Source organism: Photorhabdus caribbeanensis, assembly GCF_018448885.1.
Lineage (GTDB): Bacteria > Pseudomonadota > Gammaproteobacteria > Enterobacterales > Enterobacteriaceae > Photorhabdus > Photorhabdus caribbeanensis.
In genome coordinates, this window is record NZ_RCWB01000006.1 from 115,343 (window position 1) to 173,013 (window position 57,671).

Sequence of the window (57,671 nt, forward strand, 5' to 3'; positions counted from 1 at the left end):
ACAATATTCGTGAGTACCACGGCCGTGAGCACCAACAAAACCAACCGCATGGGAGTCATCCACCATGACCAGCGCATTAAATTCATCAGCCAGATCACAGATAGATTTCAAATCAGCAATCACACCATCCATCGAGAACACACCATCGGTTGCAATCACAATATGACGTGCATTATCTGCTTTCGCTTGTTCCAATTGTGCTCTCAGTTCCTGCATATCATTATTAGCATAGCGATAACGCTTCGCTTTACATAAACGGACACCATCAATAATAGAAGCGTGGTTTAACGCATCAGAGATAATGGCATCTTCCGGCCCAAACAGCGTTTCAAATAAACCACCATTAGCATCAAAACAAGAAGAATAAAGAATGGCATCTTCCATACCCAAAAATTCTGCCAGTTTTTTCTCCAGCTCTTTATGAGTATCCTGAGTTCCACAAATAAAACGAACAGATGCCATACCAAAGCCGTGGCTATCCATTCCCGCTTTAGCAGCGGCAATAAGCTCAGGGTGATTAGCCAAACCTAAATAGTTATTTGCGCAGAAGTTAATAACGTGGCTGCCATCGGCTACAGCAATGTCAGCATTTTGTGCAGAAGTGATGATACGTTCGTTTTTGAACAACCCTTCCAAATGGGCTTGTTCTAATTGTTCATTAATTTGCTGATAAAATGATGCTGACATTTATTTTCTCCTGATTTATAAATGAAGGGTCATTAGGCATTTTACTCATTGATCAGGCTACTGACGACACTATCAGGCAGATAATATTAACTTTGCCGTATCCGTCACGTCATGCGACCTGAATTACCATAACATTTCAGTATATTCCCCTGCTTAAGCTGCTGTCGTCATGGATGTTAGATGTTATTATAGAAGTAATTTGCTTCATTAACCTGATCGTAGAGGTAAGTCGGATGATTATTGTCACTGGCGGTGCTGGATTTATTGGCAGCAATATTGTCAAGGCACTAAATGACGAAGGATATAAAGATATTCTGGTCGTAGATAATCTAAAAGATGGTACTAAGTTCACCAATCTGGTTGACTTGGATATTGCTGATTACATGGACAAAGAAGAGTTTATTGCCAGTATCCTGGCCGGTGATGACTTTGGTGATATTGACGCTATTTTCCATGAAGGCGCTTGTTCATCTACAACCGAGTGGGACGGCAAATATATGATGGATAATAACTATCAATATTCCAAAGAATTGCTGCACTATTGCCTTGAACGCGGCACTCCTTTCCTGTACGCCTCCTCAGCAGCAACCTATGGCGGCCGCACTGATAACTTTATTGAAGAACGTCAATATGAGAAACCGCTCAATGTTTATGGTTACTCTAAATTTCTATTCGACCAATACGTCCGGGAGATCTTGCCTCAAGCTGATTCACAAATTTGTGGTTTCCGTTATTTCAATGTATACGGACCACGTGAAGGGCACAAAGGCAGTATGGCGAGTGTCGCCTTTCATCTGAACAATCAAATCAATCAGGGACAAAACCCAAAACTATTCGCTGGCAGTGAAGGCTTTCAACGTGATTTTATCTATGTTGGTGATGCCGCCGCGGTTAATCTTTGGTTCTGGAAAAACAGCGTTTCCGGTATTTATAATTGCGGAACAGGTCGTGCTGAATCTTTCCAGGCGGTTGCAGATGCCGTGGTTGAATTCCATCAAGATAAATCACTAACTGTTGAGCATATTGATTTCCCTGAACATTTGAAAGGTCGTTATCAGCGCTTCACGCAAGCAGATCTGACTAAACTTCGGGCGGCGGGTTATGATAAGCCATTCAAAACCGTTGCCGAAGGGGTAACGGAATATATGCATTGGCTTAATCAGGATAAGTAATCTACTCGCTATGAAAATATTGGTGATCGGCCCTTCGTGGGTGGGTGACATGATGATGTCGCAGAGCCTTTACCGGACATTAAAGGCTTTGCATCCTAATGCAGAAATTGATGTGATGGCCCCAGCCTGGTGCCGCCCGCTGCTGGATAAAATGCCGGAGGTCAATCAAGCATTAGCTATGCCGTTAGGGCATGGCGCACTGGCATTAGGCGAACGCCGTCGTTTGGGGGTCGCCCTGCGTGAACGTAAATATAATCGCGCTTATGTGCTACCAAATTCTTTCAAATCTGCCTTGGTTCCTTTCTTCGCCAATATTCCTCTGCGCACCGGCTGGCGCGGTGAAATGAGATATGGGTTGCTCAATGATATTCGTACACTGAATAAAGAAGCTTTCCCATTAATGGTGCAACGCTATGCCGCATTGGCTTACGATGCAAAACCCAGTAGTGCGGCAGACCTGCCTCAACCATTACTTTGGCCTCAACTAGATGTCAGTGATGAAGATATTGCTGAATCCACCGCAGCATTCAATATTTCTGATCATCGTCCGATTATCGGTTTCTGTCCCGGCGCAGAGTTTGGCCCGGCCAAGCGTTGGCCTCACTATCATTACGCTGCGTTAGCTCAACAGCTTATCACTCACAAGGGCTATCAAATTCTGCTATTTGGCTCTGCCAAAGATCACGAAGGTGGAGAAGATATCCGCAAGTCACTGACGGAAGAAGCTCGTGAACACTGTATCAATCTTGCTGGACAAACCTCTCTTGAACAGGCAGTCAATATTATCGCTGCCTGTGATGCTATCGTCACCAACGATTCCGGTTTGATGCATGTCGCCGCAGCGCTTAATCGCCCTCTGGTTGCACTTTACGGCCCAAGTAGCCCCGATTTTACGCCGCCATTATCCGATAAAGCGGAAGTTATCCGTCTTATCACTGGCTATCACAAAGTCAGAAAAGGTGACAGCGCACATGGCTATCATCAGAGTCTGATTGATATTCAGCCAGAGCAAGTTATCGCTTCCCTGGAAAAATTATTACAAGCGGAGAACCAGAGTTAATGCGGGTTTTACTGGTTAAAACTTCTTCTATGGGCGATGTCCTCCATTCGCTCCCTGCGCTGACTGATGCAGAAAAAAATTTACCTGATGTCCGTTTTGATTGGGTAGTAGAGGAAGGTTTTGCTCAAATCCCCGGCTGGCACAATGCGGTTGATCAAATCATTCCTGTAGCTATTCGCCGCTGGCGTAAAAACTGGTTTAGCCCAGAAATTCGTGCAGAACGTCGTTTATTCAAAGAAAAATTAAAATTACACCAATATGATGTCATCATTGATGCTCAAGGGTTATTAAAAAGCGCATTTTTGGTCACTCGATTAGCTTATGGTCCTAAACATGGTTACGACCGCAAAAGTATCCGTGAGCCACTAGCGAGTTTTTTTTATGATTGCCGTCATGCGGTCAGCAAGCAACAACACGCGGTAGAACGTATCCGGGAATTGTTTGCTGTCAGCCTGGGTTATACCAAACCGGCAGCACAGGGTGATTATGGGATTGCCCGTCATTTTCTGAATCAGCATCCAGAAGACCAGAGTAATTATCTGGTTTTTCTTCATGCTACAACTCGCGATGAAAAACATTGGCCGGAAAGCCATTGGCGGCAACTTATTACTGAAATTCAGCCGACAGGTGTACGAATTAAGCTCCCTTGGGGCGCAGAACATGAATACCAACGTGCGCTGAGACTGGCAGAAAACTTCCCTCATGTGGAAGTACTACCAAAGCTGACTTTGGCACAAGTGGCCCAAGAGTTGGCCGGTGCAAAAGCCGTTGTTTCTGTAGATACTGGCCTGAGCCACCTCACTGCCGCATTGGATCGCCCTAATATCACGTTGTTTGGCCCGACAGATCCAGGACTCATTGGTGGCTATGGCAAAGAACAAATATCTTTAAAAGCGGAGGATGGGAATATCAAAAGTATTACACCATCGAAAGTATTATCTCATCTTCAAAAAAATATTGGCTGATTAATTATTAAATCTGAGGCGTTTCTGGTAGACGCCTGATTTTTTAGTTGTTAACTGAAAACAGATAATTGGCTATAAATCATAGCCCATATTATCTATTTTCCTATTCAAACGCTAAAATAAGCGATTTATAATAATATATTTAAAGTCATATTTCCCCATTAATCCAATAATGACAAATATATTATTTAATTATTTTTAACGAAAATTAAATAATATCAATCCCTGCTTCAAATTTTATATTATTAATAAAGTTAATTCTCATTTTAAAATAATATATTTAATAATCAACCTAATTTAGGCAGTATTATCTGCCCAAAATTAAGTGAATCTCTATTAATGTCATTGATCATGTTAATTTTATTTTATTAACTATGATAACCTCTTCCATTGATAATATTCAGCTAATGTCATTCCTTGAACCTGAGGCTGTAAGTAGTTAAATAGTGCCTCTAGATCTTGATAAAGTAATTCAATCTGCTCTTCATTTTTAAATGTCGGGCTACCACCAGGCATAAATTCAGATGAGTGCAGCATAAATTCAACATAATCACAGCCTTCTGCTAATGTTTGCTGGACCACTTTTTTCATTTGCTCCAGATTTCCCCCTTTTGGCCTTAACCAGTTAACAGAGGGAGAACGCTGTTTCCCACGTAAGCTATCATATTTCTGTTTAAGGAAATTCATCAACGGAGGGTGTTTATATTGAATGCTCATAGGGACTTCCAGCAAAGAAGAATCACCTTCTTTAGCAATATTCTGCAAGTCCATAAAATAGGCATAAGATGGAAAGTGACGATAATCAGTTCCACCGTTACCATTAGGATCGCCTTTGGTAAAACGCCAATTAACCCGTGGTGTTACTGAACAATCGACTTGATAACCATATTCCACCAACAATTCAGCATAATATTCATTAAATGCCCAACGACCTGCCCGATGGCTTAACATTTTAATCTGTAGTTTGTCTTCCAATAACTTAGTCATCAGATCAACTTTGGCTCTAACTTGTTCTTTTGGAAATTCAATCAGATAAGGTTTATAACGCATATCATCGTCTGTCAGAGGAACAAGTGGTGGATTATTCCAGGCATGTAAATGCATACCAATTTCCCCCTGCCCTCTGGCAATAATATCTTTGGCAAATTCAATGTATAAATCATCCATTGCCATTTCATAGTTCGTCAACCAAACTGGCTTAAAACCAAAGCGTTCACATAAATGCTGAAATCTTGGTAAATAATGGGTATTTTTTGTCGAGATCTGACCGTGATTTTGCCACAGGTCATCGCCCTCAGTATCAATAGTGATAATAAATGCAGGTCGAGTCATCAGAATATGCCCACAATAGAATAAAATGATGGCTTTATAGTACGCAGATCTATAAAATAGTGCAATTATCTTATCATACGTATAGCAGTTCTATATCTTAATTAAATTTCATGCTTCGTATTGTTAAATCAACAATATAGATGTTATTTCAGCTCATAACATACTTACTATTAAGCAATATATGGAAATATCAGAGAATATTATTAATTTCGGTTTCGGTGACTGTAAAGTAACAAACTTTGCTTTCCTAGGCGATAAATTTGATCCCTCTGTGGAACATTTTGATGTTTTCTTTGGCGTAACCAATGATTATTTAAGGCATGCAATAACGACTACTGCCTCAATAATTGAGAATAACAAAAACATTAGTTTTGTATATCACTTTATTTCTTCTGATGATTTATTAAATTACCAATACTCTATTGAAGAATGGATTAAAGATAAGAAAATAAAAATAATCATTCATGAATTAAAGGATACTGTACTTAACAATAAGGAATTTGATAGTAAATACTCAATCGCTGCCTTTTTCAGAATATTATGTCCTTACTTTTCTAATAATGACTACTCTCTATACGTTGACAGTGATGTCATATGTATAAATAATATAGAAGACCTATTCATAAAATCAAGTAACAGTCCATTAAAAGCTGTCAGAGATTGCTATTCTTCAGCAAAATCAAGAATTGATTTTTTAGGTCTAAAAGATAACAATTATTTCAATTCAGGAGTTCTTGTTTTTAATAATAAACCCTGGCTAGAAAAGCAATTAACTAAAAAAATCATTAATTTTGTTTTAAATGATACTAGAGAATTTGATTTCCCCGATCAAGATGCTATAAATGGTTGCTTGTCCAACGAGATAGAATGTTTAGATGATAAATACAATTATTTAGTAAACTCGCAAGAAGTAAATTCAAACATATTAAATACAGATAAAATTGTATTCTTACATTTTGCTGGTGATAAGAAGCCCTGGTTCCCATGGTATTCACAATTACCGTGTTCAAAACTCTACATAAAAGCCACAGCTTATTCTCCCTGGAAAAACTCACCTTATATTTTAGAAACTAAAAATATAGTACAATTAAGAGCAGCTTATAAATTTTACGCAAAAAATAAAATGATTATCCATTTTCTAAAATATTATGCAAAGTACCGATACTATAAAATGAAATTATAAATATTTTGTATCTATAAAAGCGCTGATAAAGTCATCAGTGCTTTTATTACTATATCTTTATTAAATAATCCCAATAAATAGAAATCCAATATGTACACAATATCATAATATCTAATGGATTGAGAATATCTTATCCGTTATCGCTACGTAGATATCAGACAATGGGATATCACCTATTTTCCCATTTTTACTAATGAGTTGGGTTGCATTTTTATTTCCAGGTCCCCAAACGTCATTATTTACAAACTTACCATGAAGATCATTACCATATAATGCGATTGTATTTTTTTCATAAGCGGCTGCCACATGGACTATTGATGTATCCGGAGAGATTATTAAATCAGCATTCTTTATTATTTCCACCGCACTCAAAAAATCACCAAAGGGGTTACAGATACTCCCATTCAAATAAGAAAGGGATTTTAACTTATCAGATTTACCAATAAGAATAATATTAACTTTCCTATCCAAGCTTTTAAAATAATCAACAATACCAATTAATTGCTCTCTGGATATATCTCTTTTCCTTTCCGCCGCAAATGGATTAATGACTACGGTAATACCATCTAATAGTCCTAATAAAAAATTATTTACTTTTTCAATCGTATCCGCTGGAATATGAATATCATATCTCATATTATATTGATTAATATCCATAGCGTGCAAAAGAAGTTTATATCTTTCTGTAATATGAGAGTTATATTCCAAATATTTAATGCTCTTACTATAAGTGTTAATATGTTCTTTATTAAATCCAATAACATATTTAGCATTAATTATTCTTATGAATAAAAGATAGATAATGGGTATCTGTTCACCCATATCAATGATCAGATCAAAGTTTTCCTTTCTTAAGGAAAATGCTAATTTTATAATATCAAAAGTTTTTTGGGGATAAAAATATACTCTGCCAATATATGGATTACTCTCAATCACACAGTAGTTCGCTTTCCCTGATAATACATGGAGCTTTATCCCTTTTTTGTCCAACTCTCTAAAAACAGGCGTGGATACAATCATATCACCAATCTTATCATCATCTCGCAAAAATAAAACTTTTTTGATGTCTGATGATATAAAGTTATCTCTTCTGATTTTATCGACAAATAATTTTAAAAAATTAAATTTTAGAGATTTCAAAAAGTAATTTCTTTTTCTATTCAGTTCTCTTAATTTCTGGAACTTTTTTTTATTCATTATCTTATCTCAACAACCAAGCTTAAAAATCTGATACAACAATGTTTATTTTTTTAGCAAAGTTAAATATTTTGCCAAAATAATATCTAAATCAAACCTCTTATACATCTCCTCTGTAATTACAGGTGGCTCATAGCAAACAAACTTCATTTTCTCTGCAAGCGAATCAACTGTCAGATCTGATTTATATTTTTCCAATTCACCAATCATAATTTCATTAACGCCACCAGGACACATCGTGCTAACAATTGGCGTATCGCAAATCAATGATTCAATCAGTACGTTACCTAATCCCTCGCTATCAGAACTCAAGACAACTGCTTTAGCTCCACGGATAACAGGTAATGGGTTTTCAAGGAATCCCGTTAAAATAACTTTAGACTGTAAGTTTAAATCCACAATCTTCTGCTTTATCTGTTGAGTAATTGCTTCATCTCCGTGGCCAACAATCAATAACTTACATGGAATATCTGCTTTTGCAAACGCTTCTAATAAACGATCATGCCGCTTAACCCGATGAAATCTACCAACATGTAATAAATAGGTTTCATCCGAATAAAGGTTATTTTGCAGAGATTTTTCTTTAATATCTGGGATATTAAAAGGATTATAAATCGTCACCGTTTCATTAGGCGTAAGTAACAAATTATTTTTTAAATCTTTCCCTACAGCATCAGATACGCAAATTAAATTCCGGTTATTATATGTCCACTTAATTTTTTGTTTCTTGATCCAGCGAGATAATCCCGTCTTATTACCAAGATATGAGCTAGAGAATACACCATGAATACAAAACCATACATTTAACCCCGCTAACACTTTTGATTGCACGACAATACGATCAGTTTTATGCAAGTTTGAGACAATCAATGCAGGGATTCCCTTGCGAAGAAAAACTTTTTCTAAAACTTTATCCATAGATTTAGCCCGACGGCAAATCTCAGTCTGTCTTCTAAAAATCCCTTTGTACCCATCAGCATCAATGATTAATTCAATACCATCAGGTACTGAATATTCACATTTCTCTGCCAAAGAGAGCAGCGTAACATCATATCCCCTCTGTTGCAGACCATCACAAAGCCGAATAGTGACATTTTCTGCACCGCCACCAGGTAATCCATCAATGATAAATAATATATGTTCTTTCATGATGAGAGCACCCTTTCATATAACCCAATGAGCTGTTGTGATAAATGTTCCGGTGTATAACTGAGTATTCCCGTTCTTGCTAATTCTGACATTTTATTATTCAAATGATTTGAAGGCGTATTCTGAATCGCTTCCGTAATATCTGAGATAGCCAAAGCATCACAGACAAACCCGTTATTCCCAGAAGTAATAAATTCAGCGCCTCCACATGTCGTACTGGTTATTACCGGAAGCCCGCAAGCCATTGCCTCCAGTATCACATTTGGAAACGGATCATATAAGGTCGGTAGCAATAAGCCATCTGCAAGCTGATAAAAAGGCAATGTTCTTTTCTGAACTCCCATAAACCTGATCCGCTCATTACATCCCAGTGAATTAGCTAACTGCTGATATTTCTTCTCTTCTTTATCCTGCCCCACAACGATTAAATAGGCATCAGTCGCACTCACTGCCTGAATCGCTGCTTTTAATCCCTTCCGCTCAAACCCCGAACCAACATAAACTAAGCATTTAACCTGTAGGGGAAGGTTGTGTTCTTTCCTTAATTGTATTCTCTGAGACTCCGTTGCCGGAAAAAATTGTTTATTGTCTATCGAATTATAAATAACCGATATTTTTTCCTCAGAAAGCCCAAAAACTGTCATGACCTCCCTTTTTACCATTTCCGAGTTACAAATGACCATTTTTAACTCTGGTGCCGAATACATCTTTTGCTCAGCATCCATCACATAACGATGGTAACGACTCGTAAAAAGCAATTTACTTCGCCAAGGAGATAAAACACGCGCACGCTGCTGTAGCCAACGCTGATGAACACCATCACCCGCACGATAAATATCGCAACCCGCAATACGTTCGTGACTTTGAATAAGATCAAATTGCTCTTTTTCCCATATTACTTTAGCAGCTTTGGCAAATCCTCTCTCACGGCTGATGCGTCCCCATTTATGAGGATTTGCTAAATGCACATGCCAATCAGAATTAACGTCTCCCTGCCAGGAGCGCGTAATAACGTTAAGCTCCAGATTTTCATTCCCTAAAGCTTCTAAGGCGCGGGAGACAAAACGTTCTGCACCACCATCCGGACGATATTTCTGCCGAACAATCGCAAGACGTACTAATTTCATAATAAATTTCTCCGGGCGGCAGCAATAACCATATCACTGGGAATGACATTCAGATAACGTATATCCGTTTTAGTATCAACATCATCAGGATCAGGTAAATCACCATAATCACCAGCCCAAATCACTTCACCTTTCGCTTCCCACGGACGCCAGAATACTAACTTTGATGGCCCAAATAAAGCGATAACAGGTGTTTTCAACGCTGCGGCCATATGCATAGCAACGGAATCCATCCCTATGAATAAATTAGCCCCCTCAATCAGCACTGCAAGTTGCGGTAAAGTTAACTGTCCAGCAAAAGAAACCACTCTTTCTTTTGGGCAGTGTGATAAAATCTTCTCCACCATCTCCTCCTCCTTACTATCTGGCCCGGAGGTGACAACAATTGTCCAACCATCAGACTGCAATGCACTAATCGTTTCACTCATCTTTTTTTCATCCCAACATTTAAAAAGCCAGCGGGATGTTGGTTGCACAACAATATATTTTTGATTCACACCACGCTTATCAAGAAGCGCTAAAACAATCTCTTTATCCTCCTGGCGGTAACTCATCGTCACTTTAGTGTTGATCAACGGAAGATTTAACAGCGAAAGAGCTGACAAATTCTGCTCAACAATATGCAAAAACTGGCTATGCTCTGTCGGAACAAGATTTGTGAAGCATTTTTTCCAAAACAGGCTTCGTCGTTTTACTAAATCGAACCCAATACGCACTTTTGCGCCAGTAAATCGTGCCACAAATGCACTATACCATTGATCAGCAAGATTAATAACCAAGTCGTATTGACGATATCTTAATCGTCTAAGCAATCTCCATTCATGACCAAGATGTGCTTTGGTTCCTTGTTTTTTCCATTGTCTGTCTATAGAAAATAGATTATCCACAGCAGAAAAATAAGCCAATATTGGTTCGGTTTCTTTGTAGAGTAAAACATCTATTTCCACCTCAGGATAATTATCCTTAAGGGTATTAATAACTGGTGTAATTAATAATACATCACCATGATGTCGTAACTTTATTATCAGAATACGGTCAAATTGAGTGTGTAATTTACTCATTGCATTCCCAGTATAAAGATACAGATTAAAGAAAAAGCTGCCGCGACCATATGCAGAAGCTGCAAAAAATCCGTGCTACTTTCATATTAATAGAAGCACGATCTTGCTTAAAAATCCTATTTACCTTTCTAATTCTGTTCAGATTCTAGAGGCCATACGCATTTTCATACTTTCTTTGAAGCAATGTGATACTATTGGCACTAATTTATGTAAATGAATTTGATAGAATGTTACTGCGTTTATATCAGGTACTTCTCTACCTTATCCAACCTCTGATTTGGTTGCGTTTATTGCTCCGCAGTCGCCAAGCCCCTGCTTACCGTCAGCGCTGGGGTGAACGCTACGGTTTTTGTGCTGGCAAAGTTGCCGCTGGAGGCATCCTGCTCCATTCTGTTTCCGTTGGTGAGACGTTGGCCGCCATCCCTTTAGTCAGAGCCTTGCGCCATCACTACCCTTTTTTACCCATTACCGTGACAACGATGACGCCAACGGGCTCAGAAAGAGTGCTTTCTGCTCTGGGAAATGATGTTAATCACGTCTATTTGCCATACGATCTTCCCGGTTCTATGGAGCGCTTCCTCAATCAAGTTAATCCAAAGTTAGTCATTATTATGGAAACAGAACTTTGGCCTAATCTGATTTTCCAACTTCACCAACGTAACATTCCTCTGGTCATTGCTAATGCCCGTTTGTCTGCACGTTCTGCTGCGGGATACCAAAAGGTAGGGAATTTCGTAAAAACAATTTTGCGCAGCATTACCTTGATTGCTGCTCAGAATCCTGAAGATGGCGAACGCTTTATTGAACTGGGTTTAAAACGCTCTCAACTGACTATTACCGGCAGTTTGAAATTCGATATCTCAGTAACGCCTGAATTGGCAGCTAAGGCCGTGACACTACGGCGCCAATGGGCCGCTCGTCGGCCTGTCTGGATAGCCACCAGCACCCATGATGGGGAAGAGAGTATTATTCTGGATGCTCATTGCAAGTTACTGAAACAGTGTCCAAGTCTGCTACTGATCCTAGTTCCTCGTCATCCTGAACGTTTTATTAAAGCTGAAGAGTTAACCAAGAAAGCTGGACTCAGCTACATTCTTCGCAGTTCTGATAAAATCCCTGACGCCAATATTCAGGTTGTTATCGGCGATACGATGGGTGAACTGATGTTGCTCTATGGTATTGCCGATCTGGCCTTTGTTGGCGGCAGCTTGGTTGAACGTGGCGGCCACAACCCGCTAGAAGCGGCAGCCCATGCTATTCCGGTGCTAATGGGCCCACATACCTTTAACTTTAAGGATATCTGCGCCAAGCTGAATCAGGCTAATGGTCTGATTACCGTTACGGACAGCCACTCTTTGTTCACCGAAATCAATAGCTTACTGACTGACGAAGATTATCGCCTGTATTATGGTCGCCACGCAGCAGAAGTGCTGCATGAAAATCAGGGCGCACTTCAACGTCTGCTTAAACTGCTGGAACCCTATCTCCCACCTCGGAGCCACTGAATGAGTGACAAAAAACGTCTTTCCGTTGTCATGATCGCCAAGAATTCAGCGGATCTGATAGCAGATTGTCTGACCTCCGTCCATTGGGCTGATGAAATCATCGTGCTCGATTCTGGTAGTTCAGACAATACTTGCCAGATAGCACAGGCAATGGGTGCAAAAGTATTTTCTAACACAGAATGGCCCGGGTTTGGTCGTCAGCGTCAGCTAGCTCAGCAATATGCCTCTGGCGATTATATTTTTATGATCGATACTGATGAACGTGTAACACCAGAACTGAGAGCATCCATAGAACAGGTTCTAACATATGCTGATAACAGCAAAGTCTACAGCTGCGCCCGCCGGAATCTATTTCTTGGCCGTTTCATGAAACACAGCGGCTGGTACCCGGATCGGGTCATCCGCCTCTATGCTCGTGACCGTTATCAATACAATAACAATCAGGTTCATGAATCCCTTGAAACCAATGGTTCGCCGGTTGTTACTCTGCAAGGGGATTTACTTCATCTTACTTGCCGTGATTTGATGGAATTTCAGAGAAAACAGCTAAATTATGCTAAAGCCTGGGCAGAACAGCGTTATGAACAAGGTAAACAGTGCAGTTATTTCTCAATTTTCAGTCACACTTTTGGGGCTTTTTTTAAAACCTGGCTGTTGCGAGCTGGCTTTCTTGATGGTAAACAAGGGCTAGTACTGGCTATTGTCAATGCTCAATATACGTTTAATAAGTACGTCGCGTTGTGGGAAAAGAGACAACAGAAGGGTAAAAATTGATGAAAACCAAAGCCATTTATCCCGGAACATTTGATCCTGTCACCTACGGTCATATTGATATCGTCACCCGAGCCGCGGATATGTTCGACCACGTTCTATTTGCTATCGCCAACAGTGCCAGAAAGAATCCTATGTTTACTCTGGATGAGCGCATTGCTCTGGCAAAAGAGGTGACTTCACATCTGGATAATGTAGAAGTGGTAGGTTTCTGTGAATTGATGGCTAATTTCGCTAAAAAACAACAGGCCACTATCCTTATCCGTGGCCTTCGTTCAGTATCTGATTTTGAGTATGAATGGCAACTTGCCAATATGAACCGCCACTTTATGCCCGAATTAGAGAGCGTTTTTCTGCTGCCATCACAAAATCTCTCGTTTGTCTCTTCATCCTTGATTAAAGATGTCGCTCTTCACGATGGCGATATCTCATCATTCCTGCCAGAACCTGTCGCCCAAGCCATGCTAAAAAAACTGGGCAAGTAATTCACTCCGTTCACTGGAGGCGGCACAAAGTAGGATATTCCCTATGCAACGCCTCCCCTAACTATCCGATATCAACTAATACTGACAGTGACGGCAAAAGAAAGTACTGCGCTGCCCAAGCTTAATACTCTCAATTTTTTCACCACAAATTCGGCATGGCTCTCCTGCTCTGCCATAAACAAACAACTCTTGAGCAAAATAGCCCGGTTTACCATCAGATTGCAGGAAATCCCTGAGTGTTGTGCCACCCTGCTCAATAGATCGTTGTAGAACCTTCTTAATCGTTTCTGCCAGTAAATTGGCTTCACACTCAGTTAAAGTATGCGCGGGACGATCAGGCTGAATATGGGCAGTAAACAACGCCTCATTTGCATAGATATTACCGACCCCAACAACTAATTTGTTATCCATTAGCCAGGGCTTAATCAAGGTTTTTTTCTTACTTGACTGGGTGTAAAGATAAGAACCATTAAAATCATCAGAAAGCGGTTCCGGCCCCAAATGAGCCAATACCGAGCACCGTTCGAGATTATCACTCCATAACCACGCCCCAAATCGTCTGGGATCGGTATAACGCAAAACCTTACCATCTGCCATCACTAAATCCACATGATCGTGTTTCTCCGCAGGGCGCTCCTCTGGCAAGATACGCAAGCTACCCGACATCCCCAAATGGACAATAATCCAGCCACTTGCCAGTTCAATCAGCAAATATTTGGCCCGGCGTTGAATGCTAAGCACAAGCTGATCACTCAACTTCATAATTTCTTCCGCCACCGGCCAACGTAGCCGACCATTCCTGACTACCGCATACTGGATCACATTCCCTACCAGATGTGGCTCTATTCCCCTCCGGCTGGTTTCTACTTCTGGTAGTTCTGGCATGGTAATAACTCCTAACTATGTATATTGTTTCAACTCTATTGCATCTGAGCAGATTAAGATAATCTTTTCATGTATTATTTCCAACCAAACTCAACAGAAACGAAAGCAGATTGATGAATATGTTTAATATTAAAAGTCGTGATAAAAGATCATTATGGAATTTATCCATCATTGGGATTTATATAGCCCTTGTTTATCTGCCCGATATAACGAGATATAAAAACCTGGTTATCGTGCTTATTGGCATTACAGCACTAACCTACCTGGTGACAGATTTTCGTCAAGTGCTGCGCTCCATGCGTAATTCTCTGTTTCTATCCATTCTGCTATTCATTTTAGCCATGTTCTATTCAGTGGCGATTTCCGTCGATCCGGCATTGAGTTTTCAGGAGATGAATAAACCTATCTTAAATGGACTATTATTGTTCAGTTTTACTTTTCCTGTTGTCTTGTACAAAGAAAACAAAGAAAGTATTGCCAAGATGATCCTGTTCTCATTTGCCATTGGTATGCTGGCAATATGCCTCACTGATATTGGTAAATACATTATTAACTACAATAAAGGTGAAATGCCTTTTACTGACTTCAATCACCGAGAATTTTCTTACGGCTTTATTTTCTATTTCCCCATCTTACTGTGTACTTGGGCATTGTGGAAGAAACATACCCTAGTGAGTTGGCTGATACTGGCTGTTGCTTCCGCTATCAGTCTGTTTTTGTTATTAGGTACTTTAGCCCGTGGCGCTTGGGTCGCCGTTGCTGTCATCACTGCTTTTATCATTATTATTAATCGGGAATGGAAGCTGACCATCATAGCAAGTTTAATCCTTAGTTTTTCAGTTGTACTTTCTCACACTACGATCATAGCTAATGAAAATACTAAATTATTATTTTGGAAGCTTACTCAAACTGATAGCAGCCATCGTTATAAAAATGGCACACAGGGTGCTGCTCTTGAGTTAATTCAAGAAAACCCGATTAAAGGCTACGGTTTTGGCAATAAAGTCTATCACAAGGTCTACAATGAACGAGCTGCTGACTATCCAGACTGGATATATCGCACATCCATCGGCCCCCATAATATCTTTTTGGCACTCTGGTTTGCCGGTGGAATCATTGGTTTGATTACCACTTTGCTGATGACCTTCTCAGCGCTATACACGGGTAGCCAAATTATTAGCCGTAACAATGGCGTAATAAAGCAGGCCAGTATTATTCTACTGACGGGATTTATCGGATTATTTATCGTCCGAGGCGCCTTTGAAAATACCTATATCAATGAAATAGGTATTCTATTCGGTCTGATGATTGCTCTACATCAGCAGAAAAACGATTAACCAGACCTCACGGCTATACTATCAAACCGATTATTATGCAGAAATATCCTTTGATATTGTCTGCATAATAAACTTCGCTCGCTGTTCCCAATTAAAACGCTCTGTCACCAACATTTTCGCATAACTGACTTGTGACTTAACTTTTTCTGGATTATCTCTTATTAACTGAATCTGTTGAGCAAAACTCTCCGCATTTTCACTATCAGCAAAACTGACCGCATTCTCATCAGCTACATCACGAATCGAAGGAAAATCGGAGATAACCACCGGCTTATCCATCGCCATATATTCAAATAATTTCAGTGGCGAAGTATAGCGACTACCAATGCTGGTTTTAGTTAATGGCAACAGACAAATATCATTATCTGCAATTATCTGAAAACGTAATTTAGGTTGAATAAACCCAAGAAAATTAATTTTATCGCCAACTCCCATTTGCTGAGCAATCTGCCGCAATTGCTGAATTTGCCCTAGTTCACCACCAGCAATATTTAATACCGCATTTTCAAGGTAAGCCATCGCTTTGATCGCCGTAGGAACACCTTTCCAACGATGCAAGCTGCCCAAATAAAGGATCTGGGTTGGTAATTCACCATCGTCTGATACACGTTTATCTAACGACATCGACTCGACTGCCAACATATCCACACCATCCGGCGCAACAACTATTGGCGTGTTGACATTGTATTCACTAATAATATCATCACTGAGTAACGACGTCAGAACGAAAATAATCCTGGACTGACGATAAACAAAGTGTTCGATTTCTTTCAGCTTCTGATATTTACGCTGATTTTTATTTTTACTTAAATCATGCGATTCTTTAAATGATTGAGCAAAAATTTCATGACTTTCAAAAAATAGCGGAATTTCTGAATGTTCACATAATAAATACTTTGCCATTTTCAGATTACGGGTAAAAACGGCATCTACCTCATTTCTCTTCAACCAATGGGAAACTTGGAAATAGAACATCTTTTGAGTATTGAATGGAAAATACCATTTACGCCGAATATTGCGTAAAGAGATCAGCGTAGCGGATGGTGATAATGGACGTCCCAAGATCTCCTCTGCGGTATTTTTACCTTCAGGCGTAACCAGATATACACTAGCTCCCTGGCGCGCAAATGCATCAACATTCTGCAAAATTTGCAGTGATGCTACCCGATAATCAGGAACCGGATAGGGATCAATATAGGCGATTTTCATTATTTATCGCTTTTAGTAAACGATTTGCTGAATGCTCCCAGGTATACATTGTTTCAATCCGTTGACGAGCTGCTTTTCCCATTTTTTGCCCCCTGTCTGGTTGAGACAATAAAAAATTAACCGCATCAGCAATTGCTGAAGCATCTCCTGGCGTAACCAAGATACCTGAATTACTTTCATTACCGACAACTTCAGGTATGCCTCCAACATAACTGGCAATAACCGGCCTGCCACACGCCATCGCCTCCGCAATCGTAATCCCAAATGCTTCATCACCAATACTTGGGAAAATCCCTGCATCACCAGCAGCATAATATTCAGGTAACTGATCATGCCCTACAGGTGGATGGAAGATGACCTGTTTTTCCAGCCGCAGCGCCGAAACCCGCTTTTCCAAACGTTTCAGATCTTCACCCGCCCCAATAATCAGCAACTTAACATCTTTATCCTGTAGCTGAGCCATTGCATCAACAGCCACATGTATGCCTTTCCAGCCAACCAAACGTCCGGCAAAAGTCAGCAAAAATGTTTTATCACTGATCCCAAGACGCGTTCTGACAGAGGAGTCTATCGGTCTAAATTTATTAATATCAACACCATTGTAAATAACTTTCGGGAATTGTTTAAAATGATGCTGAATCTGCCAGGCATTAAAATAGCTGCATGCCACCCAAGCCGAAATTCGCTTACTCAGCTTTCTGTCACCCTTGAAAAAACTGGTGCCGCCGCTCATATAGCAAAATTTGGTGCGACTCTCTTTTGGCATCATTCGAGGCCAGAAAAAATCAAATGGCTTCGTCAGAATAATCCAGTCAAAATCTTCAGCAATAACCGTATCACGGGCATGGCGAGCAAACGAGTAGCGTTCAATAATACGTTGGAAACGTCGACCAATATTAATCACTTTCTCTCTGGGAATGAATGGAAAAGTATGAACCTGGATTGCTCTTCCATTGAGTTCTGGCTGGATATCACCTTTCCCACCAAAAATATGGATCTCATGACCAGCATCAGTCAACGCTTTCGCAAGTTCCCAGACTGCCGTCTGAATACCACCGTAAGACATAGTTACAGTGACATCAACCAAACCTATTTTCATCTTTTCTTCCTGACGACGTAGTTCCTAGTAACTTTTGCGTTGCCTGCCAGACTTGTTCAACAGATATTGCAGACATCGAGTCTTCGCGGGTGGCTTGCATATAGTGAACCGGATGTTCAATAACCGCCAAATGTGAATGCTGTTGAGGCGCTAAGAAACAGCCTGGGTGAAAACTATGATACATAGCAACCATTGGGATATCTAATGCACCGGCTAAGTGTGTCGGCCCTGTATCAACACCAACATATAAATCAAGTCTACTCATTATTGCTGCATTCTGTCGCATTGTCAGTCTACCAACCAATGAAGTACACTTTTCAGCGCCTAATCTTTTTGCCAGTGACTGTGCAGCCATTTTACCGTCAGTACTGCCTAATAACATAATATGCGACTGGGTATAACGGCTATAAATGCATTGAGCTAATTGGTAAAAATGTTCAACTGGCCAATCACGATAAGCTTTTGCCGGGAAACTTTGTAACTGAAAACCAATCAGGAGTTTGTCCTCTAAATGATTCTGCCGCACAAAATCATCAGCAAAACGTAACTCCTTTTCACTAATACAATAATTCAACCGCCAGTCACTTACCTCAACATCTACCGCACCAGCAAGCATGGCCCGCTCCTGCTGAGCGGGCATCAACACCTTTGGCTTTTCCACAGTTAGCCAATCAGATTGCAACGTGGACTTATCTGAAAACGAAACTGTTAAGCGCGATTTACGTTTTGCATACTGCAATAAAGGTTTATCGTCACTATAGACTAAAGCCAGATCATAATGTTTACGGCTAAACCAACCACACCATTTTGCCTTACCTTTCGAAAAAGCAGTCAATTTATTGATATCATTTATATTTTCAAGGATCTGTTTAGTCCTTTTATGAGCCATAACATCAATATTCGCACCAGGCCATTTCTGTTTTAAAGCACGGATCACCGGCGTTACCAGTAAGGTATCACCAAAACGTGCTATAACAATGACCAAAATATTCTTGATCTGCATAAGACAATTATCTAATTAATCCGCTACAAAATTCAACAAAATATACAAAAAACCATTTTGCATACAATTGATTGCAACAGAGTGATTTAACGAACAATCAACCTTAAAGTAATTTAATATCAATAAGTTAATATTACCTAAAACCATAAGCCAAAGGATCAGGATCAGAATAAATCTTAAAAAATGTTAACGTTTTTTACCTTTAATGCTGTGAAAAAAGATATTTTCCATTTTATCCAACATATTATCTATGCCAAATAAAGCAATTGCCCGCTTTAATGAAGAACGACTGAATTGCAAGCGCAGTTCATTATTATGAATCAACAAATCTAAACTTTTCGTCAATAACGCTGTATTTCTAGGTTCCACGATATAACCCGTTTCACCATCAACGACCGCTTCGGCAATTGCACCAACAGAGGTTGATACAACAGGTATTCCACACGCCATTGCTTGCATAATGCCTTGCGGTACGCCTTCATTACCAAAAGAAGGTAATGCAAATAAATCCATCGCATTCAAACAATCAGGAACATCCTGACGATTACCTAAAAAAATAACGCTATTTGACAAACCCTCTCGCTTTACTAATGGTTCCAATGACTTACGTTGTGGACCATCACCAACAAATAAAAGTTGCCAATCAGGATATTTCTGGTGCAGAACTTTCCAACTTTCTAACAGATAACGATGCCCTTTCCAAGTTCTCATGGTCGCAACGACACCTAATGTCGGTTTATCTTGAATTCCAATCCGCTGACGGCAAACTTTCTTATCTTCTGGTCGGAAACGATCTAAATCGATGCCGGTGGGCACTGATGTCATATGTTGTAACGGATAATGATTATTAGCATGCAGATGTTGACGTAATTTTTCACCTGTAGTCGCAATATGTCGGCACGCTCTCAAATACAACCAACGAGTTGATATTGAATTAGAAACATGGGTAGAAACATGCCTGGTTCTAACCATTGGCGGCATATGCCTTAACGTCGTGCAAGCCGCAGCAACCAACCATGCATCTGTCGAGCTATGCGTATTAATCACGTCAAATTGACGGCCCTCTTTTTTCAACCAACGACGCATAGCAAGAAAGCAGGACAGCCGCTTTTTCTCAATAGGCAGGGCTACTACCGGCACACCATAAGATTTTGCTTCACGGTAGATATTAGAACCAGGACAACAGACAATAACCACCTTGTGTCCACGTCTTATCATTCCTTGGGATTCCGTCAGAATACGGATTTCCTGACCACCCCAACCACAAGAAGATTCCGTATGTAAAATATTTAGTTTTTCTTTAGCCATTTCGGTTTCATATCCAGCCTACCGGAAGGCGTTAGTATAGCGAAACAACATTTTACGTCTACGAATAACAGGATATATATGAAATGCAGAGAAGAATTAGTGAATATCTGTTAAAACTCTTCAGACAACAAAAAACCCGACCTAGGCCGGGTTTTCATCAAATCAACCAAAATTTTATTTAATCTTGGCTTCTTTATACATAACATGCTGACGAACAACTGGATCAAATTTTTTCATTTCCAGTTTCTCAGGCATAGTACGCTTGTTCTTCGTAGTGGTATAAAAGTGACCAGTACCAGCCGAAGAAACTAGCTTAATTTTATCGCGAATACCTTTAGCCATTTTTCAGCTCCTTAGTACTTCTCACCGCGGGTACGAAGCTCAGCCAAAACTGCATCGATACCCTTCTTATCAATCACACGCATACCTTTAACAGATACACGCAGAGTTACAAAGCGCTTCTCGGACTCAACCCAGAAACGGTGGGAATGCAGGTTAGGCAGAAAACGACGCTTAGTCGCATTCAATGCATGAGAGCGGTTATTACCACTCATCGGGCGTTTGCCAGTAACTTGGCAGACTCGGGACATGTCTATTCTCCAAAAATCAAATCAGCTCGAGCTTTGTATTGGGTATGGCCGCCTCGTCAGGCTTAGGAGCCCATCTCAGCAAATTCTACTGAAAAGACTCACATTTACTCAGAAAATGTGCTGAGATAGGCTCTTCTCGCCAAACCAAAGATCCTCAAAGGTGGCGTAGTATACGCCCTCAATCGCCGACGCTCAAGTCCCGCACAACCAAAGATCCACAAGGATCTTGAAAAAGTTAGCTTAAATCCATCCTCGCTCAGCAAATGAGACACAACATTGCCGGCCAATAACCAGATGATCTAGCACTTTTACACCCACCAAATTACAGGCATCAATCACTTTATCTGTAACAATCTTATCTGCCAAACTCGGCTCTGCATGTCCTGATGGATGATTATGAGCCAAAATAATGGATGAAGCATTCACCTTTATCGCTGATCGGACAATTTCACGAGGATGAACTTCAACTTTATTGATTGTGCCTTTAAACATCTCCTCATGACAGATGACTCTATTTTGATTGTTGAGAAACAACACAACAAATATTTCCCTATCACGCCCTGATAATAGATTTTGCAAATACTCTTGAGTCACACTTGGGCTACTCATAATATCTTCATGCATGAACTGGCTGGAAAAAAAACGTTTTGCCAGTTCTGCAATAGCCTGTAATTGTGCATACTTGGCTAATCCCATTCCTTTATGAGAACAAAAAGTGTCATAATCAGCAGAGAGTAAATGGTACAAAGACCCAAATTCTTTCAATAGAAATTCCGCCATTCGTAAAACAGGAAGTCCTCTGGTCCCGGTACGTAAAAAAATAGCCAGTAACTCAGCATCTGTCAGAGAAACCGAACCATAAGCCAGTAATTTTTCTCTGGGAGCTAAATTTGAATATATTTCTCCTGTATTTTCAGCGATATCAATTCCCATATATTCATCTCCCTGCTCTGTTTTACCTGATACAAGCAGTATTCCATGCCTTAAATATCAGGGCGAATATCATTTTCAGGAGCTGCGTAGCCGCTCGCAAACTTATTCTTTTTCACAGTGAAAGCTTAGACTCTGCTCAACTCTGTAATCTCTTGTGATAAAATCTTGGCCCCTTGCAACTTAATATTCGGACAATCATGATGGCAGGACTTTCCGGCAAACAGATTGTGCTCGGTATCAGCGGAGGGATAGCCGCTTACAAAACTCCCGAGCTGGTACGTCGCCTGCGTGATCGCGGCGCACAAGTACGTGTAGTGATGACACCAGCAGCAGAAGCGTTTATTACACCAATGACGTTGCAGGCAGTTTCTGGTTATCCCGTTTCTAATGATTTGTTAGATCCGGCAGCAGAAGCGGCTATGGGGCACATTGAACTTGGCAAATGGGCTGATCTGATTATTCTCGCTCCGGCTACCGCTGATTTGCTGGCGCGCCTGGTAGTCGGTATGGCAAATGATCTCATAACAACCGTCTGTCTAGCCTCCTCAGCCCCAATTGCCGCAGTGCCAGCAATGAATCAACAGATGTTTCGAGCTCAGGCAACACAACATAACCTCAAGCTTCTCGAAGAACGGGGCGTTCTTCTGTGGGGACCGGATAACGGCAGCCAAGCTTGTGGCGACGTTGGTCCCGGCAGAATGCTAAATCCTATGGCGATTGTCGAACTTGCTGAGCAACATTTTCAAACCAACCAAGACTTAGCTCACCTAAAACTTGCGATTACCGCCGGACCAACCCGTGAAGCATTGGACCCAGTTCGCTTTATCAGCAATCACAGCTCTGGCAAAATGGGGTTTGCTATCGCCCAGGCTGCGGCAACACGTGGTGCAGAAGTCACCCTGATCACTGGCCCCGTTAATTTACCGACACCACCGGGAGTCAAACGAATCGACGTCACCAGCGCTCTGGAAATGAATGAACAAGTACAGGCAGTAGCGGGTTCACAGAATATCTTCATTGGTTGTGCCGCGGTTGCAGATTATCGCGCTAAACAGATTGCCGAAGAAAAAATTAAAAAACAGGGTGATGAGATCACTTTTACCCTGATCAAAAACCCGGATATTGTTGCCAATGTAGCAGCAATGCAAGAAAACCGCCCTTTTGTGGTTGGATTTGCGGCTGAAACCCAGAATGTGGAAGAATATGCACGAAAAAAACTGAACCAAAAACATTTGGATCTGATTTGTGCAAATGATGTATCCCTTACCGGCCACGGCTTTAACAGTGATACTAATGCATTACATTTGTTCTGGCATGAGGGAGAAATCCGCTTACCTCATAGTAATAAGTTATTACTTAGCCACCATTTATTAGACGAGATAGTCAGACGCTATGATGAAAAAAATCGACGTTAAAATTCTTGACCCACGTATCGGGGAGGAATTTCCTTTGCCAACTTACGCCACGCCAGGTTCCGCAGGTTTAGATTTGCGGGCTTGCCTGGACAATGCGATAGAACTGGCTCCAGGGCAAACAGAACTGCTGCCAACCGGGCTTGCTATTCATATTGGCGATGAACAATTGGCCGCCGTTATTCTACCCCGTTCAGGTCTTGGACATAAACATGGCGTCGTTCTGGGTAATCTGGTGGGTTTGATCGATTCTGATTACCAAGGTCAGCTCATGGTTTCCGTCTGGAATCGTGGTGATAAAACGTTCACTATCCAGCCAGGCGAACGTATCGCTCAGATGGTTTTTGTACCCGTCGTCCAAGCTGAATTCAATCTGGTAGCAGATTTTGAAGCCAGCGAAAGAGGCAGCGGTGGTTTTGGTCATTCCGGTCGCCAATAACTCTCTGTAAAACCTAATACCATTTAACCCATTATCATATTCTTTGCTCAAAATACTATTGAGCAAAGAATGACTGATTTGTTTGTTTTGCTGTTCTTAACGAAGGTCTTGTCAGACATGGCAGAAAACGAAAATACGAAGAAAAGAAACAGGCGCGAGGAGATCTTGCAGGCACTGGCGCATATGTTGCAATCCAGTGATGGCAGCCATCGAATCACTACTGCTAAACTGGCCGCCAACGTGGGCGTTTCCGAAGCTGCCCTATACCGGCATTTTCCTAGTAAAACCCGGATGTTTGACAGCTTGATAGAGTTCATTGAAGACTCATTAATTTCCCGGATTAACCTGATTCTACAAGATGAGAAAGATACCTCGACTCGTATTCGCTTGATATTGATTCTGATTCTGGGTTTTTCAGAAAAAAATCCCGGTCTGACCCGCATCATGACCGGTCATGCTCTAATGTTTGAACAAAACCGGTTGCAAGGGCGCATAAATCAGTTATTTGAACGAATTGAAGTACAGATCCGTCAAGTTTTAAAAGAGAAAAAATTACGTGATGGGAAAGGTTTCAGTTATGATGAGTCGTTATTAGCTTCCCAGTTACTTGCGTTTTGTGAAGGGATGCTATCACGTTTTGTACGCTCTGAGTTCCACTATCGTCCAACGCAGGAATTTGAAGCGCGCTGGCCATTATTATTGGCTCAGTTACAATAAGTTATTCTACTACTCACCCCGCCCGTTATTGGGCGAGGGCTTTTTTTAAAGCTTATCTATCAGATACCGTACTGCGCACGATAGGCTTTTACTGCATCCAGATGATCTTTCATCTCTGGCTGACCACTCAAATAATTAATCAAGTCATTCAACGTAATGATAGAAAACACTTTGCAACCATAATCTCTTTCCACCTCCTGAATTGCCGAGATTTCACCATTCCCACGTTCCTGACGATCAAGACAAATCATCACGCCGGCAAGCGTCGCATTATGCTGCTTGATAATCTCCATAGATTCACGGATAGCTGTGCCTGCGGTAATAACATCATCAACCAGAACAACATTGCCTTTAAGTGAGCTACCAACCAAAGTACCACCTTCGCCATGATTTTTAGCTTCCTTACGGTTAAAACAGTATGGCATATCAATATCATGATGCTCTGCCAGTGCAACTGCCGTTGTCGTCGCAATTGGAATACCCTTGTAAGCGGGTCCGAATAACAAATCGCACTGAATACCGCTATCCAACAATGCTGCTGCATAAAAACGCCCGATTAACGCCAAATCACGCCCAGTATTAAACAGCCCGGCATTAAAAAAATACGGGCTTTTACGTCCTGATTTCAGGGTAAATTCCCCAAATTTCAGTACCTGTTTTTTTAGCGCAAGCTCGATAAATTCGCGCTGATAGGCTTTCATTGGTGTCTCTCCTCTCTTTTAGTCATAGTTATCGCCATACAACAGGCACAAAAAAGGCGACTACTCCGTCGCCTAATCAATTTATTATTTTAATGCATTTCTCTGCGCTGCAAAAATGTCCTCTAATCCTCCCTTGGCAAGAGCCAATAAGGATAACAACTCATCATGACTAAATGGCTCGCCTTCCGCAGTGCCTTGCACTTCAATCATCCGACCATCTTCCATCATCACGACGTTCATATCAGTTTCAGCGGCGGAATCTTCCACATACTCCAGATCACAACGGCCTTCACCATCCACAATGCCAACAGAGACCGCAGCAACCATTGATTTCAGAGGACTCTCTTTCAGCTTGCCTGCTTCAACCATTTTATTCAACGCATCAGCTAACGCGACACAAGCACCAGTAATAGAAGCTGTACGGGTACCGCCATCAGCCTGAATAACATCACAATCCAGTGTAATGGTGTATTCACCCAGTTTTTTCAGATCAACAGCGGCGCGTAGTGAACGAGCGATTAAACGCTGAATTTCCATCGTACGGCCGCCCTGCTTGCCTTTAGCTGCTTCACGAGCATTTCGGGTATGAGTAGAGCGCGGTAACATACCATATTCCGCCGTCACCCAACCCTGCCCCTGACCTTTCAAGAAACGCGGAACCCCTTCTTCAACGGATGCATTACATAACACTTTGGTGTCCCCAAACTCTACTAGAACCGAACCTTCCGCGTGCTTAGTATAATGACGGGTTATAGTGATAGGACGCACTTGTTCTGCCGCTCTTCCTGTTGGGCGCATAGTGTTATCTCCGTTGTTAAACCATTATTGGGGGCGCATTATACGGCCTAACAGGGCTAATTCCTATCCTGCATCTACAACGAGCGTTATAATCTCTTAATCTTTTGTTTAAATTGGGAACGAATCATGATCCGTAGTATGACTGCTTTTGCACGGCGAGATATCAAAAGTGAATGGGGAAATGCGGCCTGGGAACTACGCTCTGTTAATCAGCGTTATTTAGAAACTTATATCCGCCTACCAGAACAATTCAGAAGCTTAGAACCGGTAATCCGTGAACGTATTCGTTCCCGTCTGACTCGCGGGAAAGTTGAGTGCAACCTGCGTTTTGAACTGGACTCACGCGCACAAGGCGAACTTATCCTGAATGAAACCTTGGCAAAACAGCTAGTCAATGCGGCGACCTGGGTCAAACAGCAGAGCAACGAAGGTGAAATCAACCCTGTTGATATTCTGCGTTGGCCTGGCGTTATGGCCGCAGAAGAGCAAGACCTGGATGCTATCAGCACTCAATTGTTGCAAGAACTGGATACAACACTGGATGCCTTTATCCAAAGCCGTGAAGCCGAAGGCAATGCACTTAAGATTATGATTGAACAACGTTTGGACACAGTAACCGAAGAAGTCAGCAAAGTGCGCCAACAAATGCCTGAAATCATGCAATGGCAACGGGAACGCCTGCAAACCAAATTGGAAGAAGCGCAGGTACAGCTTGAAAATAACCGCCTTGAGCAAGAATTGGTTTTACTGGCCCAACGTCTTGATGTGGCAGAAGAGTTAGATCGCCTCGATGCCCACGTCAAAGAAACCCGCAATATTCTAAAGAAAAAAGAAGCCGTCGGCCGCCGCCTGGATTTTATGATGCAGGAATTCAATCGCGAATCTAATACGCTTGCCTCCAAATCTATCAACGCCGATATCACTAACTCCGCTATTGAATTGAAGGTGTTAATCGAGCAGATGAGAGAGCAGATTCAGAATATTGAGTAAGGTTTCACGCGATCTCTTCTCGTCTCACAAAGTCTCGCGTAGACAAAAAGGCCATTGTAAATCATTAATGCCAGTCAGTTAAAGCTGACTGGCCTTTCTTTTTATTACCATTTTTGTGGCTTACACCTCACTACTCTCGGATATTTTCTGTCAGGAAGCTTTGCGGGTAATTCAAACATGCTTAATGTTTCCAATAAGTAAGCACAACGCTTAGGTAAATTACCTGCACTGGTCAGTGGCGTTGTGATCAGGTAGAGCATCACATGCCGTGCACAATGTGAAAAGCTGAGTCTATTTGGTAAGATTTCGGTTTCCTTCACCGCTTCAATCATTGCAATACGGACAAGGTTATAAGCGAGTAAGACGCCCCAAAGTTCCTGTTTCACCATCTCAGGTTTTTTACTTCTTAATAGATGGTTTGACTGAAGAAGTGTCTGCTTGATTTCTCTATAACTCAATTCTATTTCCCAACGCTGCTGATAGACTTCAACTCATTCATCATAAGGATGTTTTTGCTGAGAAACTAAAAAACTTAATACACGATATTCTTTTTTATCTATCGTATAACTTGTTAATCTTGCTGTTATTTTGTCCGGTAAATCAGTGAATTTTTTCTTGATTGTGGGGATGTTTGTAAGGTAACAAGCCAATCCCTATCGCCCAGCTTTCTGACCTCTTCATAGTTTAAATCCTTCTTTGCAGGTATCATCCAGTGTCTCTCTATTCCTGTTGTCGCCCACTGACTTAACAGGCCTAAGGAATAGTCACCTCTGTCAAATAAGGTTAAATAATAATCAGGGGTTCGTTCAATAAGGCAACTGGCTAAAGTCATTTCACCCACATGTCGTGAATAACCACCCGCATAGCGGGTGGTTTGCTCTAGCCCTATAAGGGCATATTACCGACTGGCATTAATTGTTAATCATGGCCTTTTTACCTTACATCTTCTCATGTCGAAGTCATTTATTCAGCTTTCTTATAAAACCTACGTCAGTAACCGCCGCACTGGCTGATTTTAATTTACTAGATACGTGATACTACCACATATTAGAAAGCGACAGGTGAATTGTGATCCGAACATTTCATTTAAATGTCCCTTGAAATATTCAGCTACGATATACCAATGATGTCTTCTTCAAGTTCTTTAACAGCAGATGTTATTTTATAGTTAAATTTCCTTTCAACCTCAGTTTCTCTTAGTTTACTAGCAACCTCCCTGCCAATCCACATAGCTACTATCTCTCGTTTCTGCTCTATGGTGAGATTGTCAAAATTCGGTATATATTTTGATGTAAATGCTGCACCATGATTCAGCTCATAAAATGTCTTTATTAAAGATTTTGCTTTAATATCTTCAGTGAGTCCAAATCGCTTAATAAAGTTTGTGATAGTATGGTTTACTGCACGTAACTGAGCTGTACTGGAAATCTGCGAAAAATAAGACACCCATCCAAGACGTTTACCACCAAAAATGCAACCTGTAATCCTTAAATTTAGCTTCCATTTACAGTACGCGATTGCTTTTTCTTTGTCGCGCTTATTTCTGGCTTGTGAAAGAGCGTGTCGGTAGGCAGTGAAAATCTTTGCAAGAGATGATTCAAAACGAAGAATACTTTCCCTCTTAATTAAAAGTTCATTACCTATAATTTGATATCCTAAAAAACTAAAAGGCGTACCAATCATGCCCACTACTGATTTAGAATTTTCTTTGTTTAGTGGATGCGGCTGGAGTCCGATAGATTCTAACTTGCGGATAACATTATCAGTAACAACACTGGCTTGACCGGAAGGCGTCAAAATTAGTATGTCATCAACATATCGTTTAAACCATATATTAGGATCAGCTGATAATTCCTTATCGATTTTGCCAAGTGATATTTCAGCAAGGATATTTGAAATAGCTAGCCCTTGAGGCACTCCCTTTGTATTCGGCAGAGCATGCTTACTTCCCTTGAATTCACTAACTGTAGGTACAGCTAAAGCTGACATAATCAGCTTCCTAAATTCGGTTTTCCTGATTCTATTTTTTATCGAGCATTCTATAAGTGAATGCTCGATTGAAGGGTAAAATGATTTGAGATCAATCTTGGCATATTCCTTAAATATTTCCCCATGCAAGGCCTCCTTAAGGGAGTCAATGACAGTATGAGGTAATTTAAGCCTTGCTTCAGGAAACACATCTGATAAGCATTCACATAATGCCCTAAGTGTTATTCTGTCTCGAACTGTAGGAATTGAAATCTGTCTAGGATTAGAGTTTGCACCTTTGGAAATTAATTTTTCTTTGTAAGCTGTAAATTTATAGTTTCCACTATTAACTTTTTTCGATATAAGTCCTAATTCATCATTAAGTTTTTTTTCTAAACTTGAGGAGCGAACTCTATCTATACCTATCGCCCCAGAGCTTTTTATTTTTTCTTGATAAATAAATCTAAGATTCCTTACAGAAAACTTTCCCTTAAACTTACGCGCCGCACTCATAATTAATCCACAATAGAATCAACGGGGTTAAATATAATAAAGATGTAATAACGATTTTTAATATCTTCCAACGCCCAACTTCATCTATCTCTTCAGTTGTTGGTTTTCGCGTTGTTAATGTTGAATGAGCAGAAACTCTAGCCATTTTATCATCAATTTCCTGATGATTCTCAACCTCACCCAAAAGATCATTATATTCTGCAATCTGCGCTGATGTGAGAGGCTGTCCTTGAGGAATTTCAGCATATAACTTCTGGAGAGCCAGATAATTTTTTCGCATTGCAATAGCTCGTCCGCGAAAATCCAGATTAGATACAACTAACGAAACACCAAGCAAAACAATGGACAGGATTGCCGCCCAAATATCTGTATTGTCTCCGAGCACTCTAGGATAACGTATTGTTATTACAGAAAGCACTGCACCCAAAATAGCATACCAGACAAGAAGAAACTGTGAGTGTTTTTCCATCCATTCAAGGCGATGATGCGCATTTATGCGAGCTTTGTAAGTAAACCAAATATTATCACGCACAAAAACTCTCCGATTTAGATAGAGGAAAGGACAGGGACTATTGAGAACCGTTGAACATCCCGTAGGATCAGTGAGCTGAAACCCAACAGCTAAAAAAAGAAGCTGTTCTTTATTAGAGCCGCCCTTACGCAAGTAAGAGGAAAAACCTGTCCTTCCAAATATATTAGTAACAACTTAATTAAGTTACAGTCAACCTAATTTTTCATTTTTATTAGCCCATAGTTACCGATTTTGCCATAGTAACTGTACAAGAGCATTTGGATAAAACTACTATTCGGAACTGGACATAGATACGCTTTCTCAAACGCGCCCTGTATTGAAATACGGCACCTTGCAAGATATGCGATGCTCACGTTTGCCTTGAAGGTTGCTAGTTTAGTTGTTGAGCACGAAATAGAACTATTTGATAAGCGCACAATCTAGACTCGGTGGTCACGCTGTGTTGCTCAATTGAGCGGCATATTCAGTATAGCGTCAGTTTTCTGTGTACATAGGAGTGTACATACTGAAAAAATGGAGTATAAAAAACTCAATAAAATCAAATAACATATACCATTACTCAACATTCAGATTCACATCTCTTCTCATCTCACAAAGACTCATGCGGACAAAAAGGCCATTGTAAATCATGGTCTTTTTTGTTTTATATAGTCTCACATAGTATCAGTACAGCGCGTATTTGAAGTGTTTATAAGGTGTACTTATTCGTTTTAAGTACACCCCCTGATAACGAGTGACATATGGGCAAATTGACAGACATACAGATTCGTACATGGATAAAAAATAAGGAGTACTTCGCGGGACGCTCCGGGACATGACATAGCAGGAGAGAAGCAAGAACGCAAAGCAGAAGCGTTGAAGAAGATGGAGGAAGAAAAACACGCACTCCGTGTTTCAGAACTGGCTGCTGAATACTTTGAGCACCAGATCCTCACCCGCAGGAAACACCCAGACATCCTGACACCGCCGTATAGACAAAGATATCAACCCAGCGATTGGGCATCTCAGAATCGAAGATGTTAAAGCCTAGCATATTGACGACATGTTGCAAAAAATCGTCCAGCGTGGTGCACCAACAGTCGCAAATGATGTTCTTAGATGAGGCGTCGTATTTTCGATTACGGCATTAAATGACATATGCTTGAAACCAATCCCACAGGCGCTTTTGAGATCTCAGATGCTGGCGGCCAGGAACAAAGCAGAGAGAGCCGGCTAAGCCGCGAAGAGCTTATGAAGTTCTTTCAGGCAATACCAAGACAAAGGGATTCTCACGTCAGAATGAGCTAACAATGAAGCTTCTACTGGTATTCTGCTGCCGTAAAATGGAGCTTTGCGGTACCCGTTGGGAAAAGTTTGATCTTAATGAAGCTATCTGGCACTTACCCGCAGAGCGAGTTAAGAATGGCGATGCAATCGATATCCCAATTCCAGCACCGACACCTAGTTGAGAGAACTTCACCAGATGTCCTGTAATAGTCTGTGGGTGCTTTTCCGTCCAGAAAAATGCAGCATCGTATGATCCCTCGCATTCAGGAAAGCACATTGCTTGTGGCCTTGAGTAAGGTACAAACCAACCTTCCCGATGAACCTAATTTTACTATTCATGACTTTCGGCGCACAACACGATCACATTTGGTTGCATTAGGTGTTGATCCGGTAGTAGCAGAACGCTGCCTGAATCACAGAATTAAAGGCGTTGAGGGGATATACAACCGCTATCAATATTTCGACGAGAGAAAACGAGCATTAGATTTGTGGGCTAACATGCTTGTTTCATTAGAAAGAGGTAAAGATTATAACGTGACGCCATTGAGAAAGGTTATAGCATGAAATGTACTGGCTCATACTCGATCTGACATTTTTTCCGACTTAAACGCAATCTAACAGTCGGTTATGTGCCAATAGCGGACGTTCTTTACTTTATAATTGTTACTGATTCTAGAAGCGACTGTACCTATAAGTGATAGAAACTTAGTGAAAAGTAGCGTAATGTTTAGTTCATTAAATTTACAAAAGCGTGTTGGCCCGTGTTGAAGTGTGGGGAGACCCGTGGGAAAAGCGTTAAGTGTCCACATTTAAAGAATTTTTAACTTGGTTCGCCAAACTAAAAAATACTTGGGAGTATGGATTACAGCGAGTCACAAGCCAAAAATACAACTGTAGTCTGCCCGGGAGCGTGCCATGGGGGAGATTTCTTAGATATATTTAGAATAATAGTCTGAGTGCGCTCAAATTTAAAAAAACTTTGAATTTGACGGTGCTACGCACCGTTACTTAAATAAAAGTTATATACTCTGGGAGTAAAGACGGACAATTATGAATGGATTAGAAAAAATAAAATTCTTAGATGATATTGGCTCAGAGCTACAGTCTAGGATGACATTTACGGATATTGACACGTACTTCCGGGGACATGGTGTTCCAACACAGGATAATTATCCTCATAATAGCAAAAGGGCTTATGCGAAAGACATGCTTGCTAAGGTCGACGAGGAGTTACTTTTCACAATAGCTGGTGAGTTGGGACTTGTAAACGCCCCAAGTAACTCTAACGTGGTGAGGAAAGTCGGCTTTTGGAAGGCCGGACATTTTAGGTTGTTTCTGAGTCATTTGGCGTCATTCAAGGTTCAAACTGCCTACCTCCAAACGGCGTTAAGAAAATTTGCAATATCCAGCTTCGTCGCCCATGAAGATATTGAACCGACGAAGGAATGGCAAAATGAAATCGAAGCTGGCTTAAGAACCATGGATGCCCTAGCGGCCATCCTTATGCCGGGTTTCCAAGAAAGCAAATGGTGTGATCAGGAAGTTGGAGTTGCAGTTGGTCGCGATGTTCTAATTATTCCAATCCGTAAGGGGCTGGATCCATACGGATTCATTGGTAAATACCAAGGGATTCAGGCGCAGGGAAAAACAATAGGAGAAGTGGCTGAAGCTATTTTTGAGACATTGGTTAAGTCCCCTAAAACTAAAAATAAAATACTGATTTCACTTTCGGGCGCTGTCTCAAATGCAACTACAGCTGAAGAAGCTATCGAGAGAATCGCTATTTTCAAATCCTTAGACGGGGTGCCATCAGATATTTTGGAGAATCTTAAGCAGCAAGTAGCGGATAATGGACTCCTTACTGAGTCAAAAGCATTTTTAGACAGCCTTAATTCGATGCTAAGTAAATTCAATGTTCAAAAGATAATTGTAGGAAAGGCGAAACAGGAAGCAGAGTGGGGTGACATTCCATTTTAGGAAAACACATAACAATCACAGATACAGCGACGAATTTTATATTTCGGTTACATCGACATTACAAAGCCGCCCGTGCTGCTGGCGTTAATGTCAGCTTTTCGCTCCCTTTTGCTGTTGGTGTTGCTGAGATGTAGGTAATAGCTCACAAAGTGTTGCTAGAACGGCGTTAGCAACCAATCCAAAGCTTCGCAATGGGGATGAAAGCTTGTGTATAGCACAATAGATTTGCACCGGAAACAACCTGATGTGACCTTAGAACAATATGTAAGAGAAAAGCGAGTACAGCTTGGAGTAGAGGTTACAAGCAAATATAGAATTTATCTGGACCTACGATTTTGGATACTCTTTAGAGATGTCGAACTCGGTAGAAATGGCAATAAAGATTTAATTCAGCTTCTTAACCAGATTAAATGCCTAGTTAATGACGGCATGTGTATTTGTCCCATATCTGAAACAGTTTTTGTTGAGCTTATGAAGCAAAGTGACCACAGAACAAGGCTTGCCACAGTAAATTTAATAGATCGCCTAAGTTGTGGTGTCACGCTTATTGTTAATCAAGAAAGAATCAGTCAAGAACTATGTAACGCGATTTATTTGTTGGCTGGGGTTGAAAACCTTATACCAATAGATAACTTGGTATGGACAAAATTCAGCTATATATTTGGTGAGATTCACCCACATCAAACGCCTTTTGAACAGTCCGAAGAACTTATTATTCAAAAATCATTTCTTGATTATATGTGGGATATTACGCTTACTGAGATAATGGACTATATTGATTTCGAGAGTTGGGAACAATTAGATTGGCAGAAAACGGCAGAGCGCCTTAATCTAGGAAATCAAGAGCATGCAGGTGAAATTCTAAGTTATAAACAGGCATACCGTGTAGAGTTTGACGGAGTATTAAGCCTCTTTAAAGAGCAATTACTGCAACTATCCAAAGAATTAGATAATGCAGGGTATAAGGAATTTGAAGCAAATAACGAAAATCTATCGAACCAAGAGCGATTTAGAAAATTTTCAAAATCAATTCGAACACTACATATTAGCGCTTGTTGTCATGCCTCTGTAAGATGGGACAAAAAACGCCAACTCACAGGTAATGACCTTCTAGATTTCTGTCATGCTGAAGCGGCATTAGGATATTGCAATTTATTTTTAACTGAAAAACCACTGAAGAGCTTAGTGAGCCAGAATCATTTAGGATTAAGGAATGATTTTCCATGTGCTGTTGAATCATCAGCGGCTGGTGGGCTTGAAGTTCTGAATGCCAGGAAATGCTAACAAAGTGCTGCTGTCGGGCAAATTTTTCACCGTGCTCTAAATTTGCCCAGAGCATGACATTAAAGCGGAACTTTTCTCTCTATTTCTCAATTAGGATGATGTTTACCATAAATACGATAATGAGGAACTACACGCATGTTCTGCATATCTTCATCAAGATTCGCGCAAGTAACCTGTGCAGAACAATCTTCGCCAGGACATATAAATAATTTTTTATTAGTAATTAATCCAGACCAATACAAATCATAAGCTCGATCAGGGTCGATATACTCATTTAATTCAATGCTATAAGCCACATCCAAAGACATATTTCATCACCATCGCACTATAATCATTCTGATAAGTTACTCCCAATAAGTTAAAAAATCTATAGTGTTTCTCTTATCTGAAAAAGCTTCCACCCATTTCCCTAAGTACAAGAATAATGAGCAATTAACATAATTAATAAATATCAATTAGTTATGCTGTTAAAATTTACCATTAGTGTAATAGATACTTATTTTTAAGGCCATACCGAAGAAGTGACTATACTTATTGTAAGAAATTTTTAAGCGGCACAACATTTTGAATGCTCTCTAGATTAGAGTAAAGTCTCCTAGATATCAGAACAGAGGAATTTATGCCTAACACTATGACAAATAAATTTCCAACATTTGATTTATTACTCTCTCCTCCTATTAGTGTGGAGGTAGCTGATTCAGAACTAGCTAAAATGGCTGAATCAATAGAATCATGCCTGGCTGCTTATGACATCATGGTCAATGTAGAAAATATATCTCCAGGACCCGCGTATATTCATTTTGATTTACTTCCAGCACCCGGCGTTAAAGTTTCCCAGATTATTAATTTATCTCACGATATAACACGCTCACTTTCTGCATCTACTATACAGATTGTGCCAATCATACCGGAGACACCCTATATTGGCTTAAATGTACTTAGAAATTGTCGTGATACCATCTACTTACGTACTGTATTAGATTGCGCTCAATTTAAAGAAATCGATTCTCATCTGGCAATAGCTTTGGGCAAAGATATCTCTGGAAACCCCATCATTACAACTCTAACTGATATGCAACACTTATTAATCGGGGGAGCTACAGGATCGGGTAAGTCTACGTTTATTCATGCCACGATTCTTAGCTTACTGTACAAAGCCACTCCTATAGACGTTCGCTTTATCATGATTGATACGAACATGTTGGAACTTTTGGTTTATGAAAAACTACCCCATTCACTAACAAGAGTTATTAACAATACGGAAGAGGCTGTTCACGCGTTACACTGGTGCCTCAATGAGATGAAGTCGCGTTATAAATTGATATCAGCGCTTGGCGTACGTAGCTTAATTGAGTATAACCAGCATGTACAACAAGCAATAAATCTGGGGCATCCTATCCCCAATCCTTTCTGGATCCCCTCTGATGGAGCAGATACGACATCACCAATATTGATGCAACAACCCAATATTATTGTTGTGATCGATGAATTTTCCGATTTGATGCTTAAAGCGGGTAAAGAAACCGAAACATTGATCGTATCCCTCACTCAACAGGCTCATATTGTTGGTATCCATCTAGTGCTTGCTACTCGATATATCTCCGTTGATATCATGACCAATTTGATTAAAAGCAACATCTCCACACGGATTGCTTTTTCGGTATTCGACAAAACTGATTCACGTATTATCTCAGGCCAAAATGGCGCTGAATTGCTGCCGACGGGAGACATGCTTTACGTGGCTCCTCACTTGATTGAGCCGCTTCGTTTACATGGTGCTTTAGTTCATGAACAGGAAATACGCTCTGTAGTACAAAAGTGGCAAAAATATAGCCAATCTCAATATATTAAGATTACTTCTGCAAATGATTATAAAGCACCGGAATTTGAGGGGGAAGAGCTTGATTCACTGTTTGAGCAGGCTGTTATTTTTGTGGTAGAAAAGCAACGAGCATCAATATCTGAAGTCCAACGTCAATTCCAGATTGGCTACAACAGAGCTGCACGTATTATTGAACAGATGGAAACCATTGGTATCATCAGTATGCCAGAGAGTAATGGCAACCGGAGAGTATTAGCCCCTCCATCATAAAAAAACAAAGAACAAGTCACTTCTGCAAATTACCGTTGTATGCCAGCAATAGCATTAAAAGGTGCATTTGCCTGTCATGTCATGTTTATATTTCCAATGTTCATCGACACGTACAGTCTTCATGTCGATAAAATCGAGAAATTTCGACACGTGTTAGCAATATGTCGATGGAATCGACATACGGAAACCTTGCGTCGAAAAAACAGAAAAATATCGACGTGTCATCAACAAACGTCGATATCATGAGCCATTTTTTACACCATAAAACAGAACTACTCAGCCACCAATCTAATCTTCGCTGCTCTCCACGCGGTAAACAGCGCCAGCAAGGGTGCGATAGCAAATAACAGGAATAACCAGTATGCGGCAGAAGCTGTCCCCGTTACACCACCCGGTTCATTAAACCCCGAAAGGTTCACCACCATCCCCGCCAATGCGGCGCCAAAAGCAGTTGCGAAGAGCTGCACGGTTGTAATTGAAGCACCAGCAATATCTTTATCCCTCTCTGACGAGACCTGTAATATGCGAGTGAGCAAATGCGGCCAACCAAAACCAATACCAAATCCCACCAAAGTCAGTGCAATCACGATGGGTATCATCACTTGCCAATGTCCAACTGAAGGCCGTGATAATATCAACGATAGAATCAGCATACCGATTAATACCAATATTGGCCCACTGATAATTGCCCGGCGTATACCGGCACCACGCCAACCCGCACTGATTATCTCCGCAACTGTCCAACCGGCTGCCATTGCCGCGGCCATATAACCAGAAATTAGCGGTGACTGACCATGCAATATTTGCAGGAAATACGGCACAAATACTTCACTGGTCATGCCGACCACCAATAATGAAATCGTGGCGAATAACACTGCATGAGGTGATCCAAAATGCAATGCGCCATGAGGTAATAGGCGTATGACAGAACGCCGTTCGTGACAAACTAGCAGTATTATTAATACTAATGCCAGCATAATTCCTGCAAAATTCAGCTTCACATTTTCGGATACGCTACCAGCAGAAACCATCAATACCGCTCCCGCTAATAGAACTAGCTGTACTAAGGGTAACGCTGTTTTATTCCGTTCCTGAAGTTTACCTTTTGGCAAAGTTAAGCAAGTGAAGACTGCATACAACAGCATTATTGGCAGCATGATGCCAAAGGCATAACGCCAAGCATGCATCTCAGCAAAAACACCGCCCACAGCAGGGCCAACTAACGTCGCAACGCCCCACATACCGGATATCAGAGCCATCGCCCGCGGCCAAAGCGCCTGTTCAAATACCAGATTGATCATGGCATAGGAGAGTGCAAACAACAGTCCACCGCCAAAACCTTGCACCGTTCGCCCGATCAACATCACCTCCATTGTTGGGGCAAGTGCGCATAACAAGCTGCCAAAGAAGAACAACAGCGCAGCAACCAGATAAGCATTACGTGCTCCCTGTGCATTCAGCAGACACGGAGATAATACTGAACCAATAATAGAAGCAACAACGAACAGCGTCGTATTCCAAGCATAAAGGTTCAAACCCCCAATATCCTGTACAACCGAAGGTAAGATAGTGGTGGCAATTAAGATATTAATCGCATGTAACGCAACACCTAGCGATAAAACCAGGGCGCTGGCCACATTTTTACCGGAGAACAAATCGCTCCAGCGGCTTTCATCGTTTGTTATCACAGTCATTATCCTGCATTAGCATTGAGTTAATATGAGTCTTACGTTAAATTAAACAAGAATTATCTTGGAATAAATTAAGATGGGGAGAAGGAGTATGTCAAGAAAAAGCTTTGAAAATAGCACAAACATGACACAATCAGTAGGTGAAAAGTTACTGATGTTATTGAAAACCCGTGGTCCTCAACAAGCTTCTGACGCCGGGAAAATGCTAGGTACAACCGGGGAAGCTGCCCGGCAACAGTTTGTGAAATTAGCGAAAGAAGGGCTGGTGGAAGCTATTGCAGAAGCACGAGGCGTTGGCCGTCCAATACAACTTTGGCACCTGACAGCCGCAGGTCATAATCATTTCCCAGATGCACATGCTGAACTGACGGTACAATTACTCAGCACTATCCGTAAACAGTTAGGTGAAAAAGCCATAGATATATTGATTGATACCCGTGAGCAGGAAACCCGGACTAATTATCAGCAGGCAATGAATGGAGCAACGAGTCTACAAGAGCGAGTCGAACGGCTAGTTGCTATAAGATGCCGTGAAGGTTACATGGCTCAGTGGTCATCTACCGAAGATGGCGCCATTTTGCTGGTAGAAAATCATTGCCCAATTTGCGCTGCCGCTACCGCCTGCCAGGGCTTTTGCCGCGCTGAACTCAACGTATTTCGGGATATACTCCAAGCTCAGGTAGAACGCGTGGAGTATATGCTCACCAATTCACGGCGCTGCGCTTATCGCATAACTAGCAACATTAAGCCTGATTAAACTGCGCTGCTACTTTCTCGGCTGCCTTCTCCGTTAAACATAAAAAACAGTGCGCCAGTCAGTAATATCAATCCACCAGATATCATTAAAAGAGATTGAATACTGATATAGTCAGCGATTGGACCAAACAGCACCATACCTAATGGCAGAGAACAGGACAGAGCAATCTGAACTAAACTAAATACCCTGCCCATCATTTCAGGTTCGACTCTTTCCTGAAAAACCGCGGTTATCGGTGCGTTAAAACAAGGTGTTACCACACCTAAAAAGACATTGATTACTAGATAAAGTGGGAACCAATAGGCATTACCAAGAGCTATCATAAATATGCCAAAAAAGGCGCAAGCTATCGCCGTTATACGCATTTTATTTTTATATTCACTCCAGAAAGAAATCAGCAATCCACCTAAAACCGCGCCGGCACTGAATGTCATTTCATTAATGGCTAAACGCCACGGCTCTTCCCCAAATGTCCTATTAACTAATAAAGGTGTCAGAAATGCTGCCGGACTAATCAGAAAGCAGACACAAATCAGAAAAATCAAAAGATTTCTGATTAATTTATTCTCTTGCAGATAACGGAAACCCGCTAAGATTGCCTGAAATTTATTATCCGGTATGGAAGCGGAAGCAATTTTAGGAATAGGAATAAACGCAACAATGCTGATGCCAATAATGGCAGTCGTTACGTCCACTAAAAAAATATTCTCAATTGAAGTTTGAGAATATAAAAAGCCGCCAATAGCAGGAGATGCCAACATCATCAGTGAAGTCAGAGAAGTATTAATACCATTGACCCGCAGCAATTTCTCTTTCGGCACGAGTTGCGGAATAATAGCACTCACTGCCGGCATCTGGATGCCCGTCCCGAATGAGCGGACAATCAACGCGACAAATAACAACTCAATGCTCTTAAATCCAAGCATAAAAGAGATAGCTAAACCAAGAGTGACTAATGCAATTGCGGCATCAGAGGCAATACTGAGCAACTTACGGCTATAAGTATCCGCCCAAACACCAGCAAATAAGGAGATCAATACCTGTGGAAGAAATGCACAGAGTACCGAAATAGCCAGCATTTCTCCCGATGATGTATTTAAGGTGATATACCAGACGATAGAAAACTGGACAATGGAAGAACCTAGCAAAGAAATTGTTTGAGCTGATAAAAATAAAACCGTTTTGCGTTTCCAACCTGGAAGTAATTCACTCATTTTAACTACGCCCCTTAAAATCTAAGAGGCGTAGTGCCTGAAAATAATTATTCAAACACAAACTCCTCTAGTTCTTTTATTGTTGGTGCACCCGCAGCACCAGAACGGTTGACGACAATGGCGGCAACACGATTGCCAAGCTCAACAGCATCTCTTAATGACATTCCCTGCGATAAACCTGCAAGCATGCCACTACTATGAGCATCACCAGCACCGATGGTATCCACCACTTTCACTTTATAAGCAGCAACATATTCTGGCTCACTATCAGGCAGACATATCCACGTACCCTGTGAACCTAACCGACAGATAATAGTGATTTTTCTTTTACTGGAATAACGGCTAGCTTGGACGACAGGATCACCTTCTCCGCACAATATAGCAACTTCATCACCGTTCAGTGTCAGAATAGTCCGGTCAGCAGGTAATGCATCAAGGAAAGTAGGATCTATTTCCGGTAAACGTGGGCCAAAATCCAGCAATAACGTCTGCCCGGATGGCGACGCCAGTAACCAGTCACATAAAATCGCTGTTGATTTACTCGCCATGACATAACCACTGGAGTAGATATACCCTTTTTCCGGCAAAGCAATAGAAGAGAGCATGGCCGTATTCCAGTCAATTTCACAGCCACTCACAGAAACAAAACTTCTTTCACCGTCCGGTTCAACCATCGCCAAACACCAACCATTATCAAGAGATGAATGGGTCAATGTAACCTCAAGCCCAAGGTCTTGCATCTCTTTGGCGACTTGCTTACCCCAATATCCATTACCAACGGGTATACCATTGATCACAGGGACTTGCAGGCGGACTAAGGCCCGAGCAACATTAAAACCAGAACCGCCAATCTGCCGATCAATTTCTTTAGCTTCCTGATCTGCCCCACTACGGGGAAGCCTCGGCAAACTAAGAACAATATCTCCTGCCGCCGCACCAATTACAGTAATCGGTAGTAAACCCGCCATCAGGCTCTCCTCTTACCGGCCTAAATATCAGCCATAGTCACATCAAATTGGAAAAGAAACAGATAAATCACTTAGGAAAGAAAACTTGCAGCAATTATTGCTGAATTTACATACATAAGAAATACTTATACTTTAACATTAATCGGGTTCGATAAAAGTCAATCTGTATCAATTATGTGACACCAACGTGCTTGATCTCCAATTTATCGGTCATAGGACGACAATAATCCCAATATGAAATAGTGACACATAACCATTGTTGCCAAAATATATGAAAACTCATGGGAAAAGTTTATGAATTCATGCAATTAGCCTCATGAGGAGAGCCAAAACGAATGAAAAAGCCAACATTTTTATCTGATACTGCCCAAACACACTTTTATAATAAACAACGGCAAATAAAATAGTTCTACTGGGATAAACAGTGAGTTGATTTTATTGTATTTCCAATGGCGTGTTATCCGTGCAAGATAAATATTTATAATTTTATATGCTTGATAAATAAAAATTTAATTTAAGAAATTAATAAAAAAATAAAAAATTTATTTAATTAGTTTTTAGTAACAATTACTTAAAACATATTATCTCTTTATGTCCATAAATATTACTGCTATTCTACATAATTATAATTATCAACTAATGAAGCACTTATCAATCTTACAAATTACTTTTACCGGAAATCCTACGTTGAAAACACACATTATTATTCAATCCGCAAAACAACGACCTGATTTAAAAAATGCCACTGATGATCTTATTTACCATAATTGGCCTTTGTTTATACAGAATTCTCCAGTGACATATGAGCATTGGAATAAATTATTTGAGTCAGATTTCAGCCGTTTTCAGCAATTTGCTATTTTGCAGCAAGGGAAAAAACAGCGATTAATTGGTGTTGCCAATGCAGTACCTTTCCCTTGGGAAGACGATTCATTAGAACAACTGCCAGATAATGGTTGGGATGAAGTTTTCCGCAGAGGTATGTTTGCCCGTGGAAAAAAAGTAACAAAAATGTTGTCAGCACTGTCAGTAACAGTATCTCCTGAATTTCGTGGCAAAAATTTACCGGCATTACTCATTAGTAGCTTAAAACAAGCAGCTATTGAGGAGGGGTTGAAAGGGTTAGTTGTTCCTGTTAGACCGACGTTGAAAAAAAACTATCCATTGCAGGATTTTGTACAATACTGTGAATGGAAAAATGATAACAATGAACCTTTTGATCCCTGGATTCGGGCACACTGGCGTCTGGGAGCGAAGATTATTCGACCGGCTATGCGCTCAATGTATATAAATGGCACGCTTGATCAATGGCAGGAATGGACAGGAATGAAATTTCCGCAAAGTGGGCAGTATATTATTCCTGGCGGTTTAGTGCCGCTAGTGGTGGATATACAACAACAAATGGCTTATTACATTGAACCCAACTTTTGGATGTTTCACAGCTTGCATGATTCAGAATTATTGCGATAACCTCGGTTGATTAATATGAAAATAAATTTTTCACATTAATCACAGTAGGAAATGCGAGCGTTCTTGATGTGCCTATTTTTATGCTCATTTAACTTATTAATCTCTCAGCATGGGTATAAATAGTCGCTTTACCGGGTTTACAAAAACCAACCAAGGTTAAATGACATCGGTCAGCAATTTCTACCGCCAACGAAGTTGCTGCTGAAACAGCAAACAAAATTTCAACGCCACAGATGGCTGATTTTTGTACCATCTCATAACTGGCACGGCTGGATACCATAGCAGCACCTTGCTGCCAGCCTGTTTTTGCCTTCATGCCTAACATTTTATCCAGTGCAACGTGACGACCTACATCCTCACATCCCCCCAATAATTTACCTTCTGGATTGATCCAACTTGCGGCATGAGTGCAACCTGTCAATGCACCAATATCTTGGACGTTAGTTAGTTGAGAGAGAGCGTGATCAAGCTGGCTTAACGAAAAGGTTTGAGTAAAAGGCAACGGGGAAATCGGGCGAAAAACATCAGAAAGTTGCTCTGTACCACAGATGCCACAGCCTGTTCGTCCAGCCAGATTACGTCTGCGCTCTTTCAAACTCGCAAAACGACGGCTAGAAAGTTCGATTTGCAACTCAATACCGCCATTACAATTAGCGATAATATCAATGCCACGAATCTCGTGTTGAGATCCAATAATGCCTTCGGAAAGCGAAAACCCAATAGCAAAATATTCGAGATCTTTAGGACTTGCCATCATTACGGCATGCGAAATACCGTTGTAAACTAAAGCAACAGGAACTTCTTCTGCAATCCAATCAGCTTTTAATGTATCGAGATGGTGTTTTTGTTGCACGTTCGTTCGTTTTACGCCCTCAATCACACCAAATGGTAACAACTTCCCTGATTTTACGTTATACATTAGATGAGTTCCTAATAGTGTTACGACATAATAATCGTGTGAAAAAAGAGTCTATACTATTTGTCAGGCAATAAATCTGATCCCGCTACGGAAAGTGGTTTTAATAAGAAAGAACACATTTGAAATTTTTCCCATGATGGAATGGATACTGTTTTAAAACAATTCGTTTTTAAGACAATTCATTTTTAAGACAATGTGAGTGAGGAGATTCCCATGCAAGTCAGCAGAAGGCAGTTCTTCAAGATCTGCGCTGGCGGTATGGCAGGTACGACGGTAGCCGCGTTAGGCTTTACGCCAACCGCAGCCCTTGCACAAACACGTAATTATAAATTGTTGCGTGCACGTGAAACCCGAAATACCTGTACATACTGCTCTGTCGGTTGTGGGCTGTTGATGTACAGCCTTGGAGATGGCGCAAAAAACGCGAAAGCAACTATTTTCCATATTGAAGGTGATCCTGATCATCCGGTAAACCGCGGCGCACTTTGTCCTAAAGGGGCTGGCTTAGTTGATTTTATCCATAGCGAAAGCCGCCTGAAATACCCGGAATATCGCGCAGCGGGTTCTGACAAATGGCAACGTATTACTTGGGATGAGGCATTTGATCGCATCGCTAAGTTAATGAAAGCAGACCGTGACGCCAATTTCATTAAAACTAATCAAGAAGGTGTGACAGTCAATCGCTGGCTGACGACCGGCATGCTGTGTGCATCTGCTTCCAGTAACGAAACAGGGTATCTGTCGCAAAAATTTAGTCGCGCTCTCGGCATGCTCGCCGTAGACAACCAAGCACGTGTCTGACACGGACCAACGGTAGCAAGTCTTGCTCCAACATTTGGTCGCGGTGCGATGACCAACCACTGGGTTGATATCAAGAACGCGAATCTAATAGTCGTTATGGGTGGTAACGCTGCCGAAGCGCATCCTGTGGGATTCCGTTGGGCAATGGAAGCCAAAATCCATAATAACGCTAAGTTAATTGTGATTGATCCACGTTTTACCCGTACAGCATCTGTAGCGGATTTCTATACTCCAATCCGTTCTGGTACTGATATTGCTTTCTTGTCAGGTGTTATCTTATACCTGCTAACCAACGATAAGATTAACCATGAATATGTTGAGGCGTATACCAACGCCAGTCTGATCGTGCGTGAAGATTATTCGTTCAATGATGGTTTGTTCAGTGGTTATGACGCAGAAAAACGTCAATATGACAAAACCAGTTGGAACTATGCGCTGGATGAAAACGGCTTTGCTCAACGAGATATCACACTTAAGCACCCACGTTGTGTGTGGAATTTGTTAAAGGAGCACGTTAGTCGTTACACGCCCGATGTCGTCACTAATATTTGCGGTACGCCAAAAGAAGATTTCCTGAAAGTCTGTGAATATATTGCAGAAACTTGTGTTAAGGATAAGACCGCTTCTTTCCTGTACGCACTGGGTTGGACTCAACACTCAGTTGGTGCGCAGAACATCCGAACTATGGCAATGATCCAACTACTGTTGGGCAACATGGGTATGGCGGGTGGCGGTGTTAATGCATTGCGTGGTCACTCGAATATTCAGGGCTTGACTGATTTAGGGTTGTTATCACAAAGCTTGCCGGGATATCTGACACTCCCCTCAGAGAAACAGGCTGATCTGCAAACTTATCTCCAGGCAAATACACCCAAACCGATGCTGCCGGGCCAGGTTAATTATTGGGGAAATTACCCAAAATTCTTTATTAGTCTGATGAAAAGTTTTTACGGTGATAACGCTCGTAAAGATAACGACTGGGGTTTTGACTGGCTGCCAAAGTGGGACAAAGGTTATGATGTTCTGCAATTTTTTAACATGATGTCGAAAGGTGAAGTCAATGGCTATATTTGCCAGGGTTTTAACCCGGTAGCCTCTTTTCCGAATAAAAACAAAGTCGTTGATGCCCTGTCGAAACTGAAATTCCTGATCACTATCGATCCGCTTAATACTGAAACTTCAACTTTCTGGCAGAACCACGGTGAATTTAACCCAGTCGATTCATCCAAAATTCAGACAGAAGTTTTCCGCCTGCCGTGTTGCTGTTTTGCAGAGGAAAACGGTTCAATTGTTAACTCTGGTCGCTGGTTGCAATGGCACTGGAAAGGTGCGGATGCGCCGGGAGAAGCCATCGGTGATGCAGAGATCCTCTCCGGTATCTTCAAACGCATGCGAGATATGTACCGTACTGAAGGTGGTGCATCACCAGAGCCGGTGCTGAACATGACCTGGGATTACTTCATTCCGAACAGCCCCACATCGGAAGAGGTGGCCCAAGAGAGTAATGGCCGAGCACTGGTTGATTTGATTGATGCTAATGGCAATGTCATAGTGAAACAAGGTCAACAATTAACCTCTTTCGCTCAGCTACGTGATGATGGTACCACCGCTAGTGGTTGTTGGATCTTTGCTGGAAGCTGGACGCCGGAAGGTAATCAGATGGCCCGTCGTGATAACGCCGATCCGTCAGGATTAGGTAATACACTAGGTTGGGCATGGGCATGGCCGTTAAATCGTCGTATTTTGTACAATCGCGCATCGGCTGATCCACGGGGCAAACCTTGGGATGCGAAACGTCAGTTATTGACGTGGGATGGTATTAAGTGGGGTGGCGTCGATACTGCTGATTACAGTGTGGCTGCGCCGGAAACGGATGTTGGTCCATTTATCATGCAACCGGAAGGTATGGCGCGTCTGTTTGCTATTGATAAGATGGCAGAAGGGCCATTCCCTGAACACTATGAACCCTTTGAAACACCATTAGGGACCAATCCGTTGCATCCCAATGTGGTATCCAACCCGGCTGCCCGAGTGTTCAAAAGCGACTTTGAAGCAATGGGTAAGGCAGATAAATTCCCTTATGTGGGAACGACTTACCGTTTGACAGAACATTTCCACTATTGGACAAAACATGCATTGTTGAACTCGATTATCCAACCTGAACAGTTTGTGGAAATCGGTGAAAAACTGGCAGAAAAGAAAGGCATCAAGCACGGTGATACCGTCAAGGTTAGCTCTAATCGTGGTTATATCAAAGCGAAAGCGGTTGTCACCAAACGTATTCGTACCCTGAATGTACATGGTCGTGAAGTAGATACTATCGGTATTCCTATTCATTGGGGCTTTGAAGGGGCAGCGAAGAAGGGCTTTATTGCCAATACATTGACGCCATTTGTTGGTGATGCGAACACACAAACGCCTGAATTCAAAGCGTTTCTGGTTAATGTGGAAAAAGTGTAAAGGGAAAAATTATGTCATTGCAAACTCAAGACATCATTCGTCGCTCTGCCACAAATTCTTTTACTCCTGCACCACGGGTGCGGGATGACCAGGAGGGCGTTGCGAAACTGATTGATGTGACGACATGTATCGGTTGTAAAGCTTGTCAGGTGGCCTGTTCTGAGTGGAACGATATCCGTGATGAGATCGGTCATAACGTTGGTGTTTATGATAACCCGGCTGATTTAACCGCCAAATCATGGACCGTGATGCGCTTCTCAGAGGTTGAAGAGAACGGCAAACTGGAATGGCTGATCCGTAAAGATGGTTGTATGCACTGTGCTGATCCGGGTTGCTTGAAAGCTTGTCCGGCGGAAGGAGCGATAATTCAGTATGCAAATGGGATTGTTGATTTCCAGTCGGAACACTGTATTGGCTGTGGCTACTGTATCGCGGGTTGTCCATTCAATGTGCCGCGACTCAACAAAGAAGATAACCGGGTCTATAAATGCACTCTGTGTGTTGACCGCGTTAACGTTGGTCAGGAACCTGCCTGCGTGAAAACCTGTCCGACCGGCGCAATCCATTTTGGCAGTAAAAAAGCCATGAAGGATTTGGCGGCTGAACGGGTGAGTGAGTTGAAAGGTCGCGGTTATGAGAATGCCGGTCTGTACGATCCTGATGGCGTTGGTGGAACCCATGTGATGTATGTACTGCACCATGCTAACAAACCACAGCTATATCATGGCCTACCGGACAATCCCGCGATCAGCCCGACGGTGACTTTCTGGAAAGGAATCTGGAAGCCGCTGGCCGCGGTGGGATTTGCAGCCACATTCGCTGCCAGCCTCTTTCATTACGTGGGTATTGGTCCAAATCGAGTAACCGAAGAAGACGAGGAAAATGCGCGTCGTGATGCCGAGCCTTCACAGCAATCAGCCAATGGGGAGGAACCGCGATGAAAGGCAGGAAAGATATTATTATCCGTCACTCACCCGCTGAGCGAGTGAATCACTGGGCAGTGGTACTCTGTTTTCTATTTACCGCCATTAGTGGATTAGGATTCTTTTTCCCCTCGTTTAACTGGCTGATGAATATCTTCGGTACGCCGCAATTATCACGGATTTTGCATCCATTTGTCGGTTCAGCGATGTTTATTTTATTTATCTTTATGTTTTTCAGATATTTTAAACATAACTTTATCGACAAAGATGACATTGTATGGCTAAAAAACATCCATAAGATTATGAAAAATGAGGAAGCGGGCGATATTGGCCAGTATAACTTAGGTCAGAAAGGGGTTTATTGGTCTATTAGTATTTGCTTGATATTACTCGCTGTCAGTGGTGTTGTTATTTGGCGCCCCTATTTTGCTGATCTCTTCTCTATTCCGATAATTCGAATTGCACTTCTAATCCATTCAATGTCAGCTATTGGTTTAATCTTGACGATTATGGTTCACGCTTATGCGGCATTCTGGGTGAAAGGATCTCTCCGAGCAATGGTTGAAGGCTGGGTAACTCGTGGTTGGGCGAAGAAACATCACCCACGTTGGTATCGTGAAGTGATGAAACAGGAACAACAAGAAGAGAAACGTTAATGCGTTTCGAATATAATCTAATCATAAGCAGGATAGTCATATCCTGCTTATTACGCATTAAGTGCAAGGAATGATTAGATATTAAGTTCAATATTTTTTTTAAATTATTTTTTATCATAAGATTTTAAATTAAATTCACTTTCTATTTTAATCTATCTATTTCTTTGATATAAAATAAAGCATCAAAAAATTGATGCTTTATTTTATCTATCCGTTCCTTAAAGAGACAATATCCATATTAATCATCTTTGGGAATAATCTGTAGTTCCTACAATTTATTTTATCCGTAGTTCGATAAATGAATATGGTGAATATGATTGTTCTACCAGTTTAATCTCTTGAACGACAAGGCCAGCTTGATTAGCCAGATATTCGAACTCATCAACACTACGTTCTTTCCCCGCAAATAACATATCCATTAATATATCGAAAGATCTAGAAAATTCAGGCTCTTTCACCATATTTATCAATAATAGAGATGAGTTTTTATCCATTGCTTTGCGGAAATTCTCCAAAATAAGTATTGAGTCACTATCGGACCAATTATGGAGAACATTTTTTAAAATATACAAATCATAACCGGATGGAATTGACTTTAGAAAATTTCCATTGATAAACTCTATATTGTCAGAAATGGGAAGTTCATTATATCTATCCAATACAGCGTAATGTTTTCCTTTTACCTTTTCACTAATTCTTGCTAAAAGCTCCCCTTCTCCCCCTCCAACATCTAATATTCTATTATGCTGATTAAAATCATAAATACCAAGTAACTCCTCAACGATTAAATTTGAGACTCTTGTCATTAAAGCATCAAAATTTGATTTGAGAAATTTGTTACCATCCAGATATTCAAAGAATGGCTTGCCATGTGCCATTTCAAATGCCGATTTGCCATCATCTTCAAATAAGGATTTTCCATACATTAACCAAGCGTTACAGTAATATGAGCAAATTTCAAGCTTTATCATGAATGTCTCAAAACTTTCAGGATCTGCAAACACCTGGCACTCATCAGAAAGCTTGAATTTATTATTCTTGCTAACCAACACCCCCATTTCAACTAAGAAATCACATAATCGACTAAACCGATCATAATTAACACCAGATTTACGGGAAAGCTCGCTTATATCCACATAAATTCCATCTTTAAAGTGAGTAGATAATCCGGTATCAACAAAAGCATGAATTGCAGCTGATCTTCTATTTGATGCAATTAGTTCAGTTAGCATTGAGCCATCCTTTATATCTGTATATTATTAAGAAATTAAATATTTTATCAAAAATCCAAAAAATACCATGATGATAAATTGGATATCCTGACAACCCATTTGAGCTAAAATGTAATTATTAGCTTCGTTATCTTTTCATGTAAAGATTCAATTCATCTTACTTCCGCATTTTTGATGAGTAAGTTGTTAACTAGCAGATTATATTAAATTTGATAAAAAGAAATGACAAAGATCACAATTAACTCTTCTCGTAACCCCTAAAAATTAAATAGAAGAAAATAACATAGTGTATATATTGTCATTTACATTCATTTATTAAAAAATGATAATTATAAAACCTGAGAAATTACAGGTATTTTTTGAATGTGTTATTTAGGCAATAGGAAAAAAAACATCAATGATGTTACTCCCTAAAGATCATCAATGAAGGGTAGTGATATTCTACCTATTACTAATTAATTTCAATATTAAAAATATGGCATCAAACATTTTGATGCCATCTTGTTATATCTATTTTAAGAGATACAATATCCATATAATTATCTTTTCGAAACTCCATAATTATCTATAATTTATTTTACCCCCAGCTCTATAATTGCATATTTCTCGTTTATATCTTTGATACGTTTAACAACAAATCCTGCCTGGTTGGCTAAATCTTCTAATTCATTCAAATAACGCTCTTTTCCTAATAACAGTACATCCATTAATATATCCGTAGAATCAATTATTTCTAATCGTAACTTTTTCACCGTGCTTATCAACAAAACAGTTGCATTATCATCCATAGCCTTTCGGCAACTCTGCAAAATTAATACTGCGTTATCATCAGACCAATTATGAATAACATTCTTTAAAATGTATAAATCATAACCTGATGGAACTGACTTAAAAAAATCTCCGTTTATAAATTCAATATCTTCTAAAACAGGAATTTCATTATATCTATCTAATACAGCGTAATGTTTTCCTTTTATTTTTTCATTCATTCTTATCAGAAGCTTCCCTTCTCCTCCCCCAACATCTAGTATTCTTTTGTATTGATTAAAATCATAAATATCGAGGATTTTGTCTATTATTTTGTCCGAGTTCTTTGACATAAAAGAATCAAAATTTGATCTAAACAATTCATGATTATCCAAATATTCAAAGAATGGTTTTCCATGCGCTATTTCAAATGCCGTTTTATTATTATTCTCATATAATGATTTTGAATACATTGACCAAGCATTCCAGTATTCTGGGCTAACTTCACACCTTACCATTAATGACTCCATACTTTCAGGATCGGCAAGCGCACTGCATTCCTCAGAAAGCGCAACGCCCTCATTGCTACTAACCAATACCCCTATTTTGATTAAATATTCACATAACCGGCTAAAGCGAGAATGATCAAGACCATATTGACGGGAAAGCTCGCTGATATTTACGCAGGCTCCATCTTTAAAGTGAACAGACAAACCCATATCAACAAAAGCATAAATTGCGGTTGATTTTCTACATGATGTAATAAGTTCGATTAGCATAGCTTTGCCCCTTATCTGATAAATAAATGAAATGTTTTATCTAAAACTCTGGAAATACCGTGACGATTGATTAGGTATTTTAATAACATATTTTCACCAAATTGTGATTATTAGTTTTGTCACCTTTTCCTCATGAAATAATAAATTTTTATTCCCCTTATTTCCCAACCAGTTAACTCACTTTAATTATCCATTGTTAGGGGTAACTTATTATACTATATTAAATTTAATAAAAATAAATGATAAAGATCACAATTAATTCTTTGCAGGATATTTGAAAATTAAACAAGGAAATATAATTTAATTTTGATATTAAACCACCTTGGATTCACATAATCTATTAAGTCTCGAATAATCAATACCATATTGAATAGCAATTTCATTGATATCCACCCTGGCCCCGTTCTTAAAGTGAACAGCCAAACCTGTATCAACAAAAGCATAGATGGCAATTGATTTTCTATATGATGCAATAAGTTCAACTAGCATTAGTTACCCTTTATATTTATCTTATAAAAAGATGAATTGTTTTATCTAAAAATCAGGAAATACCATAATGATTAATTATTGTATTCTGATAACGAAAATGTAATTATTAACTTTACTATCTTTTTCGTGATATAATAAAGATACTATTCTCCTTATTTTACAATTTATTAAATCACCTTGATTCTATGTTTTAGAGATTCAAATTGTTACTAATCAGACTATATTAAATATAATAGAAAAAAACAATGAAGATTAAAATTAACTCTTTTAAGGGGTTTTAAAAATAAAACAAAATGATTTAATCTGTTTATTTTTGCCATTTAAATAATTTTTACCCCAAGAGAATGAATTTTCTCTCCGTTTTAATGTCTATATATTTCATTAATATAAAACAATCATGGCATAAAATATTTCGACGCCATGATTGTTACATATTTTTTCAGAGGCGAAATATCCATATAATTATCTTTACGTTACTTTATTCCCAACTGAATAATTGAAGACAATTCATCAATATCCTTAACATCTTGAATAACCAATCCTGCCTGGTTAGCCAAACGTTCGAACTCCGTCAAATAACGTTCTTTTCCTGAAAATAGTACATCCATTAACATATCCAAATATAGCACCGCTTTAGATTGTGGTTTTTTCATATAATTTATCAATAAAATCTTTGAACTACTATCCATTGCCTTACGGCAATTTTCTAAAATTAATACTGCTTTATCATCAGGCCAATCGTGGAGAATATTCTTTATAATATATAAATCATAACCTGATGGAATTAATTTTAAAAAATCTCCATTTATAAAATCTATATTTTCCAAAACAGGAATTTCATTATATCTATCTAATACAGCGTAATGTTTTCCTTTTACCTTCTCACTGATTCTTACCAGAAGATTTCCCTCCCCTCCGCCAACATCTAATATTCTGTTGTATTGGCTAAAATCATAAATATCAAGTAGCTTTTCAATGATTTTATCTGAGCCTTTTGACATTGAAGAATCAAAATTTGATTTAAGTAATTTATTACTCGCCAAATGTTCAAAGAATGATTTTCCATGCATGATTTCAAATGCAGGTTTTCCATCATTTTCAAGTAAAGATCTTGAATACATTGACCAAGCATTCCAGCAATCTGGGCTCAGTTCCCATTTTACAATCAATGACTCCATACTTTCAGGATCAGCGAGTGCACTGCATTCTTCCGAAAGGGTGACTTTATGGCCGTGGCTAACCAATACCCCAACTTCAATTAAGAAATCACATAATCGTTCAAGTCGGGAATAATCAATACCACATTGACGGGAAAGTTCGTCTATATCTACATAAGCTCCATGTTTAAAGTGAATAGATAAGCCTGTATCAACAAAAGCGTAGATTGCGGCTGATTTTCTATACGATGTAATAATTTCGGCTAGCATTGAGTTATCCTTTATGTCTTTATCTTATATACCCGTCATCTTTCAAGTTGCCTCTTTGTTGACTGCACTCGCTCACCCCGGTCACATAGTTTGCTATGCTCCCGGGGATTCACTCCCTTGCCGTCGCGATGCATCTTGAAATCCATAGGGTATATAATCATCTTTTGAAATAATTATGAGTCCCTATAATTTATTTTACTCCTAATTCGATAAGTGAAAACATTTCATCTATATCTCTAGAATATCGAACGACGAGTCCCGCCTGATTAGCTAGATGTTCGAATTCACTAAAATAACGCTCTTTCCCTAAATATAGCATATCCATTAATAAATCAACAGATTTAACTATTGGGGATTTTTGTTTTTTCATTAAGGTTATTATCAGGATGTTTGCATTATCATCCATCATTTCTCGGCAATTCTTCAAAAGAGATATTGCGTCATTATCAGACCAGTTATGGAGTACATTCTTTAAAATATATAAATCATAACCTGACGGAATTGACTCAAAAAAATCACCATTTATAAAATCTATACCCTCATAAATAGGAATTTCATTATATCTGTCCAATACAGCATAATCTTTTCCTTTAAACTTTTCACTGATTCTGATTAAAAGCTCTCCGTCGCCACCTCCCAGATCCAATATTCTGTTATATTTATTAAAATCATAAATAACAAGCAGTTCTTTAATTATTCTATTTGTATATTTTGACATTAAAGCGTCAAAATTTGATTTTAGTACTTTATCATTATCCCAAATCTCATAAAATGATTTTCCATGCGCCATATCAAATGCCGGTTTACCATTGTTTTCCAGTAAGGATTTTGGGTACATTAACCAAGAATCCCAATGTTCTCGATTAATTTCATATTTTATTGTCAAGAATTCAAAACTATCAGGATCGGCAAGTGCGCTGCATTCTTCAGAAAGTGCAACCCCATCGTTGCCGCTAACCAATACGCCTATTTCAGTTAAGAAATCACATAGTCGATTAAGTCTAGAATAATCAATACCATATTGATCAGCAAGTTTGTTAATATCTACATAGGTTCCATTTTTAAAGTGAATAGATAAACCCGCCTCAACAAAAGTGTAGATTGCGGCTGTTTTTCTATATGACGTAATGAGATTGATTAGCATTGAATTACCCTTTCTGTATTTTTAAATGAGGTTATTATATAAAATATAGATAGTACCACTATGACTAACTATATATATTTGAGACGCATTTAAACCAAAATGTAATTATTAACTTTGCTATCTTTTCCTTATGCGGCAATGAATAATTAATTCTCTTTTTACAATTAATTATTCACTTTAATTATATGTTTTTAGGCGTGAATCAATGAATCATTAGGCCATATTAAATATAATAGAAAGAAATGTTAAAAATCACAATTAACTCTTTTTAGGGATTTTTAAGATTAAATTGAACGAAATTTCTTAACAATATTTTTCTTTCAGAAAAAATTCACACAAAGAATAAATGGTTATAAAAAATTCTCAATCATTTCATGAATATATTAGTTATTACTGACCACATCATTTCCAGTATTATCTCTGTAGCCCAGAAACCACTTTTGATCTATGCTGAACGCTAACAACAAGCTTAAGATTATCATTAATCTGAAAGCCCCAAAGCAGATAGCAGGAAGATAGAACTTAATGAGTATTCGTATCGTTCCTAAAGAACAACTAAGCAAAGATCGTATCAATGAAAAAGCAGCAGATTATATCCCGCCATTGCTTTTTGCTAATCTAAGAAACCTTTATCAACGCCGGGCAGAGCGCTTGCAACAACTGGCAGAAGATAGCCCGTTCGTTGATTATCTTAACTTTTCAGCACAAGTTGCCCAAGCTCAGCAAAAAGCATTGCATGATAATCCATTGAAAATGGAGATAGCAGATATCTTAGAAAAATCTGTCATTGACGGTAAACCACCTCTGGATTGTAAAACCTTCCAACGTACTGGACACTGGCAAAAATTGCTTCACTCTCTGATAGCAGAATTACTGCCGGATGCATCGGAACATGTTAATGCCGCTCTGGATAATTTAGCCAAGGCGTCGGAACAGGAACTGGAGCAGATGGCCGATGCTTTGCTGAAAAATGAATTCAGTAAAGTCAGCCCTGAAAAAGCACTTTTTATCTGGGCGGCACTCTCCCTCTATTGGGCGCAAATGGCGAATCAAATCCCAGGAAAAGCGAAGGCAGAATATGGTGAACATCGTCAGTTCTGTCCAGTTTGTAGCAGTATGCCGGTTTTAAGTGTTGTTCAGATTGGCACAACCAACGGGCTGCGTTATCTGCATTGTAGTTTGTGTGAAAGTGAATGGCATGTGGTGCGGGTAAAATGCAGTAACTGCGAACAGACACGCGATCTTAATTATTGGTCGCTGGATAGTGAGCAAGCCGCCGTGAAAGCGGAAAGTTGCGGCGATTGTGGTAGTTATTTGAAAATTCTCTATCAGGAGAAAGATCCGAAGGTTGAGGCCGTTGCTGATGATTTAGCTTCACTTATCCTCGATGCCAAAATGGAAGAGGAAGGTTTTGCCCGCAGTAGCATCAACCCGTTTTTGTTCCCAAATGAGTAATAGTGAGTTGACGGAATTACCATGACATATAAACCGAGCCTGTTGTACAGCCAGCTCCCCGCTATTGATCGTCTATTGCGTGAGCCACAAATAACACCATTCGTGGAACAATATGGACAGACGCTGGTAACTGCCACATTAAGAGGAATGCAGGAGCAGGCAAGAATCTATATCACGCAGCATCAAGCACTGCCTGATTGGTGTGATAACTGGGCCCTGGCTCTCGGTCAGCAACTGGAGCAGAAACAAACTTTGGCTTTAAAACCGGTGTTCAATCTCAGTGGTACGGTGATTCATACCAATCTTGGTCGAGCATTAATGGCCGAATCGGCTATTGAAGCGGTAACACAAGTGATGCGTTCACCCGTAACATTGGAATATTCCCTCAATGACGCCGGGCGTGGACACCGTGACCACGCTTTGGCAGATTTACTGCGCGAATTAACCGGAGCGGAAGATGCCTGTATTGTTAATAATAATGCAGCGGCTGTGCTGTTATTATTGGCAACCGTGGCATCCGGTAAACAAGTTGTAGTTTCTCGCGGCGAACTAGTGGAAATTGGCGGAGCATTCCGTATTCCTGATGTCATGGTTCAGGCAGGATGTCGATTAGTTGAAGTCGGTACAACAAACCGCACTCACCTGAAAGATTATCAGCAAGCGATTAATGAAGAGACCGCTCTCCTCATGAAAGTACATGCCAGTAACTACAATATTGAAGGTTTTACCGCAGAAGTGTCTGGTCATGAATTGGCCGCTCTGGGAATGGCCTCGCAAATCCCCACTGCAATTGATCTGGGCAGCGGCTCCATGATAAATATGGCGCAATATGGCTTGCCAGCCGAACCTATGCCCCAGGATTATCTGAATCAGGGCATCGATCTGGTCACTTTCTCAGGTGATAAATTACTGGGGGGGCCACAAGCTGGCATTATTCTCGGTAAAAAGCGCTGGATAGAAGCAATCCAGCGTCATCCGCTGAAACGTGCTTTGCGGGCAGATAAGATGACGCTGGCCGCTTTAGAAGCCACATTGCGGTTATATCAGCGCCCTGAACAGCTTTGCCAGCAGTTGCCAACGTTACGTTTATTAACCCGTTCACAACAACAAGTGCATAATATGGCACAACGGTTATTACCTCAGCTTCAAGCACGTTACGGTGATCAGTTTATTGTCCGTGATGAGCCATGTTATTCACAGATTGGCAGTGGCTCACTGCCGGTTGATCGCCTGCCAAGTTGGGCTTTAACTTTCACCGCTATTGACGGTCAGGGGAGTTCGTTGGAACGGTTGGCCCGGCGCTGGCGTGAATTAGCCAAACCCGTTATTGGCCGTATCTCTGACGGGCGTTTTTGGCTGGATTTACGCTGTCTCGAAGATGAAAAAGTGCTATTGCAGACACTATTGCTGTAATTTTCTGAAATACAATAAATTACCGAAATACAATAATTTCCTGAAACTATTATGATTTTTGCCACCGCGGGCCATGTTGATCATGGTAAAACCACACTTATCCAGGCAATTACCGGCGTTAATACAGCCCATTTGCCGGAAGAGAAAAAACGCGGGATGACCATCGATTTAGGTTATGCCTATTGGCTGCAACCGGATAGCTCTTCGGTTGGTTTTATCGATGTGCCCGGACATGAAAAGTTCCTCGCTAATATGTTGGCAGGGATCGGGGGTATCGATCATGTTTTATTGGTGGTTGCCTGTGACGACGGAGTAATGGCTCAAACAAGAGAACATTTAGCTATTCTGCGTTTGATTGGCCGCCCGTCTATGACCGTTG

51 protein-coding genes and 2 pseudogenes (2 of these 53 running past the window's edge) are annotated in these 57,671 nt (G+C 40.4%); 24 read left to right on the forward strand and 29 right to left on the reverse strand.

All coding sequences use genetic code 11. The features are described from left to right. On the reverse strand, positions 1-687 hold the 5' portion of the coding sequence (gene kbl / locus EAE90_RS06395; protein ID WP_214052797.1) for a glycine C-acetyltransferase. Its footprint begins 510 nt before the window's first position; only the first 687 of its 1,197 coding nucleotides appear in the window; the start codon lies at positions 685-687; its stop codon lies beyond the left edge, outside the window. 233 nt (positions 688-920) lie between these two features. Between kbl and rfaD the strand changes: the two genes are divergently transcribed. Genes rfaD through rfaC form a run of 3 tightly spaced genes read left to right on the forward strand, consistent with a single transcriptional unit; the run spans position 921 to position 3,884 of the window. Next, positions 921-1,859: an ADP-glyceromanno-heptose 6-epimerase gene (gene rfaD, locus EAE90_RS06400; RefSeq protein WP_214052798.1), complete on the forward strand. Its 939-nt coding sequence runs from the start codon at positions 921-923 to the stop codon at positions 1,857-1,859. Between the two features lie 10 nt (positions 1,860-1,869). Next, positions 1,870-2,919: an ADP-heptose--LPS heptosyltransferase RfaF gene (gene rfaF, locus EAE90_RS06405; RefSeq protein ID WP_214052799.1), complete on the forward strand. Its 1,050-nt coding sequence runs from the start codon at positions 1,870-1,872 to the stop codon at positions 2,917-2,919. Further along, positions 2,919-3,884, forward strand: a complete 966-nt coding sequence (gene rfaC / locus EAE90_RS06410) for a lipopolysaccharide heptosyltransferase RfaC (RefSeq protein ID WP_214052800.1) — start codon at positions 2,919-2,921, stop codon at positions 3,882-3,884. The genes rfaF and rfaC overlap by 1 nt, the downstream gene beginning before the upstream one ends. A gap of 372 nt (positions 3,885-4,256) precedes the next feature. On the opposite strand, the gene EAE90_RS06415 is transcribed toward rfaC, so the two are convergent. Then, positions 4,257-5,216, reverse strand: coding sequence for a polysaccharide deacetylase family protein (locus EAE90_RS06415; RefSeq protein WP_214052801.1), 960 nt, complete (start codon positions 5,214-5,216; stop codon positions 4,257-4,259). A 181-nt stretch (positions 5,217-5,397) separates the two neighbouring features. Here EAE90_RS06415 and EAE90_RS06420 point away from each other — a divergent pair, with 181 nt between their 5' ends. Beyond that, on the forward strand, positions 5,398-6,399 hold the full coding sequence (locus tag EAE90_RS06420) for a glycosyltransferase family 8 protein (RefSeq protein WP_214052802.1): 1,002 nt from the start codon (positions 5,398-5,400) through the stop codon (positions 6,397-6,399). 111 nt (positions 6,400-6,510) lie between these two features. Here EAE90_RS06420 and EAE90_RS06425 read toward each other — a convergent pair whose 3' ends face one another. Genes EAE90_RS06425 through rfaQ form a run of 4 tightly spaced genes read right to left on the reverse strand, consistent with a single transcriptional unit; the run spans position 6,511 to position 10,933 of the window. Then, entirely contained in the window at positions 6,511-7,596 is a 1,086-nt protein-coding gene (locus EAE90_RS06425) for a glycosyltransferase family 9 protein (protein WP_214052803.1), read from the reverse strand. 45 nt (positions 7,597-7,641) lie between these two features. Next, complete coding sequence (locus EAE90_RS06430; RefSeq protein WP_214052804.1) at positions 7,642-8,745, reverse strand: glycosyltransferase; 1,104 nt, start codon at positions 8,743-8,745, stop codon at positions 7,642-7,644. Further along, complete coding sequence (locus tag EAE90_RS06435) at positions 8,742-9,872, reverse strand: glycosyltransferase family 4 protein (protein ID WP_214052805.1); 1,131 nt, start codon at positions 9,870-9,872, stop codon at positions 8,742-8,744. Before EAE90_RS06435 ends, EAE90_RS06430 begins: the two co-directional genes overlap by 4 nt. Then, on the reverse strand, positions 9,869-10,933 hold the full coding sequence (rfaQ, locus tag EAE90_RS06440; RefSeq protein ID WP_214052806.1) for a putative lipopolysaccharide heptosyltransferase III: 1,065 nt from the start codon (positions 10,931-10,933) through the stop codon (positions 9,869-9,871). The genes EAE90_RS06435 and rfaQ overlap by 4 nt, the downstream gene beginning before the upstream one ends. A 227-nt stretch (positions 10,934-11,160) precedes the next feature. Here rfaQ and waaA point away from each other — a divergent pair, with 227 nt between their 5' ends. Genes waaA through coaD form a run of 3 tightly spaced genes read left to right on the forward strand, consistent with a single transcriptional unit; the run spans position 11,161 to position 13,694 of the window. Continuing rightward, positions 11,161-12,438, forward strand: coding sequence for a lipid IV(A) 3-deoxy-D-manno-octulosonic acid transferase (gene waaA / locus EAE90_RS06445; protein ID WP_049584951.1), 1,278 nt, complete (start codon positions 11,161-11,163; stop codon positions 12,436-12,438). Then, positions 12,439-13,212 (forward strand): glycosyltransferase family 2 protein, encoded by a 774-nt coding sequence (locus tag EAE90_RS06450; RefSeq protein WP_214052807.1) that lies wholly within the window; start codon positions 12,439-12,441, stop codon positions 13,210-13,212. Further along, positions 13,212-13,694 carry a pantetheine-phosphate adenylyltransferase gene (gene coaD, locus EAE90_RS06455; RefSeq protein ID WP_214052808.1) on the forward strand — a complete coding sequence of 161 codons (483 nt, stop codon included), beginning with the start codon at positions 13,212-13,214 and terminating at the stop codon, positions 13,692-13,694. Before EAE90_RS06450 ends, coaD begins: the two co-directional genes overlap by 1 nt. A gap of 75 nt (positions 13,695-13,769) precedes the next feature. Here the strand turns inward: coaD and mutM are convergent, their stop codons facing one another. Next, the gene (mutM, locus tag EAE90_RS06460; protein WP_214052809.1) at positions 13,770-14,579 is read right to left on the reverse strand and encodes a bifunctional DNA-formamidopyrimidine glycosylase/DNA-(apurinic or apyrimidinic site) lyase; all 810 of its coding nucleotides are present in this window, start codon (positions 14,577-14,579) and stop codon (positions 13,770-13,772) included. A gap of 119 nt (positions 14,580-14,698) precedes the next feature. Here mutM and rfaL point away from each other — a divergent pair, with 119 nt between their 5' ends. Continuing rightward, a complete protein-coding gene (gene rfaL, locus EAE90_RS06465; RefSeq protein ID WP_246550424.1) occupies positions 14,699-15,916 on the forward strand; it encodes an O-antigen ligase RfaL in 1,218 nt (405 codons plus the stop codon). A 33-nt stretch (positions 15,917-15,949) separates the two neighbouring features. On the opposite strand, the gene EAE90_RS06470 is transcribed toward rfaL, so the two are convergent. The 7 genes from EAE90_RS06470 to radC form a co-directional block, all read right to left on the reverse strand. Beyond that, on the reverse strand, positions 15,950-17,125 hold the full coding sequence (locus tag EAE90_RS06470; RefSeq protein ID WP_214052811.1) for a glycosyltransferase family 4 protein: 1,176 nt from the start codon (positions 17,123-17,125) through the stop codon (positions 15,950-15,952). Next, a complete protein-coding gene (locus EAE90_RS06475) occupies positions 17,106-18,224 on the reverse strand; it encodes a glycosyltransferase family 4 protein (protein ID WP_214052812.1) in 1,119 nt (372 codons plus the stop codon). Before EAE90_RS06475 ends, EAE90_RS06470 begins: the two co-directional genes overlap by 20 nt. Continuing rightward, the gene (locus EAE90_RS06480; protein ID WP_214052813.1) at positions 18,205-19,227 is read right to left on the reverse strand and encodes a glycosyltransferase family 9 protein; all 1,023 of its coding nucleotides are present in this window, start codon (positions 19,225-19,227) and stop codon (positions 18,205-18,207) included. The genes EAE90_RS06475 and EAE90_RS06480 overlap by 20 nt, the downstream gene beginning before the upstream one ends. A gap of 186 nt (positions 19,228-19,413) precedes the next feature. After that, positions 19,414-20,535 (reverse strand): glycosyltransferase family 4 protein, encoded by a 1,122-nt coding sequence (locus tag EAE90_RS06485; protein ID WP_214052814.1) that lies wholly within the window; start codon positions 20,533-20,535, stop codon positions 19,414-19,416. 174 nt (positions 20,536-20,709) lie between these two features. Beyond that, positions 20,710-20,877, reverse strand: a complete 168-nt coding sequence (gene rpmG / locus EAE90_RS06490; protein WP_010847629.1) for a 50S ribosomal protein L33 — start codon at positions 20,875-20,877, stop codon at positions 20,710-20,712. Positions 20,878-20,888: 11 nt separating this feature from the next. Continuing rightward, on the reverse strand, positions 20,889-21,125 hold the full coding sequence (rpmB, locus tag EAE90_RS06495; RefSeq protein WP_011148921.1) for a 50S ribosomal protein L28: 237 nt from the start codon (positions 21,123-21,125) through the stop codon (positions 20,889-20,891). Between the two features lie 240 nt (positions 21,126-21,365). After that, on the reverse strand, positions 21,366-22,058 hold the full coding sequence (radC, locus tag EAE90_RS06500) for a RadC family protein (protein WP_214052815.1): 693 nt from the start codon (positions 22,056-22,058) through the stop codon (positions 21,366-21,368). 197 nt (positions 22,059-22,255) lie between these two features. Between radC and coaBC the strand changes: the two genes are divergently transcribed. The 3 genes from coaBC (at position 22,256) to slmA (ending at position 24,626) form a co-directional block, all read left to right on the forward strand. Beyond that, positions 22,256-23,473, forward strand: coding sequence for a bifunctional phosphopantothenoylcysteine decarboxylase/phosphopantothenate--cysteine ligase CoaBC (coaBC, locus tag EAE90_RS06505; RefSeq protein ID WP_214052816.1), 1,218 nt, complete (start codon positions 22,256-22,258; stop codon positions 23,471-23,473). Then, a complete protein-coding gene (gene dut / locus EAE90_RS06510; protein ID WP_214052817.1) occupies positions 23,451-23,909 on the forward strand; it encodes a dUTP diphosphatase in 459 nt (152 codons plus the stop codon). Before coaBC ends, dut begins: the two co-directional genes overlap by 23 nt. Positions 23,910-24,026: 117 nt before the next feature. Beyond that, positions 24,027-24,626, forward strand: a complete 600-nt coding sequence (slmA, locus tag EAE90_RS06515; protein WP_214052861.1) for a nucleoid occlusion factor SlmA — start codon at positions 24,027-24,029, stop codon at positions 24,624-24,626. A gap of 59 nt (positions 24,627-24,685) precedes the next feature. On the opposite strand, the gene pyrE is transcribed toward slmA, so the two are convergent. After that, on the reverse strand, positions 24,686-25,327 hold the full coding sequence (gene pyrE, locus EAE90_RS06520) for an orotate phosphoribosyltransferase (RefSeq protein ID WP_214052818.1): 642 nt from the start codon (positions 25,325-25,327) through the stop codon (positions 24,686-24,688). A gap of 84 nt (positions 25,328-25,411) precedes the next feature. After that, positions 25,412-26,125 carry a ribonuclease PH gene (gene rph / locus EAE90_RS06525; RefSeq protein WP_214052819.1) on the reverse strand — a complete coding sequence of 238 codons (714 nt, stop codon included), beginning with the start codon at positions 26,123-26,125 and terminating at the stop codon, positions 25,412-25,414. A gap of 126 nt (positions 26,126-26,251) precedes the next feature. On the opposite strand from rph, the gene EAE90_RS06530 reads away from it, so the two are divergent. Continuing rightward, positions 26,252-27,115 carry a YicC/YloC family endoribonuclease gene (locus tag EAE90_RS06530; RefSeq protein ID WP_214052820.1) on the forward strand — a complete coding sequence of 288 codons (864 nt, stop codon included), beginning with the start codon at positions 26,252-26,254 and terminating at the stop codon, positions 27,113-27,115. Positions 27,116-27,219: 104 nt separating this feature from the next. Here the strand turns inward: EAE90_RS06530 and EAE90_RS06535 are convergent. From EAE90_RS06535 to EAE90_RS06545, 3 genes and pseudogenes are all read right to left on the reverse strand, one after another. Beyond that, positions 27,220-27,591: pseudogene (locus EAE90_RS06535) on the reverse strand (transposase); the annotation flags it as partial. Between the two features lie 634 nt (positions 27,592-28,225). Further along, positions 28,226-29,596 carry a reverse transcriptase domain-containing protein gene (locus EAE90_RS06540; RefSeq protein WP_214052822.1) on the reverse strand — a complete coding sequence of 457 codons (1,371 nt, stop codon included), beginning with the start codon at positions 29,594-29,596 and terminating at the stop codon, positions 28,226-28,228. Then, a complete protein-coding gene (locus EAE90_RS06545) occupies positions 29,580-30,128 on the reverse strand; it encodes an SLATT domain-containing protein (protein ID WP_214052823.1) in 549 nt (182 codons plus the stop codon). Before EAE90_RS06545 ends, EAE90_RS06540 begins: the two co-directional genes overlap by 17 nt. A gap of 783 nt (positions 30,129-30,911) precedes the next feature. Between EAE90_RS06545 and EAE90_RS06550 the strand changes: the two are divergent. The 3 genes and pseudogenes from EAE90_RS06550 to EAE90_RS06560 all read left to right on the forward strand — a co-directional run bounded on the left by EAE90_RS06550 (position 30,912) and on the right by EAE90_RS06560 (position 34,655). Then, positions 30,912-31,958: pseudogene (locus EAE90_RS06550) on the forward strand (tyrosine-type recombinase/integrase). A gap of 486 nt (positions 31,959-32,444) precedes the next feature. Further along, entirely contained in the window at positions 32,445-33,371 is a 927-nt protein-coding gene (locus EAE90_RS06555; RefSeq protein WP_214052824.1) for a toll/interleukin-1 receptor domain-containing protein, read from the forward strand. Positions 33,372-33,617: 246 nt separating this feature from the next. Beyond that, complete coding sequence (locus EAE90_RS06560) at positions 33,618-34,655, forward strand: hypothetical protein (protein WP_339920933.1); 1,038 nt, start codon at positions 33,618-33,620, stop codon at positions 34,653-34,655. A gap of 86 nt (positions 34,656-34,741) precedes the next feature. Here EAE90_RS06560 and EAE90_RS06565 read toward each other — a convergent pair whose 3' ends face one another. Further along, positions 34,742-34,963: a hypothetical protein gene (locus EAE90_RS06565; protein ID WP_246550429.1), complete on the reverse strand. Its 222-nt coding sequence runs from the start codon at positions 34,961-34,963 to the stop codon at positions 34,742-34,744. A 323-nt stretch (positions 34,964-35,286) separates the two neighbouring features. Here EAE90_RS06565 and EAE90_RS06570 point away from each other — a divergent pair, with 323 nt between their 5' ends. Continuing rightward, positions 35,287-36,747 (forward strand): DNA translocase FtsK, encoded by a 1,461-nt coding sequence (locus tag EAE90_RS06570; RefSeq protein WP_214052825.1) that lies wholly within the window; start codon positions 35,287-35,289, stop codon positions 36,745-36,747. 272 nt (positions 36,748-37,019) lie between these two features. On the opposite strand, the gene EAE90_RS06575 is transcribed toward EAE90_RS06570, so the two are convergent. Continuing rightward, entirely contained in the window at positions 37,020-38,435 is a 1,416-nt protein-coding gene (locus EAE90_RS06575; protein ID WP_214052826.1) for an MFS transporter, read from the reverse strand. 94 nt (positions 38,436-38,529) lie between these two features. On the opposite strand from EAE90_RS06575, the gene EAE90_RS06580 reads away from it, so the two are divergent. Next, positions 38,530-39,195 carry a helix-turn-helix transcriptional regulator gene (locus EAE90_RS06580; protein WP_214052827.1) on the forward strand — a complete coding sequence of 222 codons (666 nt, stop codon included), beginning with the start codon at positions 38,530-38,532 and terminating at the stop codon, positions 39,193-39,195. Here the strand turns inward: EAE90_RS06580 and EAE90_RS06585 are convergent. Beyond that, on the reverse strand, positions 39,192-40,409 hold the full coding sequence (locus EAE90_RS06585; protein WP_214052828.1) for an MFS transporter: 1,218 nt from the start codon (positions 40,407-40,409) through the stop codon (positions 39,192-39,194). The two genes, EAE90_RS06580 and EAE90_RS06585, sit on opposite strands and share 4 nt — an antisense overlap. 47 nt (positions 40,410-40,456) lie before the next feature. Next, positions 40,457-41,377: a carbohydrate kinase family protein gene (locus EAE90_RS06590; RefSeq protein ID WP_214052829.1), complete on the reverse strand. Its 921-nt coding sequence runs from the start codon at positions 41,375-41,377 to the stop codon at positions 40,457-40,459. Positions 41,378-42,064: 687 nt separating this feature from the next. Here EAE90_RS06590 and EAE90_RS06595 point away from each other — a divergent pair. Beyond that, positions 42,065-42,847, forward strand: coding sequence for a GNAT family N-acetyltransferase (locus EAE90_RS06595; protein WP_214052830.1), 783 nt, complete (start codon positions 42,065-42,067; stop codon positions 42,845-42,847). Positions 42,848-42,935: 88 nt separating this feature from the next. On the opposite strand, the gene fdhD is transcribed toward EAE90_RS06595, so the two are convergent. Next, positions 42,936-43,766 (reverse strand): formate dehydrogenase accessory sulfurtransferase FdhD, encoded by an 831-nt coding sequence (gene fdhD, locus EAE90_RS06600; RefSeq protein ID WP_214052831.1) that lies wholly within the window; start codon positions 43,764-43,766, stop codon positions 42,936-42,938. 213 nt (positions 43,767-43,979) lie between these two features. Here fdhD and fdnG point away from each other — a divergent pair, with 213 nt between their 5' ends. From fdnG to fdoI, 3 genes are read left to right on the forward strand one after another with little or no spacing between them, the layout of a single operon-like run. Further along, positions 43,980-47,027, forward strand: coding sequence for a formate dehydrogenase-N subunit alpha (fdnG, locus tag EAE90_RS06605; protein ID WP_214052832.1), 3,048 nt, complete (start codon positions 43,980-43,982; stop codon positions 47,025-47,027). An 11-nt stretch (positions 47,028-47,038) separates the two neighbouring features. Then, the gene (fdxH, locus tag EAE90_RS06610; RefSeq protein WP_214052833.1) at positions 47,039-47,968 is read left to right on the forward strand and encodes a formate dehydrogenase subunit beta; all 930 of its coding nucleotides are present in this window, start codon (positions 47,039-47,041) and stop codon (positions 47,966-47,968) included. Further along, positions 47,965-48,606 (forward strand): formate dehydrogenase cytochrome b556 subunit, encoded by a 642-nt coding sequence (gene fdoI / locus EAE90_RS06615; protein ID WP_214052834.1) that lies wholly within the window; start codon positions 47,965-47,967, stop codon positions 48,604-48,606. Before fdxH ends, fdoI begins: the two co-directional genes overlap by 4 nt. A gap of 275 nt (positions 48,607-48,881) precedes the next feature. On the opposite strand, the gene EAE90_RS06620 is transcribed toward fdoI, so the two are convergent. From EAE90_RS06620 to EAE90_RS06640, 5 genes are all read right to left on the reverse strand, one after another. Further along, positions 48,882-49,838 (reverse strand): methyltransferase, encoded by a 957-nt coding sequence (locus EAE90_RS06620; protein WP_214052835.1) that lies wholly within the window; start codon positions 49,836-49,838, stop codon positions 48,882-48,884. A 572-nt stretch (positions 49,839-50,410) separates the two neighbouring features. Continuing rightward, a complete protein-coding gene (locus EAE90_RS06625) occupies positions 50,411-51,364 on the reverse strand; it encodes a methyltransferase (RefSeq protein ID WP_214052836.1) in 954 nt (317 codons plus the stop codon). A gap of 312 nt (positions 51,365-51,676) precedes the next feature. Then, on the reverse strand, positions 51,677-51,853 hold the full coding sequence (locus EAE90_RS06630; protein WP_246550433.1) for a hypothetical protein: 177 nt from the start codon (positions 51,851-51,853) through the stop codon (positions 51,677-51,679). Positions 51,854-52,326: 473 nt separating this feature from the next. Then, on the reverse strand, positions 52,327-53,280 hold the full coding sequence (locus EAE90_RS06635) for a methyltransferase (protein ID WP_214052837.1): 954 nt from the start codon (positions 53,278-53,280) through the stop codon (positions 52,327-52,329). 190 nt (positions 53,281-53,470) lie between these two features. Continuing rightward, positions 53,471-54,424: a methyltransferase gene (locus tag EAE90_RS06640; RefSeq protein ID WP_214052838.1), complete on the reverse strand. Its 954-nt coding sequence runs from the start codon at positions 54,422-54,424 to the stop codon at positions 53,471-53,473. Between the two features lie 525 nt (positions 54,425-54,949). Between EAE90_RS06640 and fdhE the strand changes: the two genes are divergently transcribed. The 3 genes in view from fdhE to selB are tightly spaced (at most 51 nt apart) and all read left to right on the forward strand, a layout consistent with a single transcriptional unit that may run on beyond the window. Beyond that, on the forward strand, positions 54,950-55,879 hold the full coding sequence (fdhE, locus tag EAE90_RS06645; protein ID WP_214052839.1) for a formate dehydrogenase accessory protein FdhE: 930 nt from the start codon (positions 54,950-54,952) through the stop codon (positions 55,877-55,879). Between the two features lie 21 nt (positions 55,880-55,900). Further along, positions 55,901-57,292, forward strand: coding sequence for an L-seryl-tRNA(Sec) selenium transferase (gene selA, locus EAE90_RS06650; RefSeq protein ID WP_214052840.1), 1,392 nt, complete (start codon positions 55,901-55,903; stop codon positions 57,290-57,292). 51 nt (positions 57,293-57,343) lie between these two features. Further along, positions 57,344-57,671 carry the 5' portion of a selenocysteine-specific translation elongation factor gene (selB, locus tag EAE90_RS06655; RefSeq protein WP_214052841.1) on the forward strand. The gene runs 1,532 nt beyond the window's last position, so the window shows 328 of its 1,860 coding nt (coding positions 1-328); the start codon lies at positions 57,344-57,346; its stop codon lies off the right edge, out of view.

What these genes read in the sequence shown, in the direction of transcription:
- rfaD (WP_214052798.1), top strand. Translation starts at nt 921, where the DNA reads ATGATTATTGTCACTGGCGGTGCTGGATTTATTGGCAGCAATATTGTC.
- rfaF (WP_214052799.1), top strand. Translation starts at nt 1,870, where the DNA reads ATGAAAATATTGGTGATCGGCCCTTCGTGGGTGGGTGACATGATGATG.
- rfaC (WP_214052800.1), top strand. Translation starts at nt 2,919, where the DNA reads ATGCGGGTTTTACTGGTTAAAACTTCTTCTATGGGCGATGTCCTCCAT.
- EAE90_RS06415 (WP_214052801.1), bottom strand. Translation starts at nt 5,216, where the DNA reads ATGACTCGACCTGCATTTATTATCACTATTGATACTGAGGGCGATGAC.
- EAE90_RS06420 (WP_214052802.1), top strand. Translation starts at nt 5,398, where the DNA reads ATGGAAATATCAGAGAATATTATTAATTTCGGTTTCGGTGACTGTAAA.
- EAE90_RS06425 (WP_214052803.1), bottom strand. Translation starts at nt 7,596, where the DNA reads ATGAATAAAAAAAAGTTCCAGAAATTAAGAGAACTGAATAGAAAAAGA.
- EAE90_RS06430 (WP_214052804.1), bottom strand. Translation starts at nt 8,745, where the DNA reads ATGAAAGAACATATATTATTTATCATTGATGGATTACCTGGTGGCGGT.
- EAE90_RS06435 (WP_214052805.1), bottom strand. Translation starts at nt 9,872, where the DNA reads ATGAAATTAGTACGTCTTGCGATTGTTCGGCAGAAATATCGTCCGGAT.
- rfaQ (WP_214052806.1), bottom strand. Translation starts at nt 10,933, where the DNA reads ATGAGTAAATTACACACTCAATTTGACCGTATTCTGATAATAAAGTTA.
- waaA (WP_049584951.1), top strand. Translation starts at nt 11,161, where the DNA reads ATGTTACTGCGTTTATATCAGGTACTTCTCTACCTTATCCAACCTCTG.
- EAE90_RS06450 (WP_214052807.1), top strand. Translation starts at nt 12,439, where the DNA reads ATGAGTGACAAAAAACGTCTTTCCGTTGTCATGATCGCCAAGAATTCA.
- coaD (WP_214052808.1), top strand. Translation starts at nt 13,212, where the DNA reads ATGAAAACCAAAGCCATTTATCCCGGAACATTTGATCCTGTCACCTAC.
- mutM (WP_214052809.1), bottom strand. Translation starts at nt 14,579, where the DNA reads ATGCCAGAACTACCAGAAGTAGAAACCAGCCGGAGGGGAATAGAGCCA.
- rfaL (WP_246550424.1), top strand. Translation starts at nt 14,699, where the DNA reads ATGTTTAATATTAAAAGTCGTGATAAAAGATCATTATGGAATTTATCC.
- EAE90_RS06470 (WP_214052811.1), bottom strand. Translation starts at nt 17,125, where the DNA reads ATGAAAATCGCCTATATTGATCCCTATCCGGTTCCTGATTATCGGGTA.
- EAE90_RS06475 (WP_214052812.1), bottom strand. Translation starts at nt 18,224, where the DNA reads ATGAAAATAGGTTTGGTTGATGTCACTGTAACTATGTCTTACGGTGGT.
- EAE90_RS06480 (WP_214052813.1), bottom strand. Translation starts at nt 19,227, where the DNA reads ATGCAGATCAAGAATATTTTGGTCATTGTTATAGCACGTTTTGGTGAT.
- EAE90_RS06485 (WP_214052814.1), bottom strand. Translation starts at nt 20,535, where the DNA reads ATGGCTAAAGAAAAACTAAATATTTTACATACGGAATCTTCTTGTGGT.
- rpmG (WP_010847629.1), bottom strand. Translation starts at nt 20,877, where the DNA reads ATGGCTAAAGGTATTCGCGATAAAATTAAGCTAGTTTCTTCGGCTGGT.
- rpmB (WP_011148921.1), bottom strand. Translation starts at nt 21,125, where the DNA reads ATGTCCCGAGTCTGCCAAGTTACTGGCAAACGCCCGATGAGTGGTAAT.
- radC (WP_214052815.1), bottom strand. Translation starts at nt 22,058, where the DNA reads ATGGGAATTGATATCGCTGAAAATACAGGAGAAATATATTCAAATTTA.
- coaBC (WP_214052816.1), top strand. Translation starts at nt 22,256, where the DNA reads ATGATGGCAGGACTTTCCGGCAAACAGATTGTGCTCGGTATCAGCGGA.
- dut (WP_214052817.1), top strand. Translation starts at nt 23,451, where the DNA reads ATGATGAAAAAAATCGACGTTAAAATTCTTGACCCACGTATCGGGGAG.
- slmA (WP_214052861.1), top strand. Translation starts at nt 24,027, where the DNA reads ATGGCAGAAAACGAAAATACGAAGAAAAGAAACAGGCGCGAGGAGATC.
- pyrE (WP_214052818.1), bottom strand. Translation starts at nt 25,327, where the DNA reads ATGAAAGCCTATCAGCGCGAATTTATCGAGCTTGCGCTAAAAAAACAG.
- rph (WP_214052819.1), bottom strand. Translation starts at nt 26,125, where the DNA reads ATGCGCCCAACAGGAAGAGCGGCAGAACAAGTGCGTCCTATCACTATA.
- EAE90_RS06530 (WP_214052820.1), top strand. Translation starts at nt 26,252, where the DNA reads ATGATCCGTAGTATGACTGCTTTTGCACGGCGAGATATCAAAAGTGAA.
- EAE90_RS06540 (WP_214052822.1), bottom strand. Translation starts at nt 29,596, where the DNA reads ATGAGTGCGGCGCGTAAGTTTAAGGGAAAGTTTTCTGTAAGGAATCTT.
- EAE90_RS06555 (WP_214052824.1), top strand. Translation starts at nt 32,445, where the DNA reads ATGAATGGATTAGAAAAAATAAAATTCTTAGATGATATTGGCTCAGAG.
- EAE90_RS06565 (WP_246550429.1), bottom strand. Translation starts at nt 34,963, where the DNA reads ATGTCTTTGGATGTGGCTTATAGCATTGAATTAAATGAGTATATCGAC.
- EAE90_RS06570 (WP_214052825.1), top strand. Translation starts at nt 35,287, where the DNA reads ATGACAAATAAATTTCCAACATTTGATTTATTACTCTCTCCTCCTATT.
- EAE90_RS06580 (WP_214052827.1), top strand. Translation starts at nt 38,530, where the DNA reads ATGTCAAGAAAAAGCTTTGAAAATAGCACAAACATGACACAATCAGTA.
- EAE90_RS06585 (WP_214052828.1), bottom strand. Translation starts at nt 40,409, where the DNA reads ATGAGTGAATTACTTCCAGGTTGGAAACGCAAAACGGTTTTATTTTTA.
- EAE90_RS06590 (WP_214052829.1), bottom strand. Translation starts at nt 41,377, where the DNA reads ATGGCGGGTTTACTACCGATTACTGTAATTGGTGCGGCGGCAGGAGAT.
- fdhD (WP_214052831.1), bottom strand. Translation starts at nt 43,766, where the DNA reads ATGTATAACGTAAAATCAGGGAAGTTGTTACCATTTGGTGTGATTGAG.
- fdxH (WP_214052833.1), top strand. Translation starts at nt 47,039, where the DNA reads ATGTCATTGCAAACTCAAGACATCATTCGTCGCTCTGCCACAAATTCT.
- fdoI (WP_214052834.1), top strand. Translation starts at nt 47,965, where the DNA reads ATGAAAGGCAGGAAAGATATTATTATCCGTCACTCACCCGCTGAGCGA.
- EAE90_RS06620 (WP_214052835.1), bottom strand. Translation starts at nt 49,838, where the DNA reads ATGCTAACTGAACTAATTGCATCAAATAGAAGATCAGCTGCAATTCAT.
- EAE90_RS06625 (WP_214052836.1), bottom strand. Translation starts at nt 51,364, where the DNA reads ATGCTAATCGAACTTATTACATCATGTAGAAAATCAACCGCAATTTAT.
- EAE90_RS06630 (WP_246550433.1), bottom strand. Translation starts at nt 51,853, where the DNA reads ATGCTAGTTGAACTTATTGCATCATATAGAAAATCAATTGCCATCTAT.
- EAE90_RS06635 (WP_214052837.1), bottom strand. Translation starts at nt 53,280, where the DNA reads ATGCTAGCCGAAATTATTACATCGTATAGAAAATCAGCCGCAATCTAC.
- EAE90_RS06640 (WP_214052838.1), bottom strand. Translation starts at nt 54,424, where the DNA reads ATGCTAATCAATCTCATTACGTCATATAGAAAAACAGCCGCAATCTAC.
- fdhE (WP_214052839.1), top strand. Translation starts at nt 54,950, where the DNA reads ATGAGTATTCGTATCGTTCCTAAAGAACAACTAAGCAAAGATCGTATC.
- selA (WP_214052840.1), top strand. Translation starts at nt 55,901, where the DNA reads ATGACATATAAACCGAGCCTGTTGTACAGCCAGCTCCCCGCTATTGAT.